Annotated in this window: 52 protein-coding genes, 2 tRNA genes and 3 pseudogenes (2 of these 57 running past the window's edge); 24 read left to right on the top strand and 33 right to left on the bottom strand. The window is 66.8% G+C overall.

The genetic code is table 11. The features are described from left to right. The 5 genes from D6860_RS07270 to D6860_RS07250 all read right to left on the bottom strand — a co-directional run. Positions 1-394: the 5' portion of an ABC transporter permease gene (locus tag D6860_RS07270; protein ID WP_076622171.1), read on the bottom strand. The gene continues 419 nt to the left of window position 1, outside the view; 394 of the gene's 813 nt are visible here — the first part of the coding sequence; it begins with the start codon at positions 392-394; its stop codon lies beyond the left edge, outside the window. Next, on the bottom strand, positions 391-1,245 hold the full coding sequence (locus tag D6860_RS07265) for an ABC transporter permease (RefSeq protein ID WP_083697728.1): 855 nt from the start codon (positions 1,243-1,245) through the stop codon (positions 391-393). Before D6860_RS07265 ends, D6860_RS07270 begins: the two co-directional genes overlap by 4 nt. Further along, positions 1,242-2,306 (bottom strand): ABC transporter ATP-binding protein, encoded by a 1,065-nt coding sequence (locus D6860_RS07260; protein WP_076622169.1) that lies wholly within the window; start codon positions 2,304-2,306, stop codon positions 1,242-1,244. The genes D6860_RS07265 and D6860_RS07260 overlap by 4 nt, the downstream gene beginning before the upstream one ends. 3 nt (positions 2,307-2,309) lie before the next feature. Further along, positions 2,310-3,341 carry an ABC transporter substrate-binding protein gene (locus tag D6860_RS07255; RefSeq protein ID WP_017467904.1) on the bottom strand — a complete coding sequence of 344 codons (1,032 nt, stop codon included), beginning with the start codon at positions 3,339-3,341 and terminating at the stop codon, positions 2,310-2,312. 108 nt (positions 3,342-3,449) lie between these two features. Continuing rightward, complete coding sequence (locus D6860_RS07250) at positions 3,450-5,075, bottom strand: thiamine pyrophosphate-binding protein (RefSeq protein WP_229743230.1); 1,626 nt, start codon at positions 5,073-5,075, stop codon at positions 3,450-3,452. A 353-nt stretch (positions 5,076-5,428) separates the two neighbouring features. Here D6860_RS07250 and D6860_RS25625 point away from each other — a divergent pair. After that, positions 5,429-5,826: pseudogene (locus tag D6860_RS25625) on the top strand (transposase); the annotation flags it as partial. A 103-nt stretch (positions 5,827-5,929) separates the two neighbouring features. On the opposite strand, the gene D6860_RS07240 reads toward D6860_RS25625, so the two are convergent. The 6 genes and pseudogenes from D6860_RS07240 to D6860_RS25620 all read right to left on the bottom strand — a co-directional run bounded on the left by D6860_RS07240 (position 5,930) and on the right by D6860_RS25620 (position 11,843). Next, positions 5,930-8,278 carry a heavy metal translocating P-type ATPase gene (locus D6860_RS07240; RefSeq protein ID WP_017467093.1) on the bottom strand — a complete coding sequence of 783 codons (2,349 nt, stop codon included), beginning with the start codon at positions 8,276-8,278 and terminating at the stop codon, positions 5,930-5,932. A 50-nt stretch (positions 8,279-8,328) separates the two neighbouring features. After that, entirely contained in the window at positions 8,329-9,648 is a 1,320-nt protein-coding gene (locus D6860_RS07235; RefSeq protein WP_076622167.1) for an APC family permease, read from the bottom strand. After that, positions 9,645-10,298, bottom strand: coding sequence for a TVP38/TMEM64 family protein (locus tag D6860_RS07230; RefSeq protein ID WP_371683188.1), 654 nt, complete (start codon positions 10,296-10,298; stop codon positions 9,645-9,647). Before D6860_RS07230 ends, D6860_RS07235 begins: the two co-directional genes overlap by 4 nt. A 58-nt stretch (positions 10,299-10,356) precedes the next feature. Beyond that, the gene (locus D6860_RS07225) at positions 10,357-10,791 is read right to left on the bottom strand and encodes an ion channel (protein WP_076622164.1); all 435 of its coding nucleotides are present in this window, start codon (positions 10,789-10,791) and stop codon (positions 10,357-10,359) included. 12 nt (positions 10,792-10,803) lie between these two features. Further along, positions 10,804-11,159: pseudogene (locus tag D6860_RS07220) on the bottom strand (DUF302 domain-containing protein). A 72-nt stretch (positions 11,160-11,231) separates the two neighbouring features. Beyond that, positions 11,232-11,843, bottom strand: coding sequence for a penta-EF hand family protein (locus D6860_RS25620; protein WP_229743231.1), 612 nt, complete (start codon positions 11,841-11,843; stop codon positions 11,232-11,234). A gap of 171 nt (positions 11,844-12,014) precedes the next feature. Here D6860_RS25620 and D6860_RS07210 point away from each other — a divergent pair, with 171 nt between their 5' ends. The 3 genes from D6860_RS07210 to D6860_RS07200 are packed head-to-tail and all read left to right on the top strand — an operon-like array spanning position 12,015 to position 14,454. Beyond that, positions 12,015-12,737 carry a response regulator gene (locus D6860_RS07210; RefSeq protein WP_017467010.1) on the top strand — a complete coding sequence of 241 codons (723 nt, stop codon included), beginning with the start codon at positions 12,015-12,017 and terminating at the stop codon, positions 12,735-12,737. A 32-nt stretch (positions 12,738-12,769) separates the two neighbouring features. Then, positions 12,770-14,143, top strand: coding sequence for an ATP-binding protein (locus D6860_RS07205; RefSeq protein WP_371683187.1), 1,374 nt, complete (start codon positions 12,770-12,772; stop codon positions 14,141-14,143). Next, entirely contained in the window at positions 14,140-14,454 is a 315-nt protein-coding gene (locus D6860_RS07200; RefSeq protein WP_017467008.1) for an SHOCT domain-containing protein, read from the top strand. Before D6860_RS07205 ends, D6860_RS07200 begins: the two co-directional genes overlap by 4 nt. A 136-nt stretch (positions 14,455-14,590) precedes the next feature. Here D6860_RS07200 and D6860_RS07195 read toward each other — a convergent pair. After that, a pseudogene (locus tag D6860_RS07195) lies at positions 14,591-14,881 on the bottom strand (IS5/IS1182 family transposase); the annotation flags it as partial. Positions 14,882-15,124: 243 nt separating this feature from the next. On the opposite strand from D6860_RS07195, the gene D6860_RS07190 reads away from it, so the two are divergent. From D6860_RS07190 to D6860_RS07155, 8 genes are all read left to right on the top strand, one after another. Next, complete coding sequence (locus D6860_RS07190) at positions 15,125-15,691, top strand: L,D-transpeptidase (RefSeq protein WP_076622162.1); 567 nt, start codon at positions 15,125-15,127, stop codon at positions 15,689-15,691. 24 nt (positions 15,692-15,715) lie between these two features. Then, a complete protein-coding gene (locus D6860_RS07185) occupies positions 15,716-16,174 on the top strand; it encodes a c-type cytochrome (RefSeq protein ID WP_076622160.1) in 459 nt (152 codons plus the stop codon). Beyond that, the gene (locus D6860_RS07180) at positions 16,174-16,518 is read left to right on the top strand and encodes a hypothetical protein (RefSeq protein ID WP_017469917.1); all 345 of its coding nucleotides are present in this window, start codon (positions 16,174-16,176) and stop codon (positions 16,516-16,518) included. Before D6860_RS07185 ends, D6860_RS07180 begins: the two co-directional genes overlap by 1 nt. Before the next feature lie 43 nt (positions 16,519-16,561). Further along, entirely contained in the window at positions 16,562-17,170 is a 609-nt protein-coding gene (locus D6860_RS07175; protein WP_076625219.1) for a c-type cytochrome, read from the top strand. A gap of 2 nt (positions 17,171-17,172) precedes the next feature. Next, the gene (locus tag D6860_RS07170) at positions 17,173-18,111 is read left to right on the top strand and encodes a c-type cytochrome (protein ID WP_076622159.1); all 939 of its coding nucleotides are present in this window, start codon (positions 17,173-17,175) and stop codon (positions 18,109-18,111) included. A 59-nt stretch (positions 18,112-18,170) separates the two neighbouring features. Then, positions 18,171-18,626: a multicopper oxidase domain-containing protein gene (locus D6860_RS25865; RefSeq protein ID WP_076622158.1), complete on the top strand. Its 456-nt coding sequence runs from the start codon at positions 18,171-18,173 to the stop codon at positions 18,624-18,626. 11 nt (positions 18,627-18,637) lie between these two features. Continuing rightward, complete coding sequence (locus D6860_RS07160; protein WP_017468877.1) at positions 18,638-19,090, top strand: c-type cytochrome; 453 nt, start codon at positions 18,638-18,640, stop codon at positions 19,088-19,090. Between the two features lie 74 nt (positions 19,091-19,164). Then, on the top strand, positions 19,165-19,659 hold the full coding sequence (locus D6860_RS07155; protein WP_229743232.1) for a DsbA family protein: 495 nt from the start codon (positions 19,165-19,167) through the stop codon (positions 19,657-19,659). Here D6860_RS07155 and D6860_RS07150 read toward each other — a convergent pair whose 3' ends face one another. From D6860_RS07150 to D6860_RS07115, 8 genes are all read right to left on the bottom strand, one after another. Further along, entirely contained in the window at positions 19,660-19,947 is a 288-nt protein-coding gene (locus D6860_RS07150; protein ID WP_076622156.1) for a copper-binding protein, read from the bottom strand. Positions 19,948-19,966: 19 nt separating this feature from the next. Further along, positions 19,967-20,467 carry a cupredoxin domain-containing protein gene (locus tag D6860_RS07145; RefSeq protein ID WP_076622155.1) on the bottom strand — a complete coding sequence of 167 codons (501 nt, stop codon included), beginning with the start codon at positions 20,465-20,467 and terminating at the stop codon, positions 19,967-19,969. Positions 20,468-20,496: 29 nt separating this feature from the next. Beyond that, on the bottom strand, positions 20,497-21,858 hold the full coding sequence (locus D6860_RS07140; protein WP_017466952.1) for a multicopper oxidase family protein: 1,362 nt from the start codon (positions 21,856-21,858) through the stop codon (positions 20,497-20,499). Beyond that, positions 21,855-23,267: a TolC family protein gene (locus tag D6860_RS07135; RefSeq protein ID WP_017466953.1), complete on the bottom strand. Its 1,413-nt coding sequence runs from the start codon at positions 23,265-23,267 to the stop codon at positions 21,855-21,857. Before D6860_RS07135 ends, D6860_RS07140 begins: the two co-directional genes overlap by 4 nt. Beyond that, positions 23,264-23,479, bottom strand: a complete 216-nt coding sequence (locus D6860_RS07130) for a hypothetical protein (RefSeq protein WP_017466954.1) — start codon at positions 23,477-23,479, stop codon at positions 23,264-23,266. The genes D6860_RS07135 and D6860_RS07130 overlap by 4 nt, the downstream gene beginning before the upstream one ends. Before the next feature lie 702 nt (positions 23,480-24,181). Beyond that, positions 24,182-25,021, bottom strand: coding sequence for a DUF305 domain-containing protein (locus tag D6860_RS07125; RefSeq protein WP_076625218.1), 840 nt, complete (start codon positions 25,019-25,021; stop codon positions 24,182-24,184). A gap of 994 nt (positions 25,022-26,015) precedes the next feature. Further along, positions 26,016-26,090, bottom strand: a tRNA-Gly gene (locus D6860_RS07120). A 40-nt stretch (positions 26,091-26,130) separates the two neighbouring features. Next, positions 26,131-26,205, bottom strand: a tRNA-Gly gene (locus D6860_RS07115). A 134-nt stretch (positions 26,206-26,339) separates the two neighbouring features. Between D6860_RS07115 and D6860_RS07110 the strand changes: the two genes are divergently transcribed. Then, positions 26,340-26,882 carry a DUF4405 domain-containing protein gene (locus tag D6860_RS07110; RefSeq protein ID WP_229743233.1) on the top strand — a complete coding sequence of 181 codons (543 nt, stop codon included), beginning with the start codon at positions 26,340-26,342 and terminating at the stop codon, positions 26,880-26,882. 20 nt (positions 26,883-26,902) lie between these two features. On the opposite strand, the gene D6860_RS07105 is transcribed toward D6860_RS07110, so the two are convergent. Continuing rightward, positions 26,903-27,304 carry a rhodanese-like domain-containing protein gene (locus D6860_RS07105; RefSeq protein WP_076622151.1) on the bottom strand — a complete coding sequence of 134 codons (402 nt, stop codon included), beginning with the start codon at positions 27,302-27,304 and terminating at the stop codon, positions 26,903-26,905. A gap of 111 nt (positions 27,305-27,415) precedes the next feature. Continuing rightward, a complete protein-coding gene (locus D6860_RS07100; RefSeq protein ID WP_017467154.1) occupies positions 27,416-30,859 on the bottom strand; it encodes a pyruvate carboxylase in 3,444 nt (1,147 codons plus the stop codon). A gap of 227 nt (positions 30,860-31,086) precedes the next feature. Here D6860_RS07100 and D6860_RS07095 point away from each other — a divergent pair, with 227 nt between their 5' ends. Together D6860_RS07095 and D6860_RS07090 are read left to right on the top strand one after the other, a co-directional pair. Continuing rightward, a complete protein-coding gene (locus D6860_RS07095) occupies positions 31,087-32,298 on the top strand; it encodes a Hint domain-containing protein (RefSeq protein WP_076622150.1) in 1,212 nt (403 codons plus the stop codon). A 225-nt stretch (positions 32,299-32,523) separates the two neighbouring features. Then, on the top strand, positions 32,524-34,875 hold the full coding sequence (locus D6860_RS07090) for an ATP-dependent helicase (protein ID WP_076622148.1): 2,352 nt from the start codon (positions 32,524-32,526) through the stop codon (positions 34,873-34,875). A 77-nt stretch (positions 34,876-34,952) separates the two neighbouring features. On the opposite strand, the gene D6860_RS07085 is transcribed toward D6860_RS07090, so the two are convergent. Further along, positions 34,953-37,880: a hypothetical protein gene (locus D6860_RS07085; RefSeq protein ID WP_076622147.1), complete on the bottom strand. Its 2,928-nt coding sequence runs from the start codon at positions 37,878-37,880 to the stop codon at positions 34,953-34,955. A 167-nt stretch (positions 37,881-38,047) separates the two neighbouring features. Here D6860_RS07085 and D6860_RS07080 point away from each other — a divergent pair, with 167 nt between their 5' ends. After that, complete coding sequence (locus tag D6860_RS07080) at positions 38,048-38,731, top strand: SIMPL domain-containing protein (protein ID WP_017469514.1); 684 nt, start codon at positions 38,048-38,050, stop codon at positions 38,729-38,731. A 48-nt stretch (positions 38,732-38,779) separates the two neighbouring features. Here D6860_RS07080 and D6860_RS07075 read toward each other — a convergent pair whose 3' ends face one another. From D6860_RS07075 to D6860_RS07030, 10 genes are all read right to left on the bottom strand, one after another. Next, positions 38,780-40,057, bottom strand: a complete 1,278-nt coding sequence (locus tag D6860_RS07075) for an O-acetylhomoserine aminocarboxypropyltransferase/cysteine synthase family protein (RefSeq protein WP_076622146.1) — start codon at positions 40,055-40,057, stop codon at positions 38,780-38,782. Between the two features lie 299 nt (positions 40,058-40,356). Then, positions 40,357-41,508 (bottom strand): beta propeller repeat protein, encoded by a 1,152-nt coding sequence (locus tag D6860_RS07070; protein WP_076622145.1) that lies wholly within the window; start codon positions 41,506-41,508, stop codon positions 40,357-40,359. Positions 41,509-41,613: 105 nt separating this feature from the next. Next, the gene (locus tag D6860_RS07065) at positions 41,614-42,615 is read right to left on the bottom strand and encodes a glycosyltransferase family protein (protein ID WP_076622144.1); all 1,002 of its coding nucleotides are present in this window, start codon (positions 42,613-42,615) and stop codon (positions 41,614-41,616) included. Between the two features lie 106 nt (positions 42,616-42,721). After that, positions 42,722-43,414, bottom strand: coding sequence for a metal-dependent hydrolase (locus tag D6860_RS07060; protein ID WP_076622143.1), 693 nt, complete (start codon positions 43,412-43,414; stop codon positions 42,722-42,724). A gap of 168 nt (positions 43,415-43,582) precedes the next feature. After that, positions 43,583-44,179, bottom strand: coding sequence for an N-acetylmuramoyl-L-alanine amidase (locus D6860_RS07055; protein WP_076622142.1), 597 nt, complete (start codon positions 44,177-44,179; stop codon positions 43,583-43,585). A gap of 62 nt (positions 44,180-44,241) precedes the next feature. Beyond that, the gene (locus D6860_RS07050) at positions 44,242-44,937 is read right to left on the bottom strand and encodes a hypothetical protein (RefSeq protein ID WP_076622141.1); all 696 of its coding nucleotides are present in this window, start codon (positions 44,935-44,937) and stop codon (positions 44,242-44,244) included. Between the two features lie 35 nt (positions 44,938-44,972). Continuing rightward, positions 44,973-46,460 carry an Asp-tRNA(Asn)/Glu-tRNA(Gln) amidotransferase subunit GatA gene (gene gatA, locus D6860_RS07045; RefSeq protein WP_076622140.1) on the bottom strand — a complete coding sequence of 496 codons (1,488 nt, stop codon included), beginning with the start codon at positions 46,458-46,460 and terminating at the stop codon, positions 44,973-44,975. Then, positions 46,457-46,744 carry an Asp-tRNA(Asn)/Glu-tRNA(Gln) amidotransferase subunit GatC gene (gene gatC / locus D6860_RS07040; protein ID WP_076622139.1) on the bottom strand — a complete coding sequence of 96 codons (288 nt, stop codon included), beginning with the start codon at positions 46,742-46,744 and terminating at the stop codon, positions 46,457-46,459. The genes gatA and gatC overlap by 4 nt, the downstream gene beginning before the upstream one ends. A gap of 207 nt (positions 46,745-46,951) precedes the next feature. Continuing rightward, positions 46,952-48,343 (bottom strand): helix-turn-helix domain-containing protein, encoded by a 1,392-nt coding sequence (locus D6860_RS07035; protein WP_076622138.1) that lies wholly within the window; start codon positions 48,341-48,343, stop codon positions 46,952-46,954. A 95-nt stretch (positions 48,344-48,438) separates the two neighbouring features. Then, positions 48,439-49,665: a multidrug effflux MFS transporter gene (locus tag D6860_RS07030; protein ID WP_076622137.1), complete on the bottom strand. Its 1,227-nt coding sequence runs from the start codon at positions 49,663-49,665 to the stop codon at positions 48,439-48,441. A gap of 175 nt (positions 49,666-49,840) precedes the next feature. On the opposite strand from D6860_RS07030, the gene D6860_RS07025 reads away from it, so the two are divergent. The 8 genes from D6860_RS07025 to D6860_RS06995 all read left to right on the top strand — a co-directional run. Then, complete coding sequence (locus tag D6860_RS07025) at positions 49,841-51,373, top strand: acyl-CoA carboxylase subunit beta (RefSeq protein WP_076622136.1); 1,533 nt, start codon at positions 49,841-49,843, stop codon at positions 51,371-51,373. An 18-nt stretch (positions 51,374-51,391) separates the two neighbouring features. Continuing rightward, the gene (locus D6860_RS07020) at positions 51,392-51,730 is read left to right on the top strand and encodes a hypothetical protein (protein WP_076622135.1); all 339 of its coding nucleotides are present in this window, start codon (positions 51,392-51,394) and stop codon (positions 51,728-51,730) included. Next, positions 51,727-52,143, top strand: coding sequence for a DUF6497 family protein (locus tag D6860_RS07015; protein WP_083697916.1), 417 nt, complete (start codon positions 51,727-51,729; stop codon positions 52,141-52,143). Before D6860_RS07020 ends, D6860_RS07015 begins: the two co-directional genes overlap by 4 nt. 214 nt (positions 52,144-52,357) lie before the next feature. Beyond that, the gene (locus D6860_RS25205) at positions 52,358-52,498 is read left to right on the top strand and encodes a hypothetical protein (protein WP_017467604.1); all 141 of its coding nucleotides are present in this window, start codon (positions 52,358-52,360) and stop codon (positions 52,496-52,498) included. A gap of 75 nt (positions 52,499-52,573) precedes the next feature. Then, on the top strand, positions 52,574-52,936 hold the full coding sequence (locus tag D6860_RS07010) for a hypothetical protein (protein WP_017467603.1): 363 nt from the start codon (positions 52,574-52,576) through the stop codon (positions 52,934-52,936). 361 nt (positions 52,937-53,297) lie between these two features. After that, complete coding sequence (locus D6860_RS07005) at positions 53,298-53,507, top strand: hypothetical protein (RefSeq protein ID WP_017467602.1); 210 nt, start codon at positions 53,298-53,300, stop codon at positions 53,505-53,507. Positions 53,508-53,654: 147 nt separating this feature from the next. Further along, the gene (locus D6860_RS07000; protein WP_076622134.1) at positions 53,655-55,655 is read left to right on the top strand and encodes an acetyl-CoA carboxylase biotin carboxylase subunit; all 2,001 of its coding nucleotides are present in this window, start codon (positions 53,655-53,657) and stop codon (positions 55,653-55,655) included. 197 nt (positions 55,656-55,852) lie between these two features. Continuing rightward, on the top strand, positions 55,853-55,884 hold the 5' end (the start) of the coding sequence (locus tag D6860_RS06995) for a hypothetical protein (protein WP_229743234.1). 481 nt of this gene lie beyond the right edge of the window; the window shows 32 of its 513 coding nt (coding positions 1-32); the start codon lies at positions 55,853-55,855; the stop codon falls past the right edge of the window.

Raw genomic sequence — 55,884 nt, 5'->3', positions numbered from 1 at the left:
AGAGAAAGAACAGCAGGCCGACCGCCGTCAGCAGCTCGGGCACGAGGAGCGGCAGGGTCATGCCCAGCTGGAACCAGCCTGACAGCCTGCCCGCGATCACCTGTCCCGCCAGGGCCGCCATCATGGCGACCGTGGTGGTGACGATCGCCGTGATCGCGCCGATGCGCAACGACATCAGCAGCCCTTCGACAAGATCCTGGCGGTTGAAGAACTCGAAGTACCACTGCAGCGAGAAGCCCTGCGGCGGGAACTCGATCAGCAAGCTCTCGGTGAAAGAGGCGCCGATGATCATCACCAGCGGCGCCATCAGAAACACGTAGAGCAGGATGATCAGAACGCCGAAGGCGAGGCCCACGGTCCGCTGATGGCTGAAGGTCGAGGTCGCGTCGCTCATGCCTTGGACCTTTCCATGAGTTTTGCGGTCAGCGCGGTGAACAGCGCCACGACACAGATGGTCGAGACGGACAGGACGATCGCAAGCGCCGAGCCGAAGGGCCATTGGAAGGTGCCGGTGAGCTCGCCGATGATGAGGGTCGGCATGTAGCTGACCATCTGTCCGCCGAGCAACGCCGGGGTGACATAGGCCGCGACCGCGAGCACGTAGACGAGGATCATCCCGGGGTAGATGCCGGGAAAGCTCAGCGGCAGGATGATGTCACGGAAGACCTCGCGGCGGGTGGCCCCCATGGAAGAGGATGCCTCGATCAGCGTCGGAGAGATGTTGCGAAGCGCGTTGTTGATCGGCAGCACCATGAAGGGCACGAAGACGTGCACGAGTGCGAGGATCACCAGCCCTTGCGTGAACAGCAGCCGCAGCGGGCGCTCGATGATGCCGAGCGCCAGCAGCGTCTCGTTGAGTGGCCCGTTGAGCGCCGCGGCGATCATCCAGCCGAAGTTACGTACCAGGACCCCGGTCATGAGCGGCGAAGCGATGCAGGCATAAAGGAAAACCGCTTTCAGCCCCTTCGCCTTCGACATGTGCCAGGCGATCGGGTAGCTGACCACGAGGCACAGCACGGTCACCAGCCCGGCTGTCAGCAGCGAGCGCAGCAGAACACCCCAGTAGTAACCGTCTCCCAGAATGCGGTCGTAATGCATTGTGGTATAGGCCTCGCCGAACGGCTCGGTCTCGCCGGGCGTCCTGAAGCTCATCTCGACCATGTTGGTGATCGGCAGGATCATGAACACGAAGATCAGCACGATCGCAGGGATCGCCAGCAGGAGCTTGGGGTTGCGCAGGGTCATGGCGAGACCTCTGGCATCAACCAGGCATGGCTACGGTCGATGTCGATGCCGACCTCGTCGCCGGTGTGCACCACGGTGTTGGGTTCCGCAGAGAGCTTCAGCACGCTGTCGCCCGGCAGGGTGATCTCGCAGTGCAGCGCCGCCCCGAGGAAGGCCGACTTGGTGACCCGACCGCGGAAGGTGCCTGCCTCCGGAGATGTCAGCGACAGGGCTTCTGGACGCAGCAGCAGCTCTGCCGGTGCGCCGGCCTCGATGCCGGGCACGCCGTCCAGTTCCAGCGTGGTGCCGGCGGCGGTGATGCCGTAGCGCCCCTCCGCCAGCGGCGTCACCGATTGGCAGGGCAGGAAGTTCGCCTCGCCGGTGAAGTCGGCCACGTAACGTTCGACGGGCTTTTGATAGATCTCGCGCGGGGTGGCGAATTGTGCCACGCGGCCTGCCTTCATGACCGCCACCATGTCCGACATGGCCATCGCCTCGGACTGGTCGTGGGTGACATAGAAGGCGGTGATTCCCGATTGCTGCTGCAGGTCGCGGATCAGCCAGCGCACTTCGTCGCGTAGCCGCGCGTCGAGGTTGGCCAGCGGCTCGTCGAGCAGCAGCAGCTTGGGTTTGAGCACAAGCGCGCGTGCCAGCGCGACGCGCTGCTGCTGGCCGCCCGAGATCTGCCGCGGCAGTCGATCGCCGAGGCCGGTGAGACGCACCAGCTTCATCACGTCATGCACGCGGGTTTCGATTTCGGATCTTGCCAGCTTTTGCAGCTTGAGTCCGTAGCCGATGTTCTCGGCTACGGTCATGTGCGGGAACAGGGCGTAGTTCTGGAAGACCACGCCGAAGCCGCGACGGTTGGCCGGGACGCCGAGGATCGACTCCCCTTCTACCGTGATCTCGCCCCCGTTGGGCTCCAGGAAACCGGCAAGGCACCTCAGCGTGGTGCTCTTGCCGCATCCCGAGGGCCCAAGCAGCGTCACCAGTTGGCCGGACTCGGCCTTCAGTGACACGCCGTCGAGCGCAAGAAAATCCTGATACCGCTTGCGCAGATCCCTGACTTCAACCGTCGCCATGCCTCAGATAGTCCGTTCCCAGAGGTCGTTCAGCGCCGGCATGATAGCGAGCGTTTCATCCCAGTCGAAGCGAATTGCCTGACTGACGATTTCCGGCTGCAGCGGCCATTTCTGGAGTTCCTCGGGCAGTTCGACCGTCTTGTTGGTCGGTGCGATGAGCCAGTTTTCCGCCATCCACAGCTGGATTTCCGGCGACAGCACGAAGTTGACGTAGTCGAAGCCGAGCTGCTTGTCCGGGCTGTTCTCGAAGACCGAGAACGAGTGGTCGAACACCAGCATGCCTTCTTCGGGCACAACGTAGTCGATCGGCAGACCCTGCTCCTGCATGGTCTTCACCTCGCCGAGGTCGATCGGCGCGACGGCGATCTGGCCCTGGGTCAGCAGCGGCGTCAGCTGCGCCGAGTAGCCGATCTGCGGGAACGGCGCGAGTTCCTTGAACTTGGCGACGGCGGTCTCGATGTCGTCGCGGCCCGAGCCGAAGTGCTCGCCGGCCCAGAGCGCCATCATCGTGGCAGCGGAGTTGGTGATCTTGTAGAGACCCAGCTGGCCCTTGAAGCGCTCGTCCCAGAGGTCGGCCCAGCCCTTCGGCGGCTCGTCCACCATGTCGGTGCGATAGGCGATGACTAGCGGGGCAAGCATGCCGGTCACGGCGGTGTTGCCCTTGAGGATCGCCGGCTCGATCACGTCGGCCATGTTCGGAACGTTCTCGGGAGTCAGCTCGGCGAAGTATCCGTCGTTGCGGATCATCGCGGTGTATTTCTCGTTCAGCATCACCGCCGGGAAGGGCGGATTGTCCGGACCTGCGGCGCGGAAGTTCGAGATCCAGGCCATGCCGAGGCCGATGTCGAGGTCGAAATCCTTGCCGATCTGCTCGGCGAATTTCGGCATGACGTACTGGCGCCAGTCGTTTTCCCAGCGTCCGCCGAACATGTTCACGATGAACGTGTCGGACTGGGCAAAGGCCGGAGCGCCGATCGCGCCGAGGGCCGCGGCGCCGGCCGAGGACTTGAGGAAGTTGCGTCTTGTGAGGCTCATGGACGTGTCTCCTGTTGGGTCTATTATTCTCGTCGGTCGCGGCGCTTGGTGAGGGAGGAGCCGCAACCGACCGGTTGCCCCGCCGTAAAGCGGGATTTCGGGGACGCCTTACATCTCGATCATCGTGGGATCGAGGCGCAGGTCGATCAAAACCGGTCCGTCGCGGTCGGCGATCGCGGTGCAGGCTGCGTCAAGGCTGGCCTCGTCGGTGACCCGCACCGTCGCGAAGCCGAGCGTCGCACAAGTTTCGGCGAAATCGATCCGGGCGATCATCGACAGCCCGGGGTTCATCTTGCGGTTGGTGAACTGGACGTGCTCGGCGCCGTAGCTGCCATCGTTGCAGAGGATCACCACGAGGTCGGCGCGTTCCTGAACCGCGGTCACAAGCTCGCTCAGGCCGGAGAGCGTGAAGCCTCCGTCGCCCGCGACCAGAACCGTGGGCCGGTCATCGATGGCGGTCGCGGCGCCGATTGCTTCCCCGAGTCCGCAGCCGATGGCGCCGAAATGTGACGTGTAGACGAGATCCTGCGGCCGGGTGACCGGCAGGTTGCGCCAGGCGGTGGTGACGAAGCGACCGAGATCGGCGACAAGCACCCGTTCAGTTGGCAGCGCCCTGTTCAGGCGGCGCAGCGCCGGGGCCATGTCGACGGTGCCGGGGGCGGTCTTTGCCGCAGCGGGGATCTGCGCGAAGGACTCGGCCTCGGCCCGCAGCCGTTCGGCAAGGTCGTCGCCGGTGGCGCCCGAGCCCGGAATTTCGGCCATGTCCAGAAGATCGGTCAGCGCGCGCGCCGTGCCTGCGATATCGCCGATCAGGCGCAGCGTCGGCGTGTCGAGGCGGGGCGTTTCCTGAGCGTCCGGAAGGATCTGCACCACGCGTTTGCCCTTCGTATAGGCCCGCTCCTCGGTGGTGTGTTTGCTCAGGCTCGCGCCGAAGGCGAGGATGCAGTCCGACTGCATGATGACCTCGGTGGCCGTCGGATGACTGAGGCCGCCACAGATGCCGAGGTCGAAGCGCTCGCCGTGGAACAGGCCCTGCGCCTTCAGGGTGGTGGCGACCGGGGCCTCGATGCGCTCCGCCAGTTCCAGCAGGGCGGCGCGGGCTTCGGGGGTCGCGGCGCCGCGCCCCGCAAGGATCAGCGGGCGCCGGGCCGAGGCCAGCATGCCCGCTGCCTCTTCCAGAGCGTCGCCCGAGGCCGGTGCCATGGTGCAGGCGGGCACCGCGACGGCAGCATCGGGCGCAGCCATGTCGTCCCACATCAGGTCGACACGCATGTTGTAGACGACGGGACAGCGGCGGTGGGCCGCAATTCGGAATGCGCGGTTCAGATCCTCGATGGCCGTCGCGGCGCTGCGCATCTCGATGAAGACGGCGCCGGTGCTTGCCACGACCTCGCGCTGATCAATCTTCTGCAGGTGCTGCAGGTCGCCCGGCGCCGTGTCGCCGCACAGGACCACCAGCGGAATGCCGCCCCGTACCGCCTCTGCGAGCGCCGTCACCACGTTGGTCAAGGCCGGGCCGTGAGTAATCGTCGCGACGCCGGTGCGTCCCGTTGCCTGCGCAGAGCCGATCGCGGCGAGAACCGCGTTTGCTTCATGCGTGCAGGCGACATAGCGACCGTGCCCGGCTTCGACATAACTATCCACCATGAAGAGATTGGCATCTCCGACAAGACCATAGAGATGCGTGACTTCGAGATCCGCTAAGGCCCGGGCCAGCCCCTGATGCAGTTTCATGGTGTTCGCCGTATCTTTCATGTGTTGCCGTTGGCCTCATCCGTGTCTGGTGATCACCTTAGGTTCGGCAGGGGCGTGACAAAAGATCATTTTATACAATGCAATAGTTCCGCAAAGTTACCAAAGGCAGATCCAAAACAGGCTGCTCTAACCGATCACATTTTCTGTAAGCCTCTCTTCCGCTTGCGCAAAAGCCGGCACTGGCCCGGTGATCGTTGAGAGGGGCGGAGCCAGAGCGCGAGACCCCATTTGCGCCCCCCACAAGGGCCACCGGGGTCAGGAGCGGCGCGGAATCAATGACCGATGCACCAGACTGGCGCCTCAGCGGTGAGGCCTGCGAATGTTCGGTCCACCTGCTCGCCCAGGTTCCGGCGAACGTGGGCATCGCCGCACTCACGACTGAAGGTGCCTACGGCACACGCGCCTGCCTTGATGCCATTGCGGCCCGTGGAGCAGCAGCGATCATTCCGGTTCCTCAGAATGCCCGGCCCTGGAAGCGAGACGCGGTAGGAGTCCGCACGCGCAACGAGATCCTGTGATCGTCGAAGCACCTGGGCCGGGCGCTCTGGCGGATTTGGAGCGGCTACCGCCGGCGCGCAGGAGCGAGGCGAAAATGAACTGCGTGAAGCTGCTCGGCCGGCGGCTGATCTACCATGATTTCGACCGCCAGGTGGCGGAGGTCCGGATCCGGGTGGCAGTCCTCGACCGCCTCACGGCACTCGGAATCCCGATGTTCGTGGCCGCAGGATGAATGTGCCCGGAGGAAGGGGAACGCGCTTGCTTGCTGATTATTCAAAAATCACCTCCCGAGAGGATAAACTCCCGGGCGGTCGCGCGCGCGCGACGGAGCATTGTCAAAGCTTCATGCGGCGCAGACGAAGTGCGTTGACGATGACCGAGACCGAAGACAGGCTCATTGCTGCAGCCGCGATCATCGGTGAAAGCAGCAGCCCGATGAACGGATAAAGGATACCTGCTGCGATCGGAACGCCCGCTGCATTGTACGCAAAGGCGAAGAACAGGTTCTCCTTGATGTTGCGCAGCGTCGCAGTAGCCAGCTTGCGCGCGCGGACGATCCCGACGAGATCGCCGCCTAACAGTGTGATCCCCGCGCTCTCGACCGCCACGTCGGCGCCGGTGCCCATGGCGATGCCGACGTCCGCTGCGGCGAGGGCCGGAGCGTCGTTTACGCCGTCGCCGGCCATCGCGATGTAGGCCCCCTGCGCGCGCAGCTCCTCGACCAAGGCCTTCTTGTCCTCGGGCAGAACCCCGGCGCGGACCTCGTCGATGCCGAGATGGCGCGCGACGGCCTCGGCTGTCCGATGGTTGTCGCCGGTCGCCATGATGACCCGCAGGCCCAGCGCGTGCAGGTCCCGGATTGCGCCCTCGGTCGTCTCCTTGATCGGGTCGGCCACGGCCACGAGACCGACGAGGCTTCCGTCCACCGCCACATACATTGCCGTCTTGCCGTCCGCGCGCAGGGCGTCGGCCCGGTCCTCGGCGGAGGCGATCTCGATCCTCAACGTCTCCATCAGTGCCGGGTTGCCGAGCGCTACGTCACGGCCGGAGACGCGGCCGGTCACGCCCTTGCCGGTGACCGCGTCGAAATCGGTGACGTCGAGCCGTTCAGCGTTGCGGTCCCGTGCGCCCTGCACGATGGCTTCGGCCAGCGGATGTTCCGAGCCGCGCTCGAGGGCCGCGGCGAGCGCGAGCACCTCGGCCTCGTCGGCCTGATTGAACGCGATCACGTCGGTAAGCTGTGGCTTGCCCATGGTCAGTGTTCCGGTCTTGTCCACGATTACCGTATCCACGCGCGCCATGCGCTCGAGCGCCTCGGCGTCCTTGATCAGAACGCCCGCCTGAGCACCGCGCCCGGCGGCGGTCGTGATGGAGATTGGCGTGGCGAGCCCAAGTGCACAGGGGCACGCGATGATGAGAACGGAAACACCCGCAGTGATGGCAAATGCGATAGCCGGGTCAGGACCGAGGAGAAGCCATGCGATGAAGGCGAGTACCGCGATTCCGACCACCGTGGGCACGAAGACCGCGGACACGCGGTCGGCCAGCCCCTGGATCGGCGCACGCGAGCGGCGGGCGCCCGCGACCATGTCGACGATCTGGGCGAGCACAGTGTCGGCACCCACCTGCGTGGCGCGGATCGACAGCGTGCCGTTCTTGTTGATCGTGCCACCGGTGACTCGGTCGCCCTCGGTCTTCTCGACCGGGACGGGCTCGCCGGTGATCATGCTTTCATCGACCGACGAGCGGCCCTCGACCACCTCTGCGTCCACGGGGATGCTGTCGCCGGGACGGACGCGTAGCATGTCGCCCTCGACCACGTTCTCGAGCGGGGCGTCGTATTCGCTGCCATCGGGCAGGATGCGCCGGGCGGTCTTGGGGGCGAGGTCGAGCAGCGCGCGGATCGCGTCCCCGGTGCGTTCGCGGGCGCGCAGTTCAAGTACCTGGCCCACGAAGATCAGCGCGACGATCACGACCGCCGCCTCGAAATAGGTCCCGACGCCTTCGCCCATCCGGTATTCCATCGGGAAGACCCCCGGCAGGAAGGTCGCGAAGAGCGAGTAGACATAGGCCGCGCCGACACCGAGCGAGATCAGCGTCCACATGTTGGGCGACATGTTACGGAAGGAAGCGAGGCCACGTTTGAAGAACGGCAGTGCAGCCCAGAGCACGATTGGCGTTGCGAGGAGGAATTCGACGTAGGTGGCGACGCGGTGGCCGATCCAGTCGCGCACCGGCAGGCTCACCAGCTCGCCCATGGTCAGGATGATGAGAGGCACGGCGGCAGCCGCGCTGATCCACATGCGGCGGGTGAAATCGGTGAGTTCCTCGGAGGGCTCGTCGCTGGGCACCATGGGCTCCAGCGCCATGCCGCAGATCGGGCATGCGCCGGGTTCGTCGCGCACGATCTCGGGGTGCATCGGGCAGGTCCATTGCGTGCCGGGCTGTGCCTGCTGACCGGCCTTTGCGGCGTTGCCCGAGGCATAGAACCACGGGTCCGCCTTGAACTTCTCCTCGCAGCCCTCCGAGCAGAAATGATAGGTCTCGCCGCCGAAATCCTGATTGCGGGTATCGCCCTTGACCTCGATGGTCATGCCGCAGACCGGGTCTTTCGCGGTTTCGGCCCCGTCGGGGGCAGGGGCGCCGTGATCGTGGTGGTGATGGTGTTTCGCGTGTTCGGACATGACCGACTCCCTTTCACATCGTCTTGATGGGGCATCCAGTAACTGGAAGGTCAAGCGCCATGTCGATGGTGATGCCGCGGCGGTGGGCGCAGTCGCAGGAAAACGTGCTCGAAGACGAAGACCACCGCCATCGCGGTGACGGCGATCAGCACGATCGACGGGTCTGCCTGCCATTTCATCGCCGCGAAAGCAGCAAGCACCACGGCGTCGAGCCCGATGGCCGTCAGCAGGATCCAGCCGCGGGCGCCGACTTCCTCGCGCAGGTTCCGGAAGACGCCCCAGTGGATGAGGATGTCCATGACCAGGTAGAAGAACGCCCCGAGCGAGGCGATGCGGCTGAGGTCAAAGAAGACCGTCAGCAGCGAGGCGATCACCACCGTGTAGACCAGCGTGTGGTCGCGGATAACGCCGGGCATCCCGAAATGGCTGTGCGGGATCATCTTCATGTCGGTGAGCATCGCCAGCATGCGCGACACGGCAAAGACGCTCGCGATCAGGCCCGAGGCCGTGGCAACAAGCGCGAGCGCAACGGTGAGGTAGAAGCCGGTGCGCCCGAGCGCGGGCTCGGCGGCCTCGGCCAGCGCATAGTCCCTGGCTTCGACGATCCGGTCGAGCGGCAGACTGCTGCCGACGGCGAAGGCGACCAGCAGGTAGACCAGCGTGCAGACCGCGATGGAGATGACGATGGCGCGGCCGACGTTGCGGTGCGGCTTGGTTATCTCGGCGCCGCTGTTGGTGATGGTGGTGAAGCCCTTGAAGGCGAGGATGGCCAGCGCCATCGAGGCGACGAAGCCGGCGGCCCCGGTCGTTTCTCCGCCGCGGCCCGTGGCCTCGAAGCTGAACCCGCCGGCCCAGAGCGCCGCCGCGCCGAAGAGCGTGATGCCGCCGACCTTGAGGGCGGCCATCAGGACCGAGAGCCACCCGACCGAACGGTTCCCCGAGATGTTGACGAGCCACGCGAAGAAGATCACGCCGACACTGATCGCGGGCACCATCCATGTGTCGCGCGGCATGTCGAGCCCGCGGAGCAGGTAGTTGGCAAAGGTTCGGGCCACGAGGCTTTCGTTGATCACCATCGACAACGCCATGAGCAGGGCGGCACCGGCAGCGACGGTTGTCGGCCCGTAGGCCTTCTGCAGGATCATCCCGATGCCGCCCGCCGAGGGGTAGGCGTTCGACATCTTGACGTAGGTGCAGGCGCTGAAGGCGGTCACGACCGCGCCGGCGATGAAGGCGAAGGGAAAGAGCGGACCGGCGAGGTCGGCGATCTGGCCGGTAAGCGCAAGGATGCCGGCGCCGATCATCACGCCGGTGCCCATGGCGATGGCGTCGAGAAGCGTGATGCTGTCTTTCCGATAGTCGGAGCTCATTCAATGCGTTCCTTGTCCTGGGTCCGTTCGGTCTGCCGTCGGCTCGCGCCCGTTCCGCCGCGCAGGGCCATCAGCACGAGCGGCACCGCGGTCAGCAGTCCGAGGCCGAGGACGATCCACTCCGCCGTGCCTAAATCACCCTCCATGGCCAGGCTCCCGAAATGCGCGAGCACGAAGCTGGCCGGCAGGATCCCGGCGAGGGTCGCCAGCGCGAAGCGCCAGAAGTGCAGGCGGCTCAGCCCGGCGGCATAGCTCATCGCGTCGAAGGACACGAAGGGCAACAGTCGGCTGACGAAGACGGTCAGCGTCAGCGCGTTCTGCGAGCCGAGCAGGCCGTAGTCGCGCTTGTTCCCGAGCATGCGCTCGACCGCGCCGCGGCCGGCCCCGCGCGCGATGAGAAAGGCCGAGATCGCGCCGGCCTCGGAGCCGAGCGCGACATAGGCCGCGCCCGCGTAATGCCCGTATGCCGCCCCGGCGGCGAGCGCGATCGGCGCACTGGGCAGCGGGCTGGCCACGACCGCCGCCGTCATCAGGCCGATCACGGCAAGCGGGCCCCACGGTCCGGCGCTCGCCACCCAGCGGGCGACGGTCTCCCGGTCGAGGCCATCGGGCGGCCAGCCGGTCAGCCACGCCACGACCAACGCAGCCAACAGCAGGGCGCGGCGCCCGCCGCGACGATCCTGAGCTTCTGCTTTGCCGTGGCTCCGGTCATTCGTTTTCGGCGCGTTGCCAGCTCTTCTGGCACACGGTGAAGAGGTAAGTCGCCGACCAGGTCAGGATCATGAAGCCGCCCAGCGATTGCAGCATGGTCACGATCCTTATGTTACCGGCCAGTTCGATCTGCGTGTAGCCCAGCGTGGTGAAGTTCACCCCGGTCAGGTAGATGAGGTCGGCCCACGACAGCGGAGCGGAGGCGGGCCCGCCCAGCCCCTCCCAGCCCAGCAGCCAACGGTTCGCCGCGGCAAGGGCCAGGATCTCGGCGACGTGGAGAAGCAGCAGACCGATGAAGGTCGACTGTATCGCCAGCGTCGCGCTGAAATCCGGCCGCGGTGCCGCCCTACCGAGGAAATAGAGGGCATAGTGGTGGACAAGGCCCACGAGGGCGACGAGGCCCACTCCGACTGCAATCGCGGCAAGTGTCATGACCGGACGGGATCAGGCGGCATCGACGGCACCGACAAGCATATCGCGGACCTGCCCGGCGACGGCGTGCAGGCGTCGTTGTCGATGGCCGTCATCCAGACGATGGGGGCGATCGCGCTGATCTCGCTCCTGCCATCGGTCTCGCGCAGGATCCCGTTGCAGGGCAGCATCGCGCCGACGCGGGGCTCGATCCCGATGGCCCCGCAGGCCATCTTGGGGTTGCAGGCGCCGAGGATGCGGTCGCCATCCATCTCGCCATCGATCTCGGTCAGGACGCCGAACCCGTCATTCGGGAGCGACGCGCGGAGGTGCGCCTGGGCATCGTCGATGGAGACACCTTTCAGCAGGCGGTCGTGCGTGTAGCTCATGGACCTGCTCCTTTCCGGATGAGCGGGCCCGGTCCGCCGGACCGGGCCTTGGGTCAAGGCAGTACTGCCGAGTCAGTTCTGGTCCGGCATGCCCTGCATCATCGGGCGGTCGCCCGTGTCATCGCCCTGCATCATCGGCCGCTTGTCCGGGTCGCCGCCGCCCATCCGGGTCACGCGGCCGGCGAGGGCTTTCATCTCCTCCGAGGTGATCGTGCCGTCACCGTCCGCGTCGAGATGCTGGAAGCGGTCCACCATGGTTTCGTGCAGCATCGCGGCGTGCCACTCGGCGAACTCGTCGAGGTCCAGCGCGCCGTCGCCGTCCGCGTCGTAGTTCTCGAGGCGCGACTGCATCATCCGGCCGGGCCTGCCCCCGGGCATATCGTTCATCATGCCCGGTCCCATCATCATCTGCATCATGTCGCGGTCCATCATGGACATTCCGCCCATGCCGGGACCGCCCATGACACCCATGCCCGGGCCCATCGTGTCCGAGCCGTGCATCAGCGTCATCATGCGCATCATGTGCTCCATCATCTCGTGCCTGTCGCCGCCCATCGGCATGGCGTCGCGGCCCATGCGAGGCCCCGAGCCATCGCGATCGTGGTGGCCGCTGTCGGCCAGAGCTGCTCCGGCGGTCAGCATGGTGATTGAGAGAATGATTGCTTTCCTTGCGAGTGTCGGCATGGAATCCTCCTTTGTTCGGGTTGGTAACCCATGACATCGGCATGATTGCGCAAAATTGAATGTCAGTGCATCAGCCGAATTGTAACGGTCTGTCGCAAACCGCTGGCCTGATACAATCCGCTACAAATCCATTGGTGAAATCCGACGGCCAATTCCGTTAAAATCAAGGGCATGGGCCAGCCTCCGCATATTCTTGTCGTGGACGATCACGCGCAGATCCGCGAAAGCGTGACGCGATACCTCGTGAAGAACGGGATGCGCGCGACCGCGGCGAAGGACGCGGCCGACATGGATGCGAAGCTCGCGGCCGGGCATTTCGATCTCGTCGTTCTGGACGTGATGATGCCGGGCGAAGACGGGCTCTCGGTCTGTCGAAGGCTGGCCGCCGAGGGCGCGGTGCCGGTCATCATGCTGACCGCTCTCGGAGAAGAGCCGGACCGAATCGCAGGGCTCGAGATCGGGGCCGACGACTACCTCTCCAAGCCGTTCAACCCGCGCGAACTGCTGGCCAGGATCAGGTCGGTCCTGCGGCGGAGCAGCCGGTCCGAGTCCCTTGCCGGCAAGCTGGCGGGGCGGAAGGTGCGTTTCGAGCATCTCGTGCTCGACACCGACCGGCAGATCCTCGTCGACGACGAGCAGGGCGAGATCCCTCTCACCGACTCGGAATTCCGGCTTCTGATCGTCATGCTCGAGCGCGCGCGGATGGTGCTGAGCCGCGACCAGCTGCTTGACCTGACGGCGGGCCGCACGGCAGGGCCGCTCGACCGGACGATCGACAACCAGATCAGCCGATTGCGCCGCAAGATCGAGCCCGATGTCCTGCGTCCGAGGATCATCAGAACGGTGCGCAACGGTGGGTATTGCCTGGCCACCGACGTGGAGGAGGAGGGGTGATATCGCGGCATCTGAATTCACTGCGGGTCCAGTTGATACTGCTTGTCGTCGCAGCACTTGTCGTGGCCCAACTGGTCAGCCTCTTTCTCTTTGCCGATGAGCGAAGTCTCGCAATTCGCGCCGCCCTGGGCTTCGAAGCTGCCGGCCGTGCGGCGAACGTGGCGCGGCTCATCGACGAGGCACCGCCCAACCTTCATCTCTCGATCCTCAGGGCCGCGAATTCCCCGCTGGTGCGCTTCGATCTGTCCGAGACCGCGTCGGTTCAGCATACGGATCATTCCGACGGCGGACTTGTCGAAGCCCGGATCCGGACCTTGCTCGACGACAGCTACAGTCGCGACATTCGCGTGGAGCTGCACCAGGTCGAAGGCGAGCTGATGCCGCTGCCCAATCTGTCCCGCGAGATGACCGACATGCACATGGCGATGATGCGGGGCGAACTGACCGCGGTCGAGATGAACCTTTCCATCGCCACCCGGGGCGGTCAGTGGCTCAACGTTGGCACCCGGTTCGAAAAACCGCCGATCCAGTGGCCGCTTTATTCCATGCTCACCTTTGCCATGTCGGCGGGGCTTCTGCTGGTCGTGGTTATCTGGTTCGTCATGACGCGTCTGACCGGGCCGTTGCGACGGCTGGCGCGCGCGGCAGACAGCCTTGGCCGGGGCGAGGACGTGGCCGAGCTTCCCGTGGCTGGGCCGACCGAAGTGCGCGATCTGACCGGAGCCTTCAACCGCATGCAGGATCGCCTGACGAGGTTCGTGGGCGACCGGACGCGGATGCTGGCCGCACTGGGGCATGACCTCCGCTCGCCGCTGACCGCCATGCGGGTGCAGGCCGAGATGGTGGACGACATCGAAACGCGCGACAGCCTCGTCGCCTCGGTCGAAGAAATGCAGGGGATGGTCGATGCGACGCTGACCTTCGCGCGCGGGCTGACCGGGTCGGAGCAGCCCGAGACCGTCGACCTGCACGATTTCCTCGAGGCTTTGTGCGCGGACATGCCCCGAGGGTTCGTCATCGACGCCGGGCCTCGGGTCGAAGCGCGCCTGCGGCCGAACGCCATGCGGCGGGCGCTGCGCAACGTGATCGAAAACGCCGACCGCTACGGGGGCGGCGCCACGGTCGGTTGGCATCGCCAGGGCGATACCCTCGTGCTGACGGTCGAGGACGATGGCCCCGGCATTCCCCGGGACAAGCTCGAGAAGGTCTTCGACCCCTTCTACCGGATCGAGGAGTCGCGCTCACGCGAAACCGGGGGGCACGGCCTGGGCCTGTCGATCGCGCGGACGATCGTCCAGGCGCATGGCGGTGACATCACTCTGCGGAACCGCGAAACCGGCGGTCTTGGCGCGGCGATCTCGATCCCGCTTGCCCCCGAAACAACCGATGAAAGGAGAAAGCGATGACCTTCAGGCTTTGGAGCATGGCTGCCGTCGTGAGCATGACTGCAACGATGGCGATGGCGGACCCCGAAGGCCCGTGGGACGGGCACATGATGTGGGGCGGCGGCTACGGCGTCTTCGGCGGTCTGATGATGCTGGTCTTCTGGGGCGTCATCATCGCCCTGATCGTGCTGGCGGTTCACTGGCTGCGCGACAACAACGGCAGCGGTGGCAGGCGGTCCCCGGACGCGCTCGACATCCTGCGCGAGCGGCTCGCCAAGGGCGAGATCGATGAAGACGAATACCGCCGTCGCAAGGCCGCTCTCGAGGAGTGAGGCACGAGGCGTGACGCCTCAGGTCCAATGGAAGACAGGCAGAGGGGCAGACATCGGCATACCTGAAATCGGGCACTTCGCTCTTGCTTTACCCGCCGGGTTTCCATCAGCACGGCGGGCATGCCTGCTTCGGTTAAGTGGCGTCGATCATGATCGTCGTCGTTTGCGAGGCCTCTGCCGCGAGCCCATCGAACATTCGAGCGAACACACCCAACCCGCGCCACCGCTTCCAGCGATTGTAGGGCGTCTCGTGCGGACCATAGGCTGCCGGCGCGTCGTGCCGCCGTAAGTCATTGTGGTTGATATCGATAACGCCGATCAGGACGCGCCGATCATCAACGCGCGGCCTGCCGTGGCTCCCAGGGAAGAAAGGTCGCAGGCGCTCCAGCGGCTCTTGGGTCAGCCAGAAAAGGTTGCTAGTGTTCAACGTCTCCTTACGGAGGCTGACGCATGACAACTGCCCGCGATCAATGGGTCCTCAGCCCAGGTCGATGCGCGTGCCGCATGGTTGGTTCACCCTTGAGAATTCGTCGCTTCGCTTTCCGCCCTTACCCCAGTGGAAGGTCAAGGATACAAACCGATACATTTCTCGCAGGCTTGTCAGATTGTCGCGCGCACCTTCTCGGTTATTCATCTTTCTTGAAGAGGCAAGAGAGCAAGACATGTGAAGATGAACGCAGATCGTTCGATCAACTTGACCCGGCGAGGGCTGATGGCGGGCGCACTCGCGCTTATCGCGAAGCCGGCTGTCGTACACGCCGCCGCCGATGGCGCGCAGCGGAACATTTCATCGTTTCGCACGCACGATTGGCGCGACCACTTTGATTGGCTCGGAAAAGGCATCATAATCGCCGACACAACGTCGAGGATGCTTCAGCACTGGACGGAAGATGGCGAGATGCGCATCTACCCGACATCTGTCCCGCTGACAGAAGAGCTCACCCGCCGTGGCTACACCGAGATTGTCGAGAAACGAAAGAACCCGGGGTGGGGACCCACGCCGGCCATGCGCGAACGTGATCCGACATTGCCGGCTTATGTCGACGGTGGCGACCCGAGAAACCCGCTTGGGACACGTGCCCTCTATCTCTCCTGGCAGTTCTACCGGATCCACGGCACGCAGGACACGCGCAAGATCGGGCGACGCTCGTCGAGCGGTTGTATCGGTCTCTACAACCGGCAGATCGAAGAAGTCTACGACAGGGCGCCCTTGGGAACCCGGGTCAAGCTCATCTGAGTTTCAAAAGAGAAAGAAAGGTTGATGGACAAGCTGAGTGTGATGGTAACCGTCGTTCTGGTGGGAGGGCTCGCGGTCGTAGGCTCGAAATTCCTGCAGCCAGAAGCTGCCCGGACGGGACATTCGATGACACCACCCGACACCAGCGAAATCGCCGAAGGCGCCCCGATTGCAGAGGTCAGCCTCCCGGCCGGGCTCTCCGGTAATGCCCGACTTGGAAAGACGGTCTTCGAGGCCAGGTGCGCAACCTGCCACGGTCAGGATGCGGCAGGACAGGACGGGGTCGCGCCGCCCCTGGTCCACAAGATCTACGAGCCCAGCCATCATTCCGACAGAGCATTCATCGCGGCGGCCCAGAACGGCGTGCGGTCGCATCACTGGGATTTCGGCAACATGCCCCCGGTCGAAGGCTTCACGCAAGGCGACGTCAAGATGGTTGTAGCCTACGTGCGCGAGCTGCAACGGGCAAACGGGATCGAGTGATGATCCTGCGGCGTGCCAACGGATTGCTGCATGCTCTGGTGCTGCTGGCGGTGCTGCTGCTGGCGGGCTTTCCGGATATCGCCCCGACCCATCAGAACGATCATGCGCCGGTGGCGTCGGCGGCGCTGCATGAGGCAGACGAGGTGCCTGTCCACCGGTCGGAAACGGAAACCGCGGGGCATTGCCATCCCGGAGTTGATTGCTTCACGGCAGCCATCTTCGCTCTGGTGGCGGAAATCGTGCCGCCTGCGGTCGTGACCTCGACGCGATACCTTGCGCCCTTCCAATTGGTTGATGACATCCGCCCGGAGATGGACCTCCCTCCGCCGCGCCGACGCTCCTGAAACACGAATGAACCAGAATTCAGGATAATGGAGTATCGACATGATGAAGAGAACGATGATTCTGGCGGCAATTGCCGTGACCGGAACGGCGGTGGCGGCCCTTGCTCACAGCGGCGCGACCGGCGTTGTGAAGGATCGCATGGAAGCGATGAAGGCAATGGGCGACGCCGTGAAGACGGTCACACCGATGATGCGGGGCGAGGCCGAGTATGACGCTGACGTCATGCGCGAGGCCGCGCGCACCTTTCAGGAGCATTCAGGCGAGGCCATGACCGAGCTTTTTCCGGAAGGTTCCAACCAAGCGCCTTCCGAAGCCAAGGACCTGATCTGGTCTGACTGGGAGCGGTTCGAGGATCTGGCCCGGCAACTCGAAGTACACGCCGAGGGCCTCGAAGGCGCGGCCGGCAACGGTCTCGCGGGCGGCGGCAACATGGGCACCGGATCGATGATGGGAGGAAGTTCCGGCATGGGGTCAGGCTCCATGATGGGAGGCAGCTCCATGATGGGCTCCGGTTCCGGCATGATGGGCGATGCCGCGACCGGCATGATGAGCGCAGAGGATATCGCCCAGATGCCGGCGGATGCGGCGTTCAACATGGCGTCGCAAGTCTGCTCGGCCTGTCATTCGCGGTTCCGGGCGGAAGACGACTGACCATGCGTCGGATAATCTATTGGTCGGTCGGGGCGGCGGCGCTGAGCGGCGCCGCCCTGGCCGCTGTGATCGCATGGCCGGTCGGCAGCGCACCTGCGCCGATCGCACCGGAGGGGAACGTTGACAGGGGCGCCTACCTGGCGCGCGCCAGCGGCTGCATCGCCTGCCATTCGAATTTCGAGGCGGGCGGTGCCCCCTTGGCGGGCGGCGCGCCGCTCGAGACGGATTTCGGCACGTTTTACCCCCCGAACCTGACCACGGACCCCGAGCACGGCATCGGAGACTGGACGGCGGAGGCCTTTGCCAAGGCGGTCCGGCAGGGCATCGGTCCGGACGGCGAGCCCTATTTCCCGGCGTTCCCCTATCCGTTCTACGCCGAGTTCTCGGACCAGGACATTGCCGATCTCTGGGCCGCGTTCCAGACCGTCGCGCCGGTGGCCGAACCCGCGCCCGAACACGACGTCAGCTTCCCCTTCGATCAGCGGTGGGGGCTGAAGCTGTGGCGCGGCGCGTTTTTCTACGAGCCCAACACGGAACCGCTGCCCGACCGCAGCGACGCCTGGAACCGGGGCCGTGAACTGGTGCGCGGTGCCGCCCATTGCGGGGCCTGCCATACGCCGCGGAACCTGGCGGGCGGCCGGGATCTCGGCGCCGTCTTCGCCGGCAATGCCGAGCTTCCGGGCGGCAGCAAGGCGCCGTCCATCCGGGCCGAAGACCTCGAACAGAACGGTTGGACGGTCTCGTCGCTGGCCTATGCGCTGCAATCGGGCCTCACGCCCTCGGGCGACGCCTTTGGCGGCAGCATGGCCGAGGTCGTCCGCGAAGGCACGCGGTTCCTGTCTCCACAGGATCGCGAGGCGATGGCGATCTACCTGTTCGACCCGGAGGCAGGCGGGGCCGACGAGATCGTGAAGGACGAAGGGGAGCCCGTCGAGCGGTAGACCTGGATCGACCGAGGAAACGGCGGGGCCATCGGCCCCGCTCTGAAAGGAATGAACCGATGACACCCACAAGACGTGATGCCGTGAAACTGGCCAGACTTGCCGGGTTTGGCACGGGTCTCCCGCGCGGGATTTTCGCCGCCGAGGACATCCCCGAACTCGCGGCGCAGGTCGCTCGGCTTCCATCGCTGCCCGAGCGCGATCCGCAGACCGAGATCCGGGGAGACGGCGGCACGATCCCGGGACGCGAAATCCGGGTGGGGCAGGGCGAGTGCGTGCGCCGACGCTTTGTCGACGACACCGCTTTTCCGCACACCATGCACCTGCACGGCATGCGTTTCCGGGAGGTGTCCGTGGACGGCGCTTTGGGGCCGCTGCGGGACACGGTCCTTGTTGACGGCAGGGAGACGCGCGAGATCGCCTTCACCGCCGACAATCCCGGCGACCGGCTGTTCCACGGCCACATGCTCGGCGACGCGGCCTCGGGCATGACGACATGGGGGCGCGTCACATGAGGGGCTTTGTCATGGGAACAGTCTTCGCGGTTCTTGCGGCTGCGGGCTTCTGGATCGTCCTCGGACAGGGGGCGACCGAGAATGCCTCTGCGGCGTCGCTGGACATCGCCGAAGGCAAGACGCTCTACGCCGAGAACTGTGCCTCCTGCCACGGGGCTGAGCTCGAGGGCGAGCCCGACTGGCGTTCACCCGGCCCCGATGGGCGTCTGCCGGCGCCGCCGCATGACGAGACCGGCCACACATGGCATCACCCCGACAGTGTCCTGTTCGACTACACCAAGCTGGGCGGTGAGGCCCTGATGGCGCAACGGGGCATGGACTTCGACAGTGGCATGCCGGGTTTTGGCGACCGCCTGACGGATCAACAGATCCGGAACATCCTGGGATACATCCGGTCGACCTGGCCCGAAGACCTGAAACAAGCCCAGGCAGAACGAACGAAAGCGGACAGCGGGGCGAACTGAAACGACGCTGAAGACACCGATCCCCGGGCTGGCGATGGCAGCCCTGCTGCCGACGCCTGCGCTCTCGCAGGAGCTTGACGAGGCGCAGGTCAAGGAACTGGTCCTCGAGGCGGTGCGCGAAACCCGAGATCAGGCCCCCGATCTGGGAGGACCCGAACATCCGGCTCGTCTACCGCGAAGGGCCCATCGTCGGCGAGGGAGCCGTCTTTGCCGCCAAGGCGGCGCTCGCAGCCCGTGAGCAAGGGAAGTCCGAGGAATTCCACGGGGCAATGATGGGGGGCGAAGGGCGCGCGAAGGAAGCCTCTGTCATGCGGGTCGCCGAGGCGGTCGGACCGGGCTTGGATCGGCTAAGGCTGGATATCGATCCTCGGGACGTCGCCGTGCACATTGAAACCTCGATGCGGTTGACGCAGGCGCTAGGGGGCAGTGGTGGGCCTTTCTTCTTCACCGGCGAGGCGCTTGTTCCCGGGTTCGTCGAAACCGATCAACTCAAGGAAATGGTCGAAGCAACGCGGACCTCCAGAGTGACGGAAGGCCCCGCGCCGACGGAGGCCGGCGCGGGAGAGTGATCACTGCTGTTCCATCTCGGTGACGGTCAGCTTGCCGTTGACCCGGTCAGCGGTGAACCGGATTTCCGTGCCTTCCGCCAAGCCGTCCAGCATTGCGGCATCGGCTACGACGAAGACCATCTTCATCGCGGGCATGTCGAGGTTTTCCAGGGGGCCGTGATCGATGGTGACCTTGTTCCACTGGGTGTCGACCTTGGTCACCGTGCCGGTGCTCATGCCATCGTCGTCCTGGGCGAAAGCTGCGGTCGCCGAGAGGACGAGTGCGGCTGCAATCGAAAGAAGTTTCATGGGGGTGTCTCCGTTTGGATCAGTTGACTGTCAGGGGGCCGTGCATGCCGGCCTCGTAATGGCCGGGCAGAAGGCATGCGAATTCGAAGGTGCCGGGTTCGCCGAAGGTCCAGAGGATCTCGGCCTCCTCGCCCGGCTCAAGGCGGACGGAGTTGGGATCGTCGTGTTCCATCTCGGGGAACTTCGCCATCAGTTCCTTGTGCTCGGCATTGGCGGCTGCGGTGTCCATGACGAACTCATGGACTTCTTCGCCAGCGTTGATGATGTGCAGACGCACGGTCTCGCCGGCGGCGAATTCGAGAGCCTTCTTGTCGAAGACGTAGACGGAGTCCGCGTCGTAGTCCTCGTTCATCACGATCTCGACCGTGCGAGTGGGCTCGCCTTCGGCAGGCGCGCCAAGCGCCATCGCGTGGCCATTCATTGCGCCATGATCGTCGTCGTGACCACCGGCGTGTTCCCCTGCCGCCGATGCAAAAGTGGGTGCGAGCAGGGTCGCGAGTGTGAGTAGTGCTTTCTTCATGAGCTTTGGTACTCCTTTGCTCGGATAGGTCAGCCCTGCCTCGTGCCGCCGCGCGGCGTGAGGATGGTCTCGGGGCTGGTGTTGGATGCGGGGTCCGGAAGTTCACCGGTCCATTCGTAGGCCTGCGTGCCGGGGGGATTCTCATACCAGCCGGGATCGCTGTAATCGCCTGCCTCGATCCCCTCGCGTACCTTCATCACGGTGAACATGCCTCCCATCTCGAGCGGCCCGTGCGGTCCCCAACCGGTCATCATGGGAATGGTGTTCTCGGGAATTTCCATGGACATCTCGCCCATGTCCGCCATGCCAGCAGTGCCCATCGGCATGTAGCCGGGCTGCTGGCGTCGCACCATTTCCGTCAGCCGTCGCTTGTCGGCGCCGATGACGGTCGGAAGCTCATGCCCCATCGCGTTCATGGTGTGGTGCGACTTGTGGCAATGCAGGGCCCAGTCCCCTTCATGCACGGCGTCGAATTCGTAGGCGCGCATGGCCCCCACGGGAATGTCGATCGACACCTCGGGCCAGCGGGCTTCGGGACGGACCCAACCGCCATCCGTACAGGTGACCTCGAAATCGTAGCCATGCATGTGGATCGGATGGTTGGTCATCGTGAGGTTGCCCACGCGCACGCGCACCCGGTCGCCCTTCCCGGCGACCAGCGGGTCGATATCGGGGAAGATCCGGCTGTTGAAGGTCCAGAGATTGAAATCCGTCATCTCGGCCACGCGCGGGATATAGGTCCCGGGATCGATGTCGTAGGCCGCCAGAAGGAATGCGAAATCCCTGTCGACGGGCATGAACTCGGGATTGCGCGGGTGGACGATGAAAAGCCCCATCATCCCCATCGCCATCTGCACCATTTCGTCGGCGTGCGGGTGGTACATGAAGGTGCCGGATTTCGTGAGGTCGAACTCGTAGACGAAGGTCTTGCCCGGCGGAATCCCCGGGTGACTGAGCCCGCCCACGCCATCCATGCCGGAAGGCAGGATCAGCCCGTGCCAATGGACCGAGGTGTGCTCGGGCAGCCGGTTGGTCACGTAGATGCGGACCCGTTCGCCTTCCACGGCCTCGATCGTGGGGCCGGTGGACTGACCGTTGTAGCCCCACAGGCGCGCGATCATCCCGTCGGCCATGATGCGTTCCACCGGCTCGGCAACCAGATGGAATTCCTTGACGTTCCCGTTCATCCGGAACGGCAGGGACCAGCCATTCAGGGTGACGACCGGATTGTAGTCCGGTCCGACACCCGGACGCTCCGGCACCTGGGTATAGGGGCTCTCGGTGCTCGCTGCCTCGGGCAGATCGCGAAAGCGCGTTTGGGCCATCGCTGCCGAGGCGAGGGTCGCCCCCGCGCCGATGCCGGCACCCAGAAGTTGTCTGCGGTTCATCATTCTTCGTCCTCCTCTTCGGAGGATGCGCCGACGGCGCCCCCCCAGATCGCGGCGGTGACATCAGTTTCGGCAAGCCAGTAGTCGCGCTTGGCTTCTGCGGTTGAGAGACGCGCATCGAGCCCTTCGCGCGCATCTTCGAGCAGCTCGAACGTCGAGGTCAGCATGCCGTTGTAGGACAGCAGGGCCTCTTCATCGATCTGCCTGCGGAGCGGCATGACCTCGTCCCGCCAATGGCGCGCAACGGCGTGTCGCCCAGTGACCGCGCGAAAGGCCATGCGGGCTTCGGCCCGCGCATCGACAGCGGTCTGCGCAAGGGTGCTGGCGGCCTGCAGATACGCCATTTGTCCGCGCTTCGAGACGAGGCGGCCGGTATCGTAGAGCGGGATCTCGAAATCCACTTCCAGAACGGGGGTGCGCTCCGTCTCGCCCTCCGCCTCCTCGAACTCGACCCCGGCGGCGAGCGCGACATCCGATACCATGCGCGTCTCGCCACTGAGCTTGTATTCGAGAGCCACGGCCTCAAGTTCAAGCTTGCCTGCCGCCAGATCGACGCGGTTGGTCAGGGCCATGCGTTCGATATCCGCCGAGGCACGGGGCCGGCCTGGCAGGGATGGCAGGGCGTCCGGCACATAGACAGTCGTGCCGCTACCCCATAGCCCCATGAGCCGCAGGAGACGGTCCTTGGCGAGTTGCGCTTCGAGTCTGGCCGCGGTGCGCTCGCCCGCGAGCTCGGCGGTAAAGGCATGTTCCCGCGCCTGGTCCGCCTTGCTCATCGCGCCAGTCCGGCCGAGTTGCGCGGCCAGTTCCGAGGCGGCGTCGGCGGTCCCTTGCGCCCGACCGATCAGAGCGGCGGCTTCGAAAGCCCCCACAGCTTCGATCCAGGCACGCCGGGTCTCGATGGCGAGCGCGATGGTTTCGGAAAGAGCGGCAAGCTCTGCCTGCCGGAAGTGGATCGCTGCGATCTCGGTCCGGGAGCGTGTTGTCGCGAGGTCGAGCAACGAGTTGATCAGCGTCGCTTCGAGAGACCGGGACACATCGCCGGCCAGCCCCGACACCGACACGCCCACCGAAGGGACAGGCCCCATCGCCGCCTCCCAGAGCTCGGCGGAAGAAAGACCGAGGTCGGCGAAGTTGGCTTGCAGCGCCCGGTTGTTGATGAGTGCGACCTGTACTGCCGTGTCCGCGCTGATCGTCTTGCCGTTGATCAGCGCATGGACGCGCGATGCGTTTGCCTCGATCTCGGCGGCAGAGAGATGCCATGCGGGAGCGGCGCCCAGAGCCTTGCGGCTCCCGGCTTCTACAGAGGCAAACCCGGCGCGGGGAGCGCTGGCGCTTTGTTGCAGTGCTGCGTCCCCGCATGCCGCGAGAAGCAGAACAGCGCCGAGTGCCGGAAGTGTCGCGCGCCTCATCGGCTTTCCTCCGATTGGGCGTCATTCAGAGCGCGCCAGTCACCGGGCTCTTCGATGGGATGACGTGTGTAGGTGACAGTCGGACCCGGCTCGACGCGTGTCGTCATGCCGGAATTTGTCGCCGCGACGAGCGTCGGCGAGGCATCAAGCTCGGCCACGGACGCGCAGCCCGCAGCGAGCAGCGGCAAGAAAGCCGCATGCAGAATTTTCATGGGATAGGTCCCGTGTTCAGAACATCTTCATTGCGCGGCCCAGGAGAGCCGCGGTCTCAGAAACGATGTTCAGGCGCGGGGAGGGCGCCGCAGCCCATCGGGGCTGGCGAGGGGCACAAGCGAGGATGCAAAGGGCTCTCTGGCCAAACGCTTCTCGGCCAAACCCTCCGACGGGGCGAGAGAGCTCTCCGAGAGCCCGAAGACGCACGCGTGGCTCGAACAGTGCTCGGCCTGATGATCCAACGAAGCTTTCACCTCGTCATGCGCCTCGTGGATGAACTGGGAGCGATGATCCGAGTGATGATCCGAGTGAAGCGACGAACGGTGAGACACCGATGACGCGTCTGCCTCGCATGCAATCATCGTTGCCGCATTTGCGGGGCCAAGAGACATCCCGACCGTGACAAGCGTCACGGCGCAGAAGATCACAATGGCTCGAATCTTGCCCAGCATGGGAAGGAATTACGCATCTGGCGCTCACCCGGGCAAGTGCTTTGCGTCGTCGGATCGGAACACGTTTATGTCAGGCGAATTTCTGCCATCAGGAAACCACCGGACGCCCGCACCGGCGCACCACTGCAGACCAGGCGATGACGAGGGCTGTCCGGTGCGGCAAAGCCCGCCAGCCCTCGTTCCCCGGACCTGCCCGGTGTCTGCTTCACGGCTCGAATGTCCGTGCAGGACCGGAGCAGGTTTGCAGGCTCAGCCGCTGCAGGACCAGAAGCCGCGATAGATCGCCTCGGGGCCAGGGGAGAGGCGGAACGTGAGATGGCTGTCGGACCGCGACGCATCGACCGGTTCGACCGCCATTTCGAGCCCCTCGGTGGCGTAGCTGCCATCGGCCTCTCCTCCGTTCAGCGGCAGGATGATGCCGTTGAGCTTGGTGACGGCAGCGCTGCCATCGGCGGCGGCGATCAGCACCGGGTCTTCGGTGCGGGTCCGGCGGAAGGCACAGGTGTTCCCCTCGGGCATGGCTTCCCCGGCCTCCTCACGGGTCAGCGGTGCCGGATCGAGCTTCGACAGGAGCGTGTTGTTCAGCGCGTCCTGCAGCGTGCCCTCCTGCGCGGGCGGATCTTCGTAAATTTCGCTCACGACGTTTCCGGCGGAGACATCCTCGATCAGCGCGCGCATCTCGGCGATCTCCTTCTTCTGGGCCGTGGCGATGCTGTCGGCGAGCTTGCGCACCCTCGCGTCATCGATGCCGGCGCGCTCCGAGGTCATGATGGCGATCGAATGGTGGGGGATCATCGCCCGCATGTAGCTTGCGCCGTTCACGGTCACCTGGCTGCGCACCAGCCACAGCGCGCCGGCGAAGACGACGATGCTGCCGGCGAAGATGGCGATGTTGACCGCTCGGCTGGGGTACATTGACGCCATGAAGGCAAGCATGACGAAGGCCATGGTCGCACCCATGACGATTGCCATATAGACGCGGGTCTCGCTGTAGAAGACATGCTCGAACGCATAGGTGTTCAGATACATCAGCCCGAACATGATCACCGTCGAGGTGAGGATCATGAGGGCGAAGCGGGAATAGGTCATCGGCACCTCCAAGGTTAGGTCTCGTCGGCTCAACGGCCTTCCAGCGCTGGAGGGTTCCCGAAAAAGTGAACCCGCTTGCAAGGAGGTGTGAAGGGGTGGCCGCCAGTTTGCAGCGCACGCAGTCCACGTCGGTACGAAAAGCCTCCTGGACTTGATGCCGCTAGTGTTCATCAAGAAGGCCGGGAGCAGCCTTCTCGACGTTTCCGCCGGTCGCCGCGGCGTGCGGATGCGCATTTCACCGGCGTCCGCCCGGTCTTGCACAGCACCGGAAAGGCAGCCATCAACTCCCCGAAATGGCACAACCTGTCACTTCCCGCCTCAGCGACTGCCTATCCGGGCGGGCTTTAGTCGGCGACAACAATGCTACGTGACGTAAGTTCTCCTGGCTCCCACCCCAGGACCGGCGCATGCGCTCTCTCGTATGCCCGGGCGCGGCCATCTCGTCCGTGCTCGACGACCTACTCCCGTCTTCGTCGAGCGCCTGAAACCTGTCGTTGAGACCGAGCGTGACCGTGGTGAGGTGGAGCGCGTTCGAACTCTTCCGCCGAAAGCGTGGCCTCGCCGGCGGAGTCTGCGTCCGCAAGGCACATGATAGAGGGCGGGCCTGAAGGACGCTCGGGTTGAACGCGAGAAGATCCATGGACACCGTGAAGTGCACGGAAGCCTTCCAGAGAAGGGGGAAGCGTTTGGCTGGCTCAGTGTGCCCGCCTGATCATTTTTCCCCGTGACTTGCCCCCGGGCAGTCTCTTCTCCAAAACGAGACGCTGAAGGCTGCTGTACTTTCCCTGAAAGCAAGGAGCTGGATCTTCCCGCTGCGTCACGATCACATGCTGGTCGTGCCATCGGGGGCAATCCCTCGCAGGCCGAACGCTGCGCTGACCAACCGGTTAAAAACGGATTTCGTCCAGCAACATCCGGTTTGGCCAGTGCCTTCACCAGCGGATTGCAGTGTGACCGGAATCATTAAGATATATATATGCCTTGATTGGCATGTTGGAGCGGGCGATGAGATTCGAACTCACGACCCTTACCTTGGCAAGGTAATGCTCTACCCCTGAGCTACGCCCGCTTCCTGTTTACGACGACCGTGGTCGCCGAAGGGTCCATCTTGGAGCGGGCGAGGCGATTCGAACGCCCGACCCTAACCTTGGCAAGGTTATGCTCTACCCCTGAGCTACGCCCGCCTCCTTGATGGTGGAGGCGATTTAGAGCCTACAGCGCCGGGCTGCAAGAGGATTTTTCACCTTTTTCGTGGAAATTTTCGACGGGCCGCCGGCGGGCTGCCGTGAAAAGGCTGACGACGCAGGGGCAACCGCCCGTGACCGTCGCCGCAACGCTCACGACAGCCGGGCAGGATCCCATGACGCGCTTTCTCAACCGCACCGCCACGCCGCTCATCACCGGGCTCTTCCTCGTCGCGCTGATCTCCGGGGTCGCGCTGTTCTTCCACTGGAACGCGGGCGCCTTCCACGCGATGCACGAATGGCTCAGCATCGTGCTGATCCTGCCTTTCGCGCTGCACCTGTGGAAGAACTGGCGCCCGATGACCGCCTACCTGCGCAAGCCGGTCTTCGGGCTGGCGCTCGGGGCCTCTGCGCTTGCCGCGCTGGCCTTCGTGCTGCCCACCGACGCTGCCTCCGGGCGCGGCGGCCGCCCGCCGCAGTTCGCGCTGGCCGAGGTGATGCTGTCGGGAACCGTCTCCGAGGTCGCGGCGATCCTCGACCAGACGCCCGACGCCCTGACCGAAAGGCTCGGCGCGGCGGGGTTCACCGTGCACGACCCCGAGGCCAGCCTGCACGAGATCGCCGTCGATTCGGACCAGCCCGACACGGCGCTCTACGCGGTGCTTGCCGTCGACTGATCCGCGGTGGCGGTCGGCCCTCAGCCCCGCGGGGCGAGCTGCTCGACCGGGCCGCCCTGCGCCACCCAGTCGGTGAAGCCGTCGCGCAGATGCGCGGCGTCGAAGCCCATGTCCTGCAGCGTGGCCACCGTCAGCGCCGAGCGCCAGCCACTGGCGCAGTGAAACAGGTAGCGTTTGCCCTGCTGGGCAAAGACCGGCTTGTGGTAGGGGCTGTCGGGATCGACCCAGAACTCGATCATCCCGCGCGGCGCATGCACCGCGCCGGGAATCACCCCGCTCCGCTGCCGTTCGCGCACGTCGCGGATGTCCACGATCACAAGGTCCGGGTCGCCATGCTGTGCGATCGCCTCGGCGGTCCCGACCTCGGGCACCCGGGCCCGCGCCTCCGCGACGAGATCCGCCGCGCTCACTCTCAGGGCCATCCTTCGCCTCCCGACGCGCCGTCGCGCGCTTCTTCTGGCCTCAAATATCCCGGGGGAGTCCCGGACGAAGGTCCGGGACGGGGGCAGCGCCCCCGATCCCCTCGGTGCCGCTCATTCGAACTCGATGAGCAGGTCCTTGGCGTCGATCTGGCCACCCGCCTGCACGTGAACCGCCTTGACGGTGGCGTCGCGCTCGGCGTGCAGGCCGGTCTCCATCTTCATCGCCTCGATGGTGAGCAACAGGTCGCCTTCCTTGACCTGCTGGCCCGGCGTCACCACGACCGAGGCGACGACGCCCGGCATCGGCGCGCCGACGTGGTTGAGGTTGCCGATCTCGGCCTTGGGGCGCGCAGCGCTGGTGGCCTTGGCCTTGCGGTCCGGCACCCGCACCGTGCGCGGCTGGCCGTTCAGCTCGAAGAACACCCGCACCTCGCCGTCGTCCTGGGTCTCGCCCACGGTGATCAGCCGGATCTCGAGCGTCTTGCCCGGGTCGATCTCGGCGGTGACCTCCTCGCCGGGCTTCATGCCGTAGAAATAGGTCAGCGTCGGCAGCACGCGCACCGGGCCGTATTCCTCGTGCCGTGCGACGTAGTCGGTGAAGACCTTGGGATACATCAGGTAGCCGTTGAAGTCCTCGTCGTCGAACTCGGTATCGGGGAAGCGGTCCTGCAGCTCCTGGCGCAGGGCGGGCAGGTCCGCCGGCGGCAGGTGCGCGCCGGGGCGCTCGGTATTGGGCTGCTCGCCCTTCAGCACCTTCTTCACGATCTTTTCGGGGAAGCCGCCCGGCGGCTGGCCGAGATTGCCCTTCATCATGTCGATGACCGAGTCGGGGAAGCTGACGTCGGATTTCGGGTCCTCGACCTGCGCCCGCGTCAGGCCCTGGCTCACCATCATCAGCGCCATGTCGCCCACGACCTTGGACGAGGGCGTCACCTTCACGATGTCGCCGAACATCATGTTCACGTCGGCATAGGTCTTGGCGACCTCGTGCCAGCGCTCTTCCAGCCCCAGCGAGCGCGCCTGCGCCTTGAGGTTGGTGAACTGGCCGCCCGGCATTTCGTGCAGGTAGACCTCCGAGGCCGGCGCCTGCAGGCCGCTCTCGAAGGCGGTGTACTGGCCGCGCACCGCTTCCCAGTAGTTCGAGATCTCGCGGATCGTGCCCACGTCGAGCAGCGTGTCGCGGTCGGTGTGGCGCAGCGCCTCGACGATCGAGCCCAGCGTCGGCTGCGAGGTATTGCCCGAGAGCGCATCCATCGCGGCGTCGACCGCGTCGACACCGGCGCGGGCGGCCTCGATGATGGTGGCGATCGACGCGCCCGAGGTGTCGTGCGTGTGGAAGTGGATCGGCAGGCCGACCTCTTCCTTGAGCGCCTTGACCAGCGCGCCGGCGGCGTTGGCCTTGAGCAGGCCGGCCATGTCCTTGAGCCCAAGCACATGCGCGCCGGCGCCCTTCAGCGCCTTGCCCATCTCGACGTAGTACTTCAGGTCGTATTTCGCCCGGTCGGGGTCGAGGATGTCGCCGGTGTAGCAGATCGTGCCCTCGCAGATCTTGCCGCTGTCGATGACCGCGTCCATGGCGACGCGCATGTTCTCGACCCAGTTCAGCGAGTCGAACACCCGGAACACGTCGACGCCGCTGTCGGCGGCCTGCGCCACGAAGCTCTGCACCACGTTGTCGGGATAGTTGGTGTAGCCCACGCCGTTCGAGGCGCGCAGCAGCATCTGCGTCATGATGTTGGGCATCCGGGTGCGGATGTCGCGCAGCCGCTGCCACGGGCATTCCTGCAGGAAACGGTAGGCCACGTCGAAGGTCGCACCGCCCCAGCACTCGACCGAGAACAGGTCCGACATGTTGGCGGCATAGGAGGGCGCCACCTTGATCATGTCGATCGACCGCATCCGCGTGGCCAGCAGCGACTGGTGGCCGTCGCGCATGGTGGTGTCGGTGATCAGCAGGCGTTTCTGGTCGGCCATCCAGTCGGCCACCGCCTGCGCGCCCTTCTCCTCGAGCAGGGTGCGGGTGCCGGCGGGCGGCGTCTCGTGCTGCGGCACCGGCGGTTTTGCCGGCTTCAGCTCGGCGGCGGGTGCGGGGCGGCCCTGCACCTCGGGGTGACCGTTGACCGAGATGTCGGCGATGTAGGTCAGCACCTTGGTGCCCCGGTCCCGGCGCTTCTTGAAGTCGAAGAGCTCGGGCGTCGTGTCGATGAACTTGGTGGTGTACTGGTTGTTGAGGAAGGTGGGGTGCTTCAGCAGGTTGATGACGAACTCGATGTTCGTGCTGACGCCCCGGATGCGGAACTCGCGCAGCGCCCGGTCCATGCGCGCGATGGCGCGCTCTGGGGTGGGGGCCTTGGCGGTCACCTTCACCAGCAGCGAATCGTAGTAGCGGGTGATGACCCCGCCGGCGTAGGCGGTGCCGCCATCGAGACGGATGCCCATGCCGGTCGCCGACCGGTAGGCCGAGATGCGGCCGTAGTCGGGGATGAAGTTGTTGGTCGGATCCTCGGTGGTGATCCGCGTCTGCAGTGCGTGACCGGTCAGGCGGATGTCGTATTGCGACGCCTTGCCGGTGGCCTCGGCAAGGCTCTTGCCCTCGGCGATCATGATCTGCGCCTGCACGATGTCGATGCCGGTGACCTCTTCGGTCACGGTGTGCTCGACCTGCACGCGCGGGTTGACCTCGATGAAGTAGAAAGCCCCCGTGTCCATGTCCATCAGGAACTCGACGGTGCCGGCGCACTCGTAGTTCACATGGGCACAGATCTTGCGGCCGAGCTCGCAGAGCTCCTCGCGCTGCGCTTCCGACAGGTAGGGCGCGGGGGCGCGCTCGACGACCTTCTGGTTGCGGCGCTGCACCGAGCAGTCGCGTTCGTAGAGGTGGTAGATGTTGCCCTGCTTGTCGCCGAGGATCTGCACCTCGACGTGGCGGGCCCGGGTGATCATCTTCTCGAGGTAGCCCTCGCCGTTGCCAAAGGCGGCCTCGGCCTCGCGGCGCCCCTCGAGCACCTTTTCCTTGAGTTCCTTCGGGCCCTCGATCGGGCGCATGCCGCGGCCGCCGCCGCCCCAGCTTGCCTTGAGCATGAGCGGGTAGCCGATCTCCTCGGCCTCCTTGGCGATGGCCTCGAAGTCGTCGCCAAGGACGTCGGTCGCCGGGATAACCGGCACGCCGGCCGCCACGGCCACCTTGCGGGCGCTGGCCTTGTCACCGAGCGCGCGCATGGTCTCGGCGCGCGGACCGATGAAGGCGATGCCGGCCTCGACGCAGGCGTCGACGAACTCGGGGTTTTCCGACAGCAGGCCATAGCCGGGGTGGATCGCGTCGGCGCCGCTCTCCTTGGCGACGCGGATGATCTCGGGGATGCTCAGGTAGGCCGCCACGGGGCCGAGCCCTTCGCCGATGCGGTAGGCCTCGTCGGCCTTGAAGCGGTGAAGCCCGAGCTTGTCCTCCTCAGCGAAGACGGCGACCGTCTTCTTTCCCATCTCGTTCGCCGCCCGCATGATGCGAATGGCGATTTCGCCACGGTTGGCGATGAGAATCTTCTGAAACTCGGGCATGCGTCGTATTCCTCCGTCCTTTGGCCGGTTCGGCCATCCGGCGGATTGAACGCCATGCCGCGATGCAGCGCAAGCGGGTTATGCAAATTTGATGTAAACGCGAGATGACTTTGCAAAGTCATCCCCGACAATTCGATGCAATTCGCTGGTTCCGGGTGCCATGGCTGGTCAGAGTCTGGAAAGGCGGGTGCTGTAGGGTTGCGGAAGTTCACGGGACGAGGGCTATCATGGCGTTCAGTTTCCGCATCGTGCAGCTTGCGGACATCACCGGCACCGATCCGATTTCGGGGTCCACTTCCGACGACACGCACACCGTCGGCTCGACGGTCGGCGACCTGCTGAGCTTTTCCAGCAGCGGCGACGTGGTGGCGCAGACCGCCGACGGGGATTTCCCCGACGACGGCGGCGCGAACCTCGTGGCGCCGGTCACCATCAATGGCGTCACCTGGCCCGCCGGCTCCGAGATCGAGGCGGACTGGGAGATCATCACGGTCGATGCCGCCACGGGTCTCTACTACCGTATCACCGGTCTCTATATCGAGAACGCCCCCGTGGGCGTCGTGGTATCGCGCGCCTGGGATGCCTCCGTCGGCGACTACGTGGACGGGCAGGGCGGGCTCTACCAGCCGGGCACGGTGCTGACACAGATCGACGGCGATGACCTGGATGGCACGCCGAACGCGTCGCAATTCGCCACCGACAGCGCCTATTCGGCCTATGGCGCGCAGGAGGGCATCGGCAATGACGCGGTGCTCAACAGCTCGAACGGCGTGATGCTGTGCTTTTCGGGCGAGACACGGATCGCAGTGCCGGCTGGCACCCGCCCGGCCTGGGCGCTGCGGCCCGGGATGCTGGTCGAAACGCTCGACCACGGGGCACAGCCGTTGCGCTGGGTCGGCAGGACGGTGCCGGGTGCCGGGGAGCGCGCGCAAGAGAGATCGACCTGGCCGATGCGTATCCGCGCGGGGGCGCTCGGTGCCGGGCTGCCGGACGAGGATCTCTTCGTCTCGGCACAGCACCGGATGCTGCTGCGCTCCGCCATCGTGCAGCGCATGTGCGGCTGCCCCGAAGTGCTGATCGCCGCGCGCCAACTGCGCCACCTTCCGGGGATCGCCCCGGTGCCTCCCGCGTCGCTGGCCTACGTGCACCTGCTGCTGGAGCGTCACGAGATCCTGATCGCCAACGGTGCGCCGGCGGAATCGCTCTTTCCGGGCGACCGTGCGCTGCTTGCGCTGCCGTCGCAGGTGGTGCCGCTGCTGCCGTCGCCAGCGGTCCCGGCCCGTCCTTTCGTCGAGGGCGCGCGCGCAAGGCGGCTTGTCCTGCGGCACCGACGTAACCGGCGCCCGCTGCTCTCCGCTCCGGTCGAGACCGAAACGGCTGAGATGACGTCCGGCCTCGTGACCGTAGGGGCGGCGAGATCCCTCCAGTTTTCCCGCTGACACGCCGGAGGAAAGTGTCCTCGCGCCAATCCGTTTCGTGTGACTATTCGTATATTCGCTGCCGCCACCCGTGTTTGCTGACGAGCACAGCATGGCCACTCTGGGCGGCGTTCCGCTGGGCGGCTGTTCCGTCTGTCCCACGCGCTGGGGTCGTCCACAGCTTTCTTGCGAACATAAGGGGAACGATCCCTTCCCATCGCTGCCTCCTGCCGCTAGATTGGCGCCATGAGCAGTTTCGATGACATGGACGCCTTCGAGGGCGCTTCGCTGTCGGCGCGCGCCATGGCCGCGCGTCCGGCACCGTATCTCGACGATCTGAACGAGGCGCAGCGCGCGGCGGTCGAGCAGCTCGACGGCCCGGTGCTGATGCTCGCGGGCGCGGGCACCGGCAAGACCAAGGCGCTGACCGCCCGGATCGTGCACCTGCTGGTCTCGGGGCGGGCGCGCCCGAACGAGATCCTGTCGGTGACCTTCACCAACAAGGCCGCGCGCGAGATGAAGACCCGCGTCGGCCGGATGCTCGGCCAGCAGATCGAGGGGATGCCGTGGCTCGGCACCTTCCACGCGATCTGCGTCAAGCTGCTGCGCCGCCATGCCGAGCTGGTGGGGCTGAAGTCGAACTTCACCATTCTCGACACCGACGATCAGCTGCGCTTGCTCAAGCAGCTGATCGCGGCCAACAACATCGACGAGAAGCGCTGGCCCGCGCGCCAGCTTCTGGGCCTCATCGACCAGTGGAAGAACCGCGCATGGGTGCCCTCCAAGGTGCCCGCGTCCGAGGCTTCGGCCTACAACCACCGGGGCACCGAGCTCTACGAGCAATACCAGGCCCGCCTGCGCGAGCTGAACGCCTGCGACTTCGGCGACCTGCTGCTGCACATGGTGACGATCTTCCAGGCGCATCCGGACGTGCTCGAGCAATACCAGCGCTGGTTCCGCTACATCCTCGTGGACGAGTACCAGGATACCAACGTGGCGCAGTATCTCTGGCTGCGGCTGCTGGCGGGGGGGCACAAGAACATCTGCTGCGTCGGCGACGACGACCAGTCGATCTACGGCTGGCGCGGCGCCGAGGTGGGCAACATCCTGCGCTTCGAAAAGGATTTCCCCGGCGCCCATGTCGTCCGGCTGGAACAGAACTACCGCTCGACCGCGCATATCCTCGCGGCCGCCTCCGGCGTGATCCGGGGCAACGAGGGCCGGCTTGGCAAGGAACTCTGGACCGAGGCCGAGGGCGGGGAGAAGGTCCGCCTGATCGGTCACTGGGACGGCGAGGAAGAGGCTCGCTGGATCGGCGAGGAGATCGAATCGCTGCAGAAGGGCACCCGGGGGATCGACCCGCATTCGCTCGACGACATGGCGATTCTCGTGCGCGCCTCGCACCAGATGCGCGCGTTCGAGGACCGTTTCCTGACCATTGGCCTGCCGTATCGCGTGATCGGCGGCCCGCGCTTCTACGAGCGGCTCGAGATCCGCGATGCCATGGCGTATTTCCGGCTGGTGGTCTCGCCCGAGGACGACCTTGCCTTCGAACGGATCGTCAACACGCCCAAGCGCGGCCTTGGCGACAAGGCGCAGCAGACGATCCAGGCGACGGCGCGGGAATTCGGCGTCACGCTGCTCGAGGGCGCCAGGATCGCCATCGACGAGGACCGCATCCGCGGCAAGGGGGGCGGCCAGCTGCGGATGCTGTGCGAAAACCTCGCGCGCTGGGGCCGGATGACCGGCGACAAGGACGTCACCCACATGGAGCTGGCCGAGATCATTCTCGACGAATCCGGCTACACGACCATGTGGCAGAACGACAAGACGCCCGAGGCGCCGGGCCGGCTCGAGAACCTCAAGGAACTGGTGAAGGCGCTCGAAGGCTTCGAGAACCTGCAGGGCTTCCTGGAGCACGTCGCGCTCATCATGGACAACGAGACCGAGGAGAGCGGCGCCAAGGTCTCGATCATGACCCTGCACGCGGCGAAGGGGCTCGAGTTTCCCGTGGTCTTCCTGCCCGGCTGGGAAGACGGGCTTTTCCCGTCGCAGCGGTCCATGGACGAGAGCGGCCTCAAGGGGCTCGAGGAAGAGCGGCGGCTGGCCTACGTCGGTATCACCCGCGCCGAAGAACTCTGCACGATCTCCTTCGCGGGCAACCGGCGGGTCTTCGGCCAGTGGCAGTCGGCCTTGCCCTCGCGCTTCATCGACGAGCTGCCCGAGGCGCATGTCGAGGTGCTGACCCCGCCGGGGCTCTACGGCGGCGGCTACGGCGCGGCGGCAGCCTACGGCGGCGGCTCCGGGATCGAGACGCGGGCGGCCGAGGCGAACGTCTACAACTCGCCGGGCTGGAAGCGGCTGCAGCAGCGCTCGTCGCAGCGCCCGGTCAGCCAGCCGCGCGAGAGCCGCACGCAGGTCATCGACCTCGAGGCGGTCTCGGCCTTCGAGATGGGCCAGCGGGTCTTCCACCAGAAGTTCGGATACGGCGCGATCACCGGGATCGAGGGTGACAAGCTCGAGATCGCCTTCGAGAAGGCCGGCACCAAGAAGGTGGTCGCCCGCTTCGTGCACGCCGAGGACGACGTGCCGTTCTGAGTCTTTCGGTCGCAGCCTTGCGGCCGCTCGGACCTTTTTGAGCAAGGGTCGGGGCCGTTGCCGGCGCCGGCGTGGCGTCAGCCGTTCGGCATTTCGAGCACGATGTTGCGCCCGCCCTTGGTGAGGCGCAGCTGGTCCTCGCCGATGGCGGCAACGCGACCGCCGTCGAGCCGGTCGCCCACCTTCACGTTCTGCAGCCGCCCGTTCGAGAGCCGCACAAGCGCGCGGCGGTTCGAGGGGCTGCCGAAGACGCCGATCAGGTTCATCCGGCTGAGGTTGATCTGGTTTCGCACCGTGGCCTGCCGCGCCACGTTGGCATTTTGCGGGATGTTCGGTGCCGCCTGCCGCCGGACGGCAGCCGTCTGCACCTGCTCGGCCCGGTCCACGATGCCGGCAATGTCGCTCGGGCGGCCCTGCGGCTGCAGCGATGCGGCGACCGCCTGCGCGGTGCCCGTGGGCACCTCGGGCTCGGGGGCGGCTTCCTCGGCGGTCTCGGTGTCGGCGGTGGCTTCGGGCTCTTCCGCAGCCTCGGCGGTCTCTGTCGGGGCGGCGTCTTCCTCGGTCGCGGCCGTCTCCGGCGCGTCGTCCTCGGCCTGGGGCGCGGCGGCCGCCTGCTCCAGCACGCGCGGCGAACGCAGCACGGGCCGAATGGCCGCAAGTTCGGCAATCGAGTTGCCGCCGAGCGTCGCGCGCTCGTTCTGTTCCACGAGATCCTCGGGGCGGGCATTGGGGCGTGCCTCGCGCAGGGCGTCCTGCGCGGGGTCCACGGCGTCGGCTTCCGCCGCCTCGGGGGCGTCGTCGGTCTCGACCGGTGTGCGCAGCGGCGGCACCTGCGGCGGCGCGCCGGTAAAGACCCGGTGCCCGTCGGGCGAGATCGCCCCCTCGGGCGCCGCACGGACAAGTCCGTTCTCGTCGAGATCGAAGCGCACGTCGGGCCCGGGCGGCAGGCGCCGGGGCTCGAGCGTGACGTCCTCGTTCAGACCGGGCGCCGGGGGCAGGGCGATCGCGTCGAACTGGCCGACCTTCGGGTCGACAGAGGCGATGTAGAGATCCTCGACCAGGTCGGGAATGGGCCGCATCGGCATCTCGGGGGCGCGCTGCCAGATGCCGGTGGCGGCATAGCGGGCCGCGGCTTCCTCGGGCGAGGGCTCTTCGTGCCCCGGAACCGGCTCCATCGGCTGAAGCGCGGTCGCCTCGGAGGGCTCCGCCTCAGGCTCGGGCGGCAGCACCGCGATGTCCTCGGCCTGCGCGTCATCGGCAGGGAGGGAGGCCGGTGCTTCGGCAGGGGCCGGCGTGTCCTGCGTCTCGGGCGGGGGCGCGGCGGCGATGGTGGTGTCCTCGGACTCGGATGGCGCGAAGAAGCGCGAGATCCCCTCGTCGAGGAAGACCGCCGCCCATGCCGCGATGCCCACGAGGAAGACCAGCAGTGCCATGGTCAGCATCAGGCCGAGGAAGCGCGGCTTGCCACCGATCTGTTCCTCGCGACGGGCGCCGAAGAGGGTCATGCGGCGGCGCTCTTCCTCGGGGTCGAGGGTGCCGGCGGCGACGGTGCGCGTGTCCACGGTGGCCGCGCCCGGATCCTCGCCGTTGGCGCGGCGCATCGCGACCCGGCGCAGGGCCTCGTTCTGGAATTTCGGCGCGTCGGCCCGGGGCGTCGCGGACGCCTCTGCCGCGCCGGAGCGGGTCGAGGTCTCAGCCGTCGAAGGGACGGCTTTGGCCGGGGTCGTCGCTGTCTCGGCCTTGCGGGGCGCAGCGGCGGAAGGCGTCGCGACCTTGGGCGTGTTCGCGGTCTTCGCGGTGCTGCCGGTGGCAGAGGCGCCGACCGTGGGCGCGGCGCTGTCGGTCACGGCCTCGGCCTTGAGGCGCGGCGCGACGCGGGGCTCGTTTCCCGGAGTGACCTGCGGTGCCGCCGCAAGCGGGGCCGGGCCACCCGCGGGCGCGTCGCGCGTGGCGCGGATGCTCGAGAAGCTGGGCGCCGCCGGGGCGTCGCCGTCCGCACGTGGGGCGGCGGGGCCGCTGGCGGGCTTGAGCGGTCGCACCACGGGAGCCTCGGTCGCGGCGTCGCTCTCGCTGTCCGAGCGGGCGTTGCCGCCGGGGCCGAACATGCCGCCGCCGAAGCTCACGGGCTTCTGCACCTGCTCGGCGGGAGGGATGCGGTCGGTCGACTGCTTCTGTGCGACCGCCGCATCCGGAGCGGGCTTCGCCCCGGCCGATGGCGCACTGCCGGGCCGGGCCGTTGCATCGTTGGCGCCGGGAAGCGGCGCGAGGGCCGCGGCTTCAGCCTGCCGCGGCTCCGATGAGGCGCGTTCGGGGGACGCATTTGCCGGCGCCGGCGTGTTCGAGGCATCCGACCGGGCCGCGTCCGGGACGGACTTGTGCAGGTCAGCGTCGGACTCGGCGCTGCCCCCGGCAGCCGTGGCGCTCTCGTCCGCTTGGATCGCTTCGTCGTCGTTTAGGGGCGGCAGATCTTCGTAGTCCCAGACGATCTGCACCGGCGCGGGCAGGCGGTCAGGGGCTTCGCCGGTCCAGCCGGAAGCCGCGCCGAAGGACACGGTGCCGCTGAAGGTCTCGTGCGGCGGTGTCGCGGTGAAGCTGACCGGCACGAAACCGTGCGCGCGCACGAAGCTCTCGGCCTCGTCCAGCGTCTCGCGCGCGGCGGCGGCGACCTGAAGCCGTCCGTCCCGGCGGTGCCAGTCGTAGACCAGCTCTTCCACGTCGTAGGGGGTGGCGCCGTCGAGCGCCTTGCGCACCGCGGCTTCCTCGAGCCGGCTGTCCTCGCTCGGGGCCGGGATGTCGAGGTAGCGCAGCTGTTCGTCGGGCAGGATCAGCAGCACCTCGGCGCCATCGGGCGCGGAGGCACTGGCGGTCTCGCACAGCTCCCGTAGAGCCGCCTCGAGATCGTCCCGGTCAAGCGCCACCTCGTCGACCAGCCGCCAGCCGATGTCGGCGCGGCGCAGAAGGGCAATGCCTTCGAATGAGAGGGAAAGCGCGGAGTTCGGTACCATATGCGGTCTCTATCACTGCTCGGACCTGCTTGGGTAGTCCCAAGCGAAACGCCCACAGTCTACAGCAGCTTACCGCTCAGAGAAAGAAGGCTTGGGCGGCAGGGTCTTGCAGCCGGACGCGCGGCGTTCGAAGCTGGTGCCGGAACGCATGTTCACAGGAGGTTCCCATGCGACGTTTCGCTTTCGCTCTGTTCTGCGCCCTCGCGCTGCCGGTCGCGGCATCCGCTCAGGACAGCGCCCCGACGCTCACCGTCACCGGCGAGGGCAGCGCCGCCGCCGTGCCCGACATGGCCACCATCACGCTCGGGGTGACCGCGCAGGACGCAGACGCCGGCGCGGCGATGGCGGCGACCTCGGAGGTCGCAGACGCGATCATCGCGCGGCTCGATGCCATGGGCATCGCCGCGCGCGACCGGCAGACCTCGGACATCGGGCTGCAGCCGGTTTGGAACGACCGCAACAGCGATGAAGAGTCCCGGATCACCGGTTACGAGGCGAGCAATCGCCTGCAGGTGCGGGTGCGCGACCTGTCGCAGCTCGGCGACGTGCTCGGTGCCGTGACCGAGGACGGTGCAAACCGCCTGTCGGGGCTGAGTTTCGGCCTGCAGGAGCCGGGCCCGGTCGAGGATGACGCGCGGCGCGATGCGGTAGAGGACGCGATGTCCAAGGCCAAGGTGCTGGCCGAAGCCGCGGGCGTGACGCTCGGGCCGGTGGTCTCGATCTCCGAGCAGGGCGGTGGCTACCGCCCCGAGCCGATGATGGAGATGGCGCGCATGGCCTCGGTGCCGGTCGCGGCGGGCGAAACCGTGATCGGCGCCCGCGTGACGATGGTGTTCTCGCTCGGCGAATAGCATCGGACGAACGGCCCGGGCGGGGTGTGTCCGCCCGGGCGCTTGCGCTCAGCCCGCCTTGGCGAGAGCCTGGTCGAGATCGGCGATGAGATCCTCGGGGTCCTCGATGCCGATCGAGATGCGCACCACGTTCGGCGCGGCGCCCGCGGCGATCTGCTGTTCCTCGGTAAGCTGGCGGTGCGTGGTCGAGGCCGAGTGGATCACCAGGCTGCGCGCGTCACCGAGGTTGGCGACATGGCTGAAGATCTCCAGCGAGTCGACGAATTTCACGCAGCTCTCGTAGCCCCCCTTCAGCGCGACCGTGAACAGGCCGCCGGCGCCGTTCGGGCAGATCTTCGACACCCGGTCGTTGTAGGGCGACGACGGAAGCCCGGCATAGGTCACCTGCTCGACGGCGGGGTGGTTCTCGAGCCACGAGGCGACGCGCGTGGCGTTCTCGACGTGCTTCTGCATCCGCAGGCTGAGTGTCTCGATCCCGAGCAGCGTGTAATGCGCCGCCTGCGGGTTCAGCGTCATCCCGAGGTCGCGCAGGCCGATGGCGATGGAGTGGAAAGTGAAGGCCAGCGAGCCGAAGGTCTCGTGGAACTTCAGGCCGTGGTAGGCGGGCTCGGGCGCCGCGAGCGAGGGGAACTTGTCCGAGGCGGACCAGTCGAACTTGCCCGAGTCGATGACCGCGCCGCCGGTGACCGTGCCGTTGCCGGTCATGTACTTTGTCAGCGAGTGCACGACCAGCGTCGCGCCATGCTCGATGGGCTTGCACAGGTAGGGCGTGGCCGATGTGTTGTCGACGATCAGCGGCAGCCCGGCCTTGTCGGCGATGGCCGCGATGGCGTCGAGGTCGGTGACGTAGCCGCCCGGGTTGGCGATGCTCTCGCAGAAGATCGCGCGGGTGTTCTCGTCGATGGCCGCCTCGACGGCGGCGAGATCGTCGAAGTCGACGAAGGTGCAGGACCAGCCGAAGCGCTTGATGGTCTGGCTGAACTGGGTGATCGTGCCGCCGTAGGCGCGGGTCGAGGCGACGATGTTCAGTCCCGGCCCCATCAGCGGGAACAGCGCCATGATCTGCGCCGCGTGACCCGACGAGCAGCAGACCGCGCCGGCACCACCCTCGAGCGTCGCGACACGTTCCTGCAGTGCGGCGACGGTGGGGTTGGTCAGGCGGGAGTAGATGTAGCCCACCTCCTGAAGGTTGAAGAGCGCCGCCGCGTGATCCGCGTCGCGGAAGACATAGGCCGTGGTCTGGTAGACCGGGGTCTGCCGCGCGCCGGTCGCCGGGTCGGGCCGTGCGCCCGCGTGCACCTGCAGGGTGTCGAAGCCGTGAGTCATGGAAACCTCCCTCATGTTCCTCCGGGAAAGGGGTAAGACATTGCGGGCGCCCTCACAATACGGCGGTGGGCCGCGCGGGACGTGACACCCGAAAAACGGCCGCCCCGGGGGAAGGGGGTGACCGTCGGTTGCTCTTCGCGTCGTTCCGGCAGGTTGTTCGGGCAGGCGACCGCAGGCCGTAGGGATAGCCCGCGCGACAGGCGTGGCGCGCCATTAATCCCGAAGGCTGCAGGGATGGCGGGGGAGCATTGGGTCTATCTAGGGGACGGCCCGGGCCGAAAGGCCCGCCGACGTGGGCATCAGGCCCGTTCGAGCACCTCGACGCAGAGTACCGTTGGCAGGTGGCGCGCGATCTCGCTCCAGCTGTCGCCGGCGTCGAGGCTGGCGAAAACCGATCCCGAGTTGGTGCCGAAATAGACGCCCGCCTCCTCCTGGCCATCGGTCGCCATCGCCTGACGCAGCACGGTGAAATAGCAGCTCTCCTGCGGCAACCCCGCGCGGCAGGCTTCCCAGCTGTCGCCGCCATCGCGCGAGCGCCAGACCGCGGCGCGTGCGTCGGGCGGGAAGCGCCCCGCCATGTCGCCGTTGAGCGGCAGCGTCCAGATCGTCTGCGGGTCGTGCGGGTGCACGGCGATGGGAAAGCCGAAGGTCGAGGGCAGCCCCTTGGTGATGTCGTCCCAGCTGCGCCCTCCGTCCCGAGAACGGAAGACGCCGTGGTGGTTCTGCTGGTAGAGCAGGTCGCCGTCGCCACCCGCGCGTTGCATGTTGTGCACGCAGTGCCCGGTCTCGACGCCGTCGCCCGCCGCCGGGTGGGCGCAGGGCGTCGCGGGTGCGTTCGAGCGCCGGTTGCGCCGTTCCCATGTGGCACCGCCGTCTTCCGAGGCGAAGACGCCCGCCGCCGAGATGCCGACCCAGAGCTTCTCCGGAGCCTCCGGAGCCGAAACGATGGTGTGCAGGGTGAGCCCCGCCGCGCCGGGCTGCCAGCTGTCCGATGACGGGTGATCGGTGAGCCCGCGCAGCTCCTCCCACGTCTCGCCGCCGTCGGTGCTGCGGAAAAGCCGCGCCGGCTTCGCCCCGGCATAGAGTGCATCCGGCGTGCGGTGGATCGACCAAAGCGCGCTGATGCTGCCAGACCATGGGGCGGGATCGGCGGGGACCATGCCGAACATCTCGCCCATCGCGGGATCGTTGCGCACCCATGCGTCGATCTCGCCGTCGGCAAGCTTGGCGAGGCGCCAGTCGCGCCGGTCGTCGCTGCGCCAGACGCCGGCACCGGTCCAGTCGTTGCCGCCCGCCGCCCAGATCCGTCCGGTGTCGGGGTCTCCGGCCATGTGGTTGATGGACCAGCCGTCGCAGAACGGCCCCGAGACATTCCAGCCGGCCCGCCCGGGGCCGTCGATGACGAAGGCACCCTTGGTGGTGCCGACCAGGAGACTCGTGGGATACGCCATGGCTATGCTCCGGCAAATGCGCAGCCACAGCGTAGCATGCCCCTGGAAGTCTCCGAAGGTAAGATAGCGGAACGGGCACGGATCGGAAAGACTCCGCCAGCCGCGTCAGCGCATCCAGAAGCCTTCGCGCTTGAGCCTGTTGCGAAAGCCCTGTTCGAGGCGCGGCAGGTTCTCGCGGTCGAAGAGCGCGCGCGCCTTGTGGCCGCGCCCCTGGTAGAGCATCCGCCGGATCGGCTCGTACTCTTTCAGCACCCGCTTGATCCGGTTCGGCGCGGCGATCTCCTCGAGGAAGGTTATCACGGCGTCCTCCTCGCGCGCGTAGAGCAGCGGCAGGCTGCGGTAATGGCAGGTGACCGTGCCGTCGATCAGGCCCGGGGGCAGGGTGTCGCGGCCGCCGCCGAGGGAATGGATCACCAGCGGCAGCGCGACCTGGTCGAGCCACGGATCGAGGCTCTGGCACACCAGTTCGGGCGGCGCGTCGTCGCGGATCGAGAGCGCGTAATCGAGGAAGCGCCGTCCGAACCGGTGCGGGCACTCGTAAAAGAACACGCCCGCGTTGAAGTAGAGATGCCGGCGCCAGTGTTCCTCGGGCCAGGCGAGATCGAGCGAGCTTTCGAAATCGAGCCCGAAGCGGTCGTAGAGCGCCCGCCAGGTTTCGGTGTAGCCGGGGCCGTAGAGCTCGATCTTCGGCCAGGTGTCCTCGCGCCGCAGCGAGGCGGTGGGACGGGCGAAATCGAAGGGGATGCGGTCGAGGTCGTCGAGGACCAGCGTGTCGGTATCGAAGAAGACGAAGGGCTCGCCCTCGGGCAGGGCGAAAAGCGCCTCGATCTTGTTGCCGTAGGGATACTCCGCGCCGAAATGCCGGCTTTCGAAGGGCACGAAGGTCGCGCCATGGGCCTCGAGCAGGGCGCGCACCTCGGAATCGGTGATGCGCGGGTCGCGGGGCCAGAGCGGCCCCGGTTGCGGCTCGGCCACGAAGAGCCGGGCGCGCGGGGTGGTCAGGGCCAGCGAGACGGCGAAGAGGATCGCCTCGTACTGCAGGCGGCCGGACTGGCCGACGATCATCACGTTGAGGCGGCCTGCGCCGTCCTGCTCCTGCCCTGCCATTCCCGTCCCCGCGCCGGCGCGTGTCTGGCGCCACCATAGGCAATCGGGCGCGGGGCGGAAAGCACCGTGAGGCGCAGACCGGAAGGTGCCTTGCGGCGCAGCCCGGTCAGAGCCCGATCGGTTCGAGCACCTCGGGCTCGATCACCTTCACGCCGGGGAGCCCGGCGGCGAGCGTCTCGGCCGATTGCGCCAGCGCCGGGAAGGTGCGGTAGTGCATCGGGATCACGGTCTTGAAGTCGAAGTACTTGGCGGCGGCCCAGGCGGCCATCTCCATGTCCATCGTGTAGTAGCCGCCCGCCGAGAGCATGCCGATGTCGGGTTTGTAATACTCGCCGATCCACGCCATGTCGGCCATGATCGTGGTATCGCTCGAGAAGTAGATGGTCTTGCCCTCGCCGCGGATGATGAAGCCGGTCTCCATGCCGGCGTACTGCGGCCTGTCGTCGACCATCATCGACGAGCTGTGCGAGGCGGGGACCATGCTCACCGACACATTGCCGAAGCTGATGGTGCCGCCCTTGTTGAAGGCCTGGCCCGCCGTGGCGCCCTGGCTTTCCAGCAGGCCGACGAGCTCGAACATGCCCGAGACCGCGAGCCCGGTCTTCTTCGAGATCGAGGCGATGTCGTTGGTGTGGTCGAAATGGCCGTGGGTGATCAGGATCTCCGTCGCGCCCTCGAGCGCCTCGTCGGCGCGGTCGTCGGGCATCAGCGGGTTGCCCTCGAGCCAGGGGTCGATCAGCAGGACCTGATCCTCGATCTCGATGCGGAAGGAGCCGTGTCCGAGCCAGATGATCTTCATGATGGTAGCCTCCGGATGTGTGACCTCCGCGAGGGTAGCGCATGCGGGGAGGCGGTAAAGGGGCTCTGCCCCCTCTTGGCCTGCGGCCAATTCACCCCCGAGGGTATTTGTGCAACCGGAGAAGGGGCGGGCGTGGTCCTGCGGACCCGACGTTGCGAGGGCGGCGGCTCAGGCGGCGGGCCAGCGCGCGGCGAGATCGGCCATCAGCGCGCGGTCGGTGTCGTCGAGCGGGCCCTCGGCGCCGGGCCGGAAACGGTCGCGGAAGGCGGCGAGCAGGGCGCTGTCGTGCTCGGGGTCGGCGTGGTAGCCGGCGCGGCGTGCGTCGGCGTGGAAATCGCCCGGTGTCGCGGGCCGGGGCCGGACGGCGAGGCCGCGCCGGGCGAGGCGGGCCCAGTCGAGTTTCGGGCCGGGGTCGATCTTGCGACCCAGCGCGAGGTCGGCGTGGCCGATCACCCGCTCGGGCGGGATCCGCCAGCGCCGCAGGATGCCGGCGAGAAGCGTTTCGAGCGCGGCCATCTGCGGCTCGGGGAAGGGCTCGGCACCGGTATTGGCGATTTCGATGCCGATGGAGCGGGAATTGACCTCGGTCACGCTGCCCCAGGCGCCAAGGCCCGCGTGCCAGGCGCGCATGTCCTCGCGTACGAGCTGCCAGCAGGTGCCGTTGCGCGCCAGCACGTAATGCGCCGAGACCTGGCTTTCGGGGGCACATAGCCAGTCACGCGCGGCGATGGCGCTTGGCATGGCGGTGTAGTGCAGCACCACCATGTCGGCACACGCGCCGAGCCGGCGCGGGCCGAAGTTGTCACTGGGATGCCAGAGTGCGCAGGTCAGCCGCGCGCCGCGCGGAACGGCGCGGGATCCCAGGCGCAGGCAAAGCCGTCGCCATCGGGGTCGAGCCCCTTGCGGTCACGCTGCGGCCCGCCGGCGGCGAGGAAGGCTTCCTGCGCGAGGTCGGACGAGTTGTACGATCCGCAGGCGCGCGAGATCCGGTTGCCGTCGAACCGGCCGCGCCGCTCGTACAGCGGCGAGCCCACCGGGTTGGTGGTCTGCAGCGCGTAGGCGACGATGTTGGGCGCGCTGCTGTTGGGACGCGGCGGCAGATCGGTTGGGTTGATCACCTGGTACTGCGCCCGGTTCTGCGCGATGAGCTGCGCGTCGTCCTCGATGTCGCGCTCGGCCGAAACGGCCTCGAAGCTATTCTCGTTCGAGATCCCGGCCGAGTTGCTCACCACCTGCGGCGCGGGGTTGCCGGGCGCGGCCTGCACCGGCGCCACGCCGGAGTTCCGTGCCGCCGCGTTGGCTGCGGCGTCCGCTTCCGCGTCAGTGCCGTCGAGGGTCGTGGTCTCGACTTCGGTCGGGGCCTGGACGGTCACCTGGCCGGAGACCGCGCCCTGAGAGGCGACCTGGCGCTGCGCGTAGGTCTGGTAATCGCCGAAGCCGACGCCGGCCCCGCTGTCGGGAACTGCCGTGGTGCATGCCGACAGCGCAAGCGCCGCCACACCGCAAAGGAAAACCGTTCGCATTTCGATGCCCGTCACCTTTCTCTGTGCGCGTGCTGTTACCACCACCGGGCGGGCTTTTCCACGAAGCCCGCCGCCTGCTCGAGCGCATAGGCGGTATTCAGCAGATCGCCCTCTTCCCAGGGGCGCCCGATGAGCTGGAGCCCCAGCGGCAGGCCCTGCTTGTCCAGTCCTGCCGGAACGCTAACGCCCGGAAGGCCGGCAAGGTTCACGGTGACGGTGAAAACGTCGTTGAGATACATCTGAACCGGGTCCGCGTCCTTCATCTCGCCGAGGCCGAAGGCCGCCGAGGGCGTGGCCGGCGTGAGGATCGCGTCGACCCCCGCCGCGAAGACGTCCTCGAAGTCCTTCTTGATGAGGGTGCGGACCTTGCGGGCACGGTTGTAGTAGGCATCGTAGAAGCCCGCCGACAGCACGTAGGTGCCGACCATGACGCGGCGCTGCACCTCGGGGCCGAAGCCCTCGGCGCGCGTCTTCTCGTACATGTCGTTGATGCCTTCGCCGCTCGCCAGCGTGGCGCGGTGGCCGTAGCGCACCCCGTCGTAGCGCGCGAGGTTCGACGAGGCCTCTGCGGGCGCGATCACGTAGTAGGCGGGCAGCGCGTACTTGGTGTGCGGCAGCGAGATGTCGACGATCTTCGCACCGGCGTCGGCCAGCATCTCGCGGCCCTTCGCCCAGAGCGCCTCGATCTCGTCGGGCATGCCGTCCATGTGGTATTCGCGCGGAATGCCGATGGTCTTGCCGCGGATGTCGCCGGTCAGCATCGCCTCGAAGTCCGGCACCGGCAGGTCGGCCGAGGTGCTGTCCTTGGGGTCGTGACCGCACATCGCCTGCAGCACGATGGCCGCGTCGCGCACGTCCTTGGTCATCGGGCCGGCCTGGTCGAGCGAGCTGGCGAAGGCGACGATGCCCCAGCGCGAGCAGCGCCCGTAGGTCGGCTTGATGCCGGTGATGCCGGTGAAGGCGGCGGGCTGGCGGATCGAGCCGCCGGTGTCGGTGCCGGTCGCCGCGAGGCAGAGGTCGGCCGCGACCGCTGCCGCCGAGCCGCCCGACGAGCCGCCGGGGGTCAGCTGCGCGTCGTCGTTGCCGCGCCGCCAGGGGTTCACCGCGTTGCCGTAGGTGCTGGTCTCGTTCGACGAGCCCATGGCGAACTCGTCCATGTTGAGCTTGCCCAGCATCACCGCGCCAGCGTCGAAGAGCTGGCCGGTGACGGTGGATTCATACTCCGGGCGGAACCCCTCGAGGATGCGCGAGGCGGCCTGCGATGCGACACCCCTGGTGCAGAAGAGATCCTTGATCCCCATCGGGATGCCGCACATCGCGGGCGCGTCGCCGGCCTTGATCCGGGCGTCGGCGGCGCGGGCCTGCTCGAGCGCGCTCTCGGGGGTCTTGTGCACGTAGGCGTTCAGCGCCCCGGCCTCCTCGATGGCCGAAAGACAGGCCTCGGTCAGCTCCACGCTGGTCACTTCGCCCGCGCGCAGCGCGTCGCGCGCACCGGCGACCTTCATCTTCGTCAGTTCGCTCATTCCACCACCTTCGGCACTGCAAAGAACCCTTCGCGGGCATCGGGCGCGTTCGACAGGATCTTCTCCTGCATGCCCCCGTCGGTCACCCCATCCTCGCGGCGCTTCAGCCGCATCGGCGTGACCGAGACCATGGGTTCCACGCCCTCGACGTCGACCTCGTTCAGCTGCTCGATGAAATCGAGGATGTTCGAGAATTCCTGCGCCAGCGCGGGCAGCTGCTCTTCCTCGACCCGGATCCGGGCGAGCTTCGCCACGCGGGCGGCGGTATCGGTGTCGATCGACATCGGCGGGCTCCGTTGTCCTGAATTTGTCCCGCCCGCTTTACCGCCGCTGTCTCCGGGCCGCAAGCGCCGCGGCGGGGCAGGGGCGGGGCCCGGGCCTTCTTCTGGCTTCAAATATCCCCGGGGTGAATGCGCCGCAGGCGCAGAGGGGCAGCGCCCCTGCCGCCGTGCAGCGGCAGACCCGGCCGCCGCGGGGCGGTCGGTCGCCGCCTATTCCAGCTCGTAGGGCAGCACGTCGCGGCGCTCGGGATGGATGGAGAGCCGCTTCTCCAGCGGCGGCACCGAGCGCTGGTGGCAGTTGGTGCGCTCGCAGATCCGGCAGGAAATGCCGATCGGCTCGAAGGCCCCGTCGCGGCCGAGGTCCAGCCCGTCGGCGTAGACCAGCGCGCCTGCGTGTTTGACCTCGCAGCCGAGCGCCATGGCGTAGCGCCGCACCGGCGCGCCGAAATGGCCGCCGCGCTTGGGCACGTCGCGGGCGAGCAGCACGTAACGCACCCCGTCCGGGGTCTCGGCGAGCTGGCGCAGGAAATGGCCGGGCGTCTCGAAGGCGCGGTGCACGTTCCACAGCGGGCAGGCGCCGCCGAAGCGGGCGAACTGCAGCCGCGTGGCGGAGTGGCGCTTGGTGATCGTGCCGGCCTGGTCGACGCGGGCGAAGAAGAACGGAATGCCCTTGGCGCCGGGCCGCTGCAGCGTCGAGAGCCGGTGCGCCACCTGCTCGATCGAGGCGCCGAAGCGCGCCGCCAGCAGCTCGAGGTCGTGGCGGGTTTCCTGCGCCGCCGCGAGGAAGCGGCCGTAGGGCATCATCGCCGCCCCGGCGAAGTAGTTGGCGAGCCCCAGCTTGGCGATGGCGCGCGCCGCGTCGGACTGGAACCGGGCGAGGTCGAGCGTCGCCTCCAGAAGGTCGTTCTGGCGCAGCAGCGCCACCTGCACCAGCAGCTGGAAGGTCTGGGTCTCGGGCGGCACGAGGCTCGAGAGCGTCAGTTCGCGCTTTTCCGCGTCCCAGGCGCGCAAGGTGGTGGTGTGGGTCCGCTCGACCCGTATGCCGCGCTCGCGCAGCCGAGAGATCACGCCGGCGCGCAGGTCGCCGGCGATGCCTTCGGCGAAATGCTCGGCGGCGCGGTCCATGGCGTCGATGTAGTTGTCGCAGTAGTGGAAGAAGTCGCGCACTTCCTCCCACGGCGAGGGCTGCAGCTGCGCATCCTCGCGCCCCAGCGCCTCGTCGAGACTGGCGAGCCGCTCGTGGGTCTGCCGGTAGGCGCGGTGCAGTTCGAGAAAGGCGCGCGCCAGCGCCGGCGCGTTCGAGGCGGTGAGCCGCAGGTCGGCGAGCGGCGGCGCCTCGGCGAAGATCGGGTCGGCCAGCGCCTCGCGCATGTCGGTGACCAGCCGCTCGCTGTCGCCCTGTCCCAGCTCGGTGACGTCGAAGCCGAATTCCTGCGCCAGCGCCAGCACCACCGTGGTCGAGACCGGCCGGTTGTTGTTCTCCATCTGGTTCAGGTAGGGCAGCGAGATCCCCAGCTTGGCGGCGAAATCCTTCTGCGTGAGGCTCAGCCGGCCGCGCAGGTCGCGCAGCTTGGCGCCCGCGTAGAGCTTGCGTGTGGCCATCGGTCTCCTCCCGTGGGTTCGCTGGTTTGCGAAACGTGACGGCCAAGTTTGCAAATCCGCGCGCCGGGGTCCAGCCCGGATGCCGGGTGCCGGGCTCAGGCGGTGCCGAGCCCGCCCAGCTGCCGCTCGCGGCGGATCACCACGAGGATCGCCGCGACCGAGGCGATGCCGGTCGAGAACATCAGCCACAGCAGGGGCCAGGCGCCGGTTCCGGGATGCAGCAGGGCGCCCGCAAGTGCCGAGAGCGCAGCGCCGCCGCCGATCATGATCGCGCCGGCGAGCCCCGAGGCGGTGCCCGCCAAATGGGGACGCACCGACAGCGCGCCGGCGGTGGCATTGGGGATGGTCATGCCGTTTCCAAGGCCGACGAAGGTCATGTAGCCGAAGAACGTCCACTCCGACTGGAAGCCCATGGCAAAGGTGACCAGCGCCAGCGCCAGACCGCCGGTGTTCACGATGCAGCCCCAGAGGATCATCCGGTTGATGCCGACGCGCGCCGAGAATTTTCCCGACAGCCCGTTGCCGATCATGTAGCCCACGGCGGGCGCGCCGAAGAAGAAGCCGAGGACGGCCGGGGTCAGGCCGAAGACCTCGGAGCCCACGAAGGGTGCGCCGCCGAGGTAGGCGAAGAAGGCGCCCGAGGAAAAGGCGCAGCTCAGCGCGTAGCCCCAGAAGCGCGGGCTGCGGAACAGCTCGGGATACTCGCTGAACTGCTGGCCCAGCGACAGCCCGCGCGACACCGAGGTCTCGCCGAGGTCGCGCCAGCTCAGCCAGAAGATCGCGGCCCCCAGTCCGAACAGCAGCCAGAAGGTCGCCTGCCAGCCGAAGGCTTCGCCCAGCACGCCGCCGATCACCGGGCCGACCATCGGCACCACGGCGACGCCCATGGTGACGTAGCCGATCATCGAGGCCGCCTGGTCCTGCGGAACGATGTCGCGCACCACGGCGCGGCTCAGCACCATCGCCGAGACGATCACCGCCTGGCACATCCGGAAGGCGAGAAAGAGCGCCACGTTGGGCGCGAAGATGCAGCCCAGCGTGGCCACGAGGAACAGCCCCAGCCCCCACAGAATCACCGGTCTGCGCCCGAACTTGTCCGAGATGGGGCCGATCAGGATCTGCAGCACCGCGTTCACGCCGAGGTAGATCGCGACCGAAAGCTGCATGAGCCTGTACTCGGTCTCGAAATGTGCCGTCATCTTGGGCAGCGACGGCAGGAACACGTTCATCGCAAGCGCCGAGATTCCGGCCAGCAGGATGAGTGTGACAATATGTGGCGGCGTGGTTTGATCCAGGAACCGGATGCGGGGCGGATTTTCCATGTAAGGAGGGGTAGGACCGAAACCGGAGTTTGTCCATTCCGCTTGCGATGCGTGCCTGCGCTTTGCGAGTTTGCAATTTGCTCGACAAGTCATTTTCCAAGTTTGCAAATTTGCCGAATTTGACTTGAGCGGGAAGGACGCCTCTGTATGGTCACGCCAAACGAAAGGGACGGCCATGAAAGACATTCTGCATGAACTGGAAGACCGGCGTGCCGGTGCCCGCATCGGCGGTGGTCAGAAGCGGATCGACGCGCAGCACGCCAAGGGCAAGCTGACCGCGCGCGAACGTATCGAGCTGCTTGTCGACGAGGGCAGCTTCGAGGAGTACGACATGTTCGTGGCTCATCGCTGCACCGACTTCGGCATGGAGAAGAACCGCCCCTACGGCGATGGCGTGGTGACCGGCTGGGGCACGATCAACGGCCGCATGGTCTACGTCTTCAGCCAGGACTTCACGGTGCTCGGCGGGTCCGTTTCGGCCACCCACGCGATGAAGATCTGCAAGATCATGGACATGGCGATGCAGAACGGCGCGCCGGTGATCGGCCTCAACGACTCGGGCGGTGCCCGCATCCAGGAGGGTGTCGACAGCCTCGCGGGCTACGCCGAGATCTTCCAGCGCAACATCATGGCCTCGGGGGTGATCCCGCAGATCAGCGTCATCATGGGCCCCTGCGCCGGCGGCGCGGTCTACAGCCCGGCCATGACCGACTTCATCTTCATGGTGAAGGATACCTCCTACATGTTCGTGACCGGCCCCGACGTGGTGAAGACGGTCACCAACGAGGTCGTCACCGCCGAGGAACTGGGCGGGGCCTCCACCCACACCAAGAAGTCGAGCGTCGCCGACGGCGCCTTCGAGAACGACGTGGAGGCGCTTGCCGAAGTGCGCCGTCTCGTGGACTTCCTGCCGCTCAACAACCGCGAGAAGCCGCCGGTGCGGCCCTTCTTCGATGACGTGGCGCGGGTCGAGAGCTCGCTCGACACGATCATCCCCGAGAACGCCAACCAGCCCTACGACATGAAGGAACTGATCCTGAAGGTCGCGGACGAAGGCGATTTCTACGAGATACAGGAAGAGCACGCCAAGAACATCATCACCGGCTTCATCCGGCTCGAGGGTCAGACCGTGGGCATCGTGGCGAACCAGCCGATGGTGCTGGCGGGCTGCCTCGACATCGACAGCTCGAAGAAGGCCGCGCGTTTCGTGCGGTTCTGCGATGCCTTCGAGATCCCGCTGCTGACCTTCGTCGACGTGCCGGGCTTCCTGCCGGGCACCGGTCAGGAATACGGTGGCGTCATCAAGCATGGCGCGAAGCTGCTCTTTGCCTACGGCGAGGCGACGGTGCCGAAGGTGACCGTCATCACCCGCAAGGCCTATGGCGGCGCCTACGACGTGATGAGCTCGAAGCACCTGCGCGGCGACGTGAACTACGCCTGGCCGACCGCGGAAATCGCGGTGATGGGGGCCAAGGGGGCGACCGAGATCATCCATCGCGCCGACCTCGGTGACGCGGAGAAGATCGCCAAGCACACCGCCGACTACGAGGACCGCTTCGCGAATCCCTTCGTTGCCGCCGAGCGCGGGTTCATCGACGAGGTGATCCAGCCCCGCTCGACCCGCCGCCGGGTGAGCCGTGCCTTCGCCATGCTGCGCAACAAGAAGCTCAGCAACCCGTGGAAGAAGCACGACAACATCCCGCTCTGATCCGGTCGCGGGGGAGTCATGGGCCGCAAGGGCTGGCATACGCATGCGCAGGGCGGGGCGCTGATCCTCGCCCGCCGGTGGCCGGCGCGCTTCGACCTGAGCGTCGAGACGCGGCTGCTGCCGGTGCGCCGACGCGCGCGCCTGGCCCACCAGGTGCGGCAGGATCTGTGGCGCGCGCTGCAGGACCTGCGTGGCTTCTCGCCCTGCGTGCTCGTCGAGGACACGGGGCAGGGCACGCTCGTGCGGGCCGGTGGTCAGCTCGACGCGCAGGCCCCGAGGGCCCGCGCCGAGGCCGGCATCGCCGAGTTGCTCGAGGATCCGCGCCGTCGGGCGCGCTGGCTTCGGTGGGCGTCATGAACCGCGCCGGAGCTCGTCTCCTGCCCGGCGTGGCGCTGGTGCTCGGTCTCGCCGGGCCGGCGTTTCCGCTGGCCGAGGCCGCCCTGATCGAGGTGCCTTCGGGCATGCCGGTGCGCTTCCATGACGCCATCGCGGGCGAGCAGGGGGTGGCTTCGGTCTACCGGTTCCGCTTCGTCGCACCGGAGATCGGCGGTGCGGCGCCACGGCCTTACGAGGAGGTCGCCCCGGACATGGACGCGCTGTGCCAGGGGTTCGCACTGTCGCAGCTTGATGGCGGCGATCCACCCGCTGACCGTATCGTGATCTCGCTCATGGCGGAGGTGGTCGCGTTCGGCGATCCTTCGCCGGGCACACCACAGTATTTCGAGGCCTACAGTCTGCGTGACGGCCGCTGCATCTGGGAAGCTTTCTGATGTATCCACAACATCTTGCGGAAAAATCTGCAGGCATGACGCGAATTGCGTCTTTGTCGCCACAAATATCGCATCCGGAGCGCGAAAGATATTGTCCCGCTCACAATTGGGCTATGTTTGGGGTCGGTCACCCCAGAGTGATCGACATAACGGAACGAGGACAGGCAGGGCCGTCAGGCCGTGTCGGTTCCAAAGAACCAGACAGGAGTATAACATGTCCAAGAGCATCAAAGTTCTGGCAATGCTGGGTCTCTTCGGCCTTGCAGCGTGCGGTGGTCAGCAGGAAGAAGAGTTCGTCGTGGTCGACCCCGAGCCGATCTCGACCGAGCCGGTCTACACCGGCAAGTACAAGTGATCTTGCGGGGCGGGCCCGCAAGCCCGCCCCTCTTCGACCCCGCGCGGTGGCCATTTCCTTCGGGGAGGGCGGGTCATGCTGAAACACCGCGGTTTCCCGAGCCGGCTCACCGGCACCGACTTCCAGTTCACCATTCGTCGCGCCAACCCGCGCGGGATCACGCCGCTGACCCGCCGCGAGCGCTATCGCGACCGCAAGGCGGTGGACAAGCGCGCCGACCTCGCCTTCGTGGCGGCGCTCTGGGCGCATTTCGGCAACGAACCCTTCGAACGCGGCAACCTTGATGCCGGTCGGCTCTCGTGGCTCTTCGGACGCGAGGTGCTGCCCTATGACGACCCCTTCGATCCCGAAAGCTACGACGCGCTCCTGATCATCGACGAGCAGGCGGCCCGCGCGAGCTATCCCGAGGCCTTCGAGGAGGGCGACGAATGGGTCTGAGCCGCGCCCCCCGTGCCCCCGGTTGGCGGAATGGCGCTCATCTTGAGGGTGGGCGAGGACGCCTCTTTCAACCGCAGGGTGAATCGGTCAGTGTGGACGTGTTGCGAGTCGCCGGGCGCCAACGCAGGGCGCCCGGGATTCACCGTTACCCTTCCCCTTGCGGACGGTCCGGTTCATCCCCTTGCCGGCCGTCCGCCTTTCTTTCCGTAGCTTCCCCGTATCGCCGCGCGCGACATCCCGCCGATATTCGGCGTGTCCCCGCGCATGTGGTTGGGCGCGCGAAAAAAATGGCATGGAACTCCGCGCCCAGACGTGGCGTTGTGTCGTGGAAGGTTTTCACGGAACACAAGGAGTTTCCATCATGGCAAAGACCGCCATTCGCCTCGCAGCCATCCTCGGCCTTTTCACCGTCGCAGCCTGCGAGACCTCGGATCTCGGCCGTGCCGGCATGGGCGCAGGCACCGGTTACCTGGTCGACCGCGCAACCGGCGGTGACGGCACCGTGGGCGCAGCCGTGGGCGCGACCGCAGGCATCGTCTGCGACGACGTCACGCCGCAGTACTGCAACTAAGACAGTTTCGATCGCCACCGCGCCCGGCGCGGTGACCGATCCGTTTTGCCAGCCATCGGAGCCCACGCGGGCCCCGGTGGCTTTTTTTGTGGCCGCGCGCACCTTCGCGTCGCGTGCGCCTGGGAATACCGTAGGAAAGGGACAGACATGTTCGACAAGATCCTGATCGCCAACCGGGGCGAGATTGCCTGCCGGGTCATCAAGTCGGCGCAGAAGATGGGCATCAAGACGGTGGCCGTCTACTCCGAGGCCGACAAGCACGCGCTGCATGTCGCCATGGCCGACGAGGCGGTGCACATCGGGCCGCCGCCGGCGAACCAGTCCTATATCGTGATCGACAAGATCATGCAGGCGATCAAGGACACCGGTGCGCAGGCGGTGCACCCGGGCTACGGCTTCCTGTCCGAGAACCCGAAGTTCGCCGATGCGCTCGAAGCGGCCGGCGTCGCCTTCATCGGACCGCCGAAGGGCGCGATCGAGGCGATGGGCGACAAGATCACCTCGAAGAAACTGGCGAAAGAGGCCGGCGTGAGCACCGTGCCCGGCTACATGGGCATCATCGAGGACGCCGACGAGGCGGTGAAGATCAGCCAGGAGATCGGCTACCCGGTGATGATCAAGGCCTCCGCCGGCGGCGGCGGCAAGGGCATGCGCATCGCATGGAACGACGAGGAAGCGCGCGAGGGCTTCCAGTCGTCCAAGAACGAGGCGGCGAGCTCCTTCGGGGACGACCGCATCTTCATCGAGAAGTTCGTGACGCAGCCGCGCCACATCGAGATCCAGGTGCTCTGCGATGCGCATGGCAACGGCCTGTGGCTGAACGAGCGCGAATGCTCGATCCAGCGCCGCAACCAGAAGGTCGTCGAAGAGGCGCCGTCGCCGTTCCTTGACCCCGAGACCCGCAAGGCGATGGGCGAGCAGGCCGTGGCTCTGGCCAAGGCCGTCGATTACACCAGCGCGGGCACGGTGGAATTCATCGTCGACGCCGACAAGAACTTCTACTTCCTCGAGATGAACACCCGTCTTCAGGTGGAGCACCCGGTTACCGAGCTGATCACCGGCATCGACCTTGTCGAGCAGATGATCCGCGTCGCCAACGGCGAGGCGCTGAGCATCACGCAGGACGACGTCAAGATCAACGGCTGGGCCATCGAGAACCGCCTCTACGCCGAGGACCCCTATCGCAACTTCCTGCCCTCCATTGGCCGGCTGACGCGCTACCGTCCGCCGGAAGAGGGCAAGCTGGGCGAGGGGATCGTGCGCAACGATACCGGCGTCTTCGAGGGCGGCGAGATCTCGATGTACTACGACCCGATGATCGCCAAGCTCTGCACCTGGGGGCACACCCGCTCCGAGGCGATCGAGACCATGCGCAACGCGCTCGACAGCTTCGAGGTCGAGGGCATCGGGCACAACCTGCCGTTCCTCTCGGCCGTGATGGATCATCCGCGGTTCATCTCGGGCAACATCTCGACCGCCTTCATCGCCGAGGAATATCCCGACGGCTTCGAGGGCGTGACGCTGGGCGAGGACAAGCTGCGCGACATCGCCGCCGCCGCGGCCGCGATGAACCGCGTGGCCGAGATCCGGCGCGCGCGCATCTCGGGCGTGCTCGACAACCACGAGCGCACCGTGGGCGAGGAGTGGAACGTCGCGCTGCAGGGGCAGAGCTTCGACGTGACCGTCGCGGCGGACAAGTCGGGCTCGACCATCACCTTCGCGGACGGTGACGAGATCCGGGTCGACGGCGACTGGACCCCGGGTCACGCGCTGGCCCACATGAGCGTCAACGGGCGGCCGCTCGTGCTCAAGGTCGGCAAGATCTCGGGCGGGTTCCGCATCCGCTCGCGCGGCGCCGATCTCAAGGTGCACGTGCGGACCCCGCGTCAGGCCGAGCTCGCGCGGCTGATGCCCGAGAAGCTGCCGCCGGACACCTCGAAGATGCTGCTCTGCCCGATGCCGGGCCTGATCGTCTCGCTCAACGTGGCCGAGGGCGACGAGGTGCAGGAGGGCCAGGCGCTCTGCACCGTCGAGGCGATGAAGATGGAGAACATCCTGCGGGCGGAACGTCGTGGCGTGGTCAAGAAGATCAACGCCGGGCCGGGCGACAGCCTCGCCGTCGACGACGTCATCATGGAGTTCGAATGATGTCTGCCGCTTCCCGCACAGAGTTCCCGTCTCCGGCCCACGCGGCCGGGGCGCGGAGCGTGTGGGGAGCGGCACAATTTTTCCTGAGCGTCCTGCCGGAGCCCGCGAGATGACACCCGACCGCCCCAATGTCCAAAGCCTGCGGAAACCCGTTTCCGCCATGCTGGCGTGGGGGCGTCGGGCAGGGGACCGGTGCGATGCGTGGTATCTCGGGGATGGGGCGTGGGCT

The organism is Salipiger sp. D13 (genome assembly GCF_003703915.1).
GTDB classification, from domain to species: domain Bacteria; phylum Pseudomonadota; class Alphaproteobacteria; order Rhodobacterales; family Rhodobacteraceae; genus Salipiger; species Salipiger profundus.
This window is presented reverse-complemented; position numbering and strand designations above follow the sequence as displayed.

What these genes read in the sequence shown, in the direction of transcription:
- D6860_RS07265 (WP_083697728.1), bottom strand. Translation starts at nt 1,245, where the DNA reads ATGACCCTGCGCAACCCCAAGCTCCTGCTGGCGATCCCTGCGATCGTG.
- D6860_RS07260 (WP_076622169.1), bottom strand. Translation starts at nt 2,306, where the DNA reads ATGGCGACGGTTGAAGTCAGGGATCTGCGCAAGCGGTATCAGGATTTT.
- D6860_RS07255 (WP_017467904.1), bottom strand. Translation starts at nt 3,341, where the DNA reads ATGAGCCTCACAAGACGCAACTTCCTCAAGTCCTCGGCCGGCGCCGCG.
- D6860_RS07250 (WP_229743230.1), bottom strand. Translation starts at nt 5,075, where the DNA reads ATGAAACTGCATCAGGGGCTGGCCCGGGCCTTAGCGGATCTCGAAGTC.
- D6860_RS07240 (WP_017467093.1), bottom strand. Translation starts at nt 8,278, where the DNA reads ATGTCCGAACACGCGAAACACCATCACCACCACGATCACGGCGCCCCT.
- D6860_RS07235 (WP_076622167.1), bottom strand. Translation starts at nt 9,648, where the DNA reads ATGAGCTCCGACTATCGGAAAGACAGCATCACGCTTCTCGACGCCATC.
- D6860_RS07225 (WP_076622164.1), bottom strand. Translation starts at nt 10,791, where the DNA reads ATGACACTTGCCGCGATTGCAGTCGGAGTGGGCCTCGTCGCCCTCGTG.
- D6860_RS25620 (WP_229743231.1), bottom strand. Translation starts at nt 11,843, where the DNA reads ATGCCGACACTCGCAAGGAAAGCAATCATTCTCTCAATCACCATGCTG.
- D6860_RS07210 (WP_017467010.1), top strand. Translation starts at nt 12,015, where the DNA reads ATGGGCCAGCCTCCGCATATTCTTGTCGTGGACGATCACGCGCAGATC.
- D6860_RS07200 (WP_017467008.1), top strand. Translation starts at nt 14,140, where the DNA reads ATGACCTTCAGGCTTTGGAGCATGGCTGCCGTCGTGAGCATGACTGCA.
- D6860_RS07190 (WP_076622162.1), top strand. Translation starts at nt 15,125, where the DNA reads ATGAACGCAGATCGTTCGATCAACTTGACCCGGCGAGGGCTGATGGCG.
- D6860_RS07185 (WP_076622160.1), top strand. Translation starts at nt 15,716, where the DNA reads ATGGACAAGCTGAGTGTGATGGTAACCGTCGTTCTGGTGGGAGGGCTC.
- D6860_RS07180 (WP_017469917.1), top strand. Translation starts at nt 16,174, where the DNA reads ATGATCCTGCGGCGTGCCAACGGATTGCTGCATGCTCTGGTGCTGCTG.
- D6860_RS07175 (WP_076625219.1), top strand. Translation starts at nt 16,562, where the DNA reads ATGAAGAGAACGATGATTCTGGCGGCAATTGCCGTGACCGGAACGGCG.
- D6860_RS07170 (WP_076622159.1), top strand. Translation starts at nt 17,173, where the DNA reads ATGCGTCGGATAATCTATTGGTCGGTCGGGGCGGCGGCGCTGAGCGGC.
- D6860_RS25865 (WP_076622158.1), top strand. Translation starts at nt 18,171, where the DNA reads ATGACACCCACAAGACGTGATGCCGTGAAACTGGCCAGACTTGCCGGG.
- D6860_RS07160 (WP_017468877.1), top strand. Translation starts at nt 18,638, where the DNA reads ATGGGAACAGTCTTCGCGGTTCTTGCGGCTGCGGGCTTCTGGATCGTC.
- D6860_RS07150 (WP_076622156.1), bottom strand. Translation starts at nt 19,947, where the DNA reads ATGAAACTTCTTTCGATTGCAGCCGCACTCGTCCTCTCGGCGACCGCA.
- D6860_RS07145 (WP_076622155.1), bottom strand. Translation starts at nt 20,467, where the DNA reads ATGAAGAAAGCACTACTCACACTCGCGACCCTGCTCGCACCCACTTTT.
- D6860_RS07140 (WP_017466952.1), bottom strand. Translation starts at nt 21,858, where the DNA reads ATGATGAACCGCAGACAACTTCTGGGTGCCGGCATCGGCGCGGGGGCG.
- D6860_RS07135 (WP_017466953.1), bottom strand. Translation starts at nt 23,267, where the DNA reads ATGAGGCGCGCGACACTTCCGGCACTCGGCGCTGTTCTGCTTCTCGCG.
- D6860_RS07130 (WP_017466954.1), bottom strand. Translation starts at nt 23,479, where the DNA reads ATGAAAATTCTGCATGCGGCTTTCTTGCCGCTGCTCGCTGCGGGCTGC.
- D6860_RS07125 (WP_076625218.1), bottom strand. Translation starts at nt 25,021, where the DNA reads ATGACCTATTCCCGCTTCGCCCTCATGATCCTCACCTCGACGGTGATC.
- D6860_RS07105 (WP_076622151.1), bottom strand. Translation starts at nt 27,304, where the DNA reads ATGGCCCTGAGAGTGAGCGCGGCGGATCTCGTCGCGGAGGCGCGGGCC.
- D6860_RS07100 (WP_017467154.1), bottom strand. Translation starts at nt 30,859, where the DNA reads ATGCCCGAGTTTCAGAAGATTCTCATCGCCAACCGTGGCGAAATCGCC.
- D6860_RS07095 (WP_076622150.1), top strand. Translation starts at nt 31,087, where the DNA reads ATGGCGTTCAGTTTCCGCATCGTGCAGCTTGCGGACATCACCGGCACC.
- D6860_RS07090 (WP_076622148.1), top strand. Translation starts at nt 32,524, where the DNA reads ATGAGCAGTTTCGATGACATGGACGCCTTCGAGGGCGCTTCGCTGTCG.
- D6860_RS07085 (WP_076622147.1), bottom strand. Translation starts at nt 37,880, where the DNA reads ATGGTACCGAACTCCGCGCTTTCCCTCTCATTCGAAGGCATTGCCCTT.
- D6860_RS07080 (WP_017469514.1), top strand. Translation starts at nt 38,048, where the DNA reads ATGCGACGTTTCGCTTTCGCTCTGTTCTGCGCCCTCGCGCTGCCGGTC.
- D6860_RS07075 (WP_076622146.1), bottom strand. Translation starts at nt 40,057, where the DNA reads ATGACTCACGGCTTCGACACCCTGCAGGTGCACGCGGGCGCACGGCCC.
- D6860_RS07070 (WP_076622145.1), bottom strand. Translation starts at nt 41,508, where the DNA reads ATGGCGTATCCCACGAGTCTCCTGGTCGGCACCACCAAGGGTGCCTTC.
- D6860_RS07065 (WP_076622144.1), bottom strand. Translation starts at nt 42,615, where the DNA reads ATGGCAGGGCAGGAGCAGGACGGCGCAGGCCGCCTCAACGTGATGATC.
- D6860_RS07060 (WP_076622143.1), bottom strand. Translation starts at nt 43,414, where the DNA reads ATGAAGATCATCTGGCTCGGACACGGCTCCTTCCGCATCGAGATCGAG.
- D6860_RS07055 (WP_076622142.1), bottom strand. Translation starts at nt 44,179, where the DNA reads ATGGTGGTGCTGCACTACACCGCCATGCCAAGCGCCATCGCCGCGCGT.
- D6860_RS07050 (WP_076622141.1), bottom strand. Translation starts at nt 44,937, where the DNA reads ATGCGAACGGTTTTCCTTTGCGGTGTGGCGGCGCTTGCGCTGTCGGCA.
- gatA (WP_076622140.1), bottom strand. Translation starts at nt 46,460, where the DNA reads ATGAGCGAACTGACGAAGATGAAGGTCGCCGGTGCGCGCGACGCGCTG.
- gatC (WP_076622139.1), bottom strand. Translation starts at nt 46,744, where the DNA reads ATGTCGATCGACACCGATACCGCCGCCCGCGTGGCGAAGCTCGCCCGG.
- D6860_RS07035 (WP_076622138.1), bottom strand. Translation starts at nt 48,343, where the DNA reads ATGGCCACACGCAAGCTCTACGCGGGCGCCAAGCTGCGCGACCTGCGC.
- D6860_RS07030 (WP_076622137.1), bottom strand. Translation starts at nt 49,665, where the DNA reads ATGGAAAATCCGCCCCGCATCCGGTTCCTGGATCAAACCACGCCGCCA.
- D6860_RS07025 (WP_076622136.1), top strand. Translation starts at nt 49,841, where the DNA reads ATGAAAGACATTCTGCATGAACTGGAAGACCGGCGTGCCGGTGCCCGC.
- D6860_RS07020 (WP_076622135.1), top strand. Translation starts at nt 51,392, where the DNA reads ATGGGCCGCAAGGGCTGGCATACGCATGCGCAGGGCGGGGCGCTGATC.
- D6860_RS07015 (WP_083697916.1), top strand. Translation starts at nt 51,727, where the DNA reads ATGAACCGCGCCGGAGCTCGTCTCCTGCCCGGCGTGGCGCTGGTGCTC.
- D6860_RS25205 (WP_017467604.1), top strand. Translation starts at nt 52,358, where the DNA reads ATGTCCAAGAGCATCAAAGTTCTGGCAATGCTGGGTCTCTTCGGCCTT.
- D6860_RS07010 (WP_017467603.1), top strand. Translation starts at nt 52,574, where the DNA reads ATGCTGAAACACCGCGGTTTCCCGAGCCGGCTCACCGGCACCGACTTC.
- D6860_RS07005 (WP_017467602.1), top strand. Translation starts at nt 53,298, where the DNA reads ATGGCAAAGACCGCCATTCGCCTCGCAGCCATCCTCGGCCTTTTCACC.
- D6860_RS07000 (WP_076622134.1), top strand. Translation starts at nt 53,655, where the DNA reads ATGTTCGACAAGATCCTGATCGCCAACCGGGGCGAGATTGCCTGCCGG.